52 protein-coding genes (1 of these 52 running past the window's edge) are annotated in these 57,671 nt (G+C 49.9%); 22 read left to right on the top strand and 30 right to left on the bottom strand.

The genetic code is table 11. The features are described from left to right. Window positions 1-857, top strand: the 3' portion of a protein-coding gene (locus tag AS151_RS16005; protein WP_071518065.1) for a phosphoglycerate kinase. 346 nt of this gene lie to the left of the window's left edge; the window shows 857 of its 1,203 coding nt (coding positions 347-1,203); the start codon falls outside the window, past its left edge; its stop codon occupies window positions 855-857. Window positions 858-971: 114 nt separating this feature from the next. After that, window positions 972-1,877, top strand: coding sequence for an SPFH domain-containing protein (locus AS151_RS16000; RefSeq protein ID WP_071518064.1), 906 nt, complete (start codon window positions 972-974; stop codon window positions 1,875-1,877). 430 nt (window positions 1,878-2,307) lie between these two features. Here the strand turns inward: AS151_RS16000 and folP are convergent, their stop codons facing one another. Together folP and tpiA are read right to left on the bottom strand one after the other, a co-directional pair. After that, window positions 2,308-3,165: a dihydropteroate synthase gene (folP, locus tag AS151_RS15995; protein WP_071518063.1), complete on the bottom strand. Its 858-nt coding sequence runs from the start codon at window positions 3,163-3,165 to the stop codon at window positions 2,308-2,310. Between the two features lie 123 nt (window positions 3,166-3,288). Beyond that, a complete protein-coding gene (gene tpiA / locus AS151_RS15990) occupies window positions 3,289-4,014 on the bottom strand; it encodes a triose-phosphate isomerase (protein WP_084639637.1) in 726 nt (241 codons plus the stop codon). 598 nt (window positions 4,015-4,612) lie between these two features. Here tpiA and AS151_RS15985 point away from each other — a divergent pair. The 4 genes from AS151_RS15985 (at window position 4,613) to AS151_RS15965 (ending at window position 10,032) form a co-directional block, all read left to right on the top strand. Further along, entirely contained in the window at window positions 4,613-6,403 is a 1,791-nt protein-coding gene (locus AS151_RS15985) for a hypothetical protein (protein ID WP_071518061.1), read from the top strand. 189 nt (window positions 6,404-6,592) lie between these two features. Next, a complete protein-coding gene (locus AS151_RS15980; RefSeq protein WP_071518060.1) occupies window positions 6,593-6,709 on the top strand; it encodes a photosystem II reaction center protein I in 117 nt (38 codons plus the stop codon). A 124-nt stretch (window positions 6,710-6,833) separates the two neighbouring features. Then, on the top strand, window positions 6,834-9,026 hold the full coding sequence (locus tag AS151_RS15975) for a DUF3769 domain-containing protein (RefSeq protein WP_071518059.1): 2,193 nt from the start codon (window positions 6,834-6,836) through the stop codon (window positions 9,024-9,026). Between the two features lie 709 nt (window positions 9,027-9,735). After that, the gene (locus tag AS151_RS15965) at window positions 9,736-10,032 is read left to right on the top strand and encodes a DUF2470 domain-containing protein (RefSeq protein WP_071518057.1); all 297 of its coding nucleotides are present in this window, start codon (window positions 9,736-9,738) and stop codon (window positions 10,030-10,032) included. 107 nt (window positions 10,033-10,139) lie between these two features. Here AS151_RS15965 and AS151_RS15960 read toward each other — a convergent pair whose 3' ends face one another. From AS151_RS15960 to AS151_RS15940, 4 genes are all read right to left on the bottom strand, one after another. Continuing rightward, window positions 10,140-11,282 carry a polysaccharide pyruvyl transferase family protein gene (locus AS151_RS15960; RefSeq protein ID WP_071518056.1) on the bottom strand — a complete coding sequence of 381 codons (1,143 nt, stop codon included), beginning with the start codon at window positions 11,280-11,282 and terminating at the stop codon, window positions 10,140-10,142. A 475-nt stretch (window positions 11,283-11,757) separates the two neighbouring features. Then, window positions 11,758-12,114, bottom strand: coding sequence for a hypothetical protein (locus tag AS151_RS15950; protein WP_071518054.1), 357 nt, complete (start codon window positions 12,112-12,114; stop codon window positions 11,758-11,760). Window positions 12,115-12,216: 102 nt separating this feature from the next. Next, the gene (locus AS151_RS15945; RefSeq protein WP_071518053.1) at window positions 12,217-13,089 is read right to left on the bottom strand and encodes an ABC transporter permease; all 873 of its coding nucleotides are present in this window, start codon (window positions 13,087-13,089) and stop codon (window positions 12,217-12,219) included. A 47-nt stretch (window positions 13,090-13,136) separates the two neighbouring features. Continuing rightward, window positions 13,137-14,156, bottom strand: a complete 1,020-nt coding sequence (locus AS151_RS15940) for an ABC transporter ATP-binding protein (RefSeq protein WP_071518052.1) — start codon at window positions 14,154-14,156, stop codon at window positions 13,137-13,139. A 206-nt stretch (window positions 14,157-14,362) separates the two neighbouring features. On the opposite strand from AS151_RS15940, the gene AS151_RS15930 reads away from it, so the two are divergent. Next, the gene (locus AS151_RS15930; protein ID WP_084639634.1) at window positions 14,363-15,316 is read left to right on the top strand and encodes a lipid kinase; all 954 of its coding nucleotides are present in this window, start codon (window positions 14,363-14,365) and stop codon (window positions 15,314-15,316) included. 345 nt (window positions 15,317-15,661) lie between these two features. Then, window positions 15,662-16,483 (top strand): SHOCT domain-containing protein, encoded by an 822-nt coding sequence (locus AS151_RS15925; RefSeq protein WP_071518050.1) that lies wholly within the window; start codon window positions 15,662-15,664, stop codon window positions 16,481-16,483. A 68-nt stretch (window positions 16,484-16,551) separates the two neighbouring features. Here AS151_RS15925 and AS151_RS15920 read toward each other — a convergent pair whose 3' ends face one another. From AS151_RS15920 to AS151_RS15900, 5 genes are all read right to left on the bottom strand, one after another. Further along, complete coding sequence (locus AS151_RS15920; protein WP_071518049.1) at window positions 16,552-17,505, bottom strand: asparaginase; 954 nt, start codon at window positions 17,503-17,505, stop codon at window positions 16,552-16,554. A gap of 60 nt (window positions 17,506-17,565) precedes the next feature. Continuing rightward, window positions 17,566-18,069 (bottom strand): CGLD27 family protein, encoded by a 504-nt coding sequence (locus tag AS151_RS15915; protein WP_071518048.1) that lies wholly within the window; start codon window positions 18,067-18,069, stop codon window positions 17,566-17,568. A gap of 3 nt (window positions 18,070-18,072) precedes the next feature. Further along, on the bottom strand, window positions 18,073-18,498 hold the full coding sequence (rsfS, locus tag AS151_RS15910; protein WP_071518047.1) for a ribosome silencing factor: 426 nt from the start codon (window positions 18,496-18,498) through the stop codon (window positions 18,073-18,075). Window positions 18,499-18,538: 40 nt separating this feature from the next. Next, window positions 18,539-19,180, bottom strand: coding sequence for a bis(5'-nucleosyl)-tetraphosphatase (symmetrical) YqeK (yqeK, locus tag AS151_RS15905; RefSeq protein ID WP_343327437.1), 642 nt, complete (start codon window positions 19,178-19,180; stop codon window positions 18,539-18,541). Window positions 19,181-19,290: 110 nt separating this feature from the next. Then, window positions 19,291-20,511, bottom strand: a complete 1,221-nt coding sequence (locus AS151_RS15900; protein WP_071518046.1) for a glycosyltransferase family 4 protein — start codon at window positions 20,509-20,511, stop codon at window positions 19,291-19,293. A gap of 267 nt (window positions 20,512-20,778) precedes the next feature. Between AS151_RS15900 and folD the strand changes: the two genes are divergently transcribed. From folD to AS151_RS15875, 5 genes are all read left to right on the top strand, one after another. Further along, window positions 20,779-21,669 (top strand): bifunctional methylenetetrahydrofolate dehydrogenase/methenyltetrahydrofolate cyclohydrolase FolD, encoded by an 891-nt coding sequence (gene folD, locus AS151_RS15895; RefSeq protein WP_071518045.1) that lies wholly within the window; start codon window positions 20,779-20,781, stop codon window positions 21,667-21,669. Window positions 21,670-21,773: 104 nt separating this feature from the next. Next, window positions 21,774-22,679, top strand: a complete 906-nt coding sequence (gene crtE, locus AS151_RS15890) for a geranylgeranyl diphosphate synthase CrtE (protein ID WP_071518044.1) — start codon at window positions 21,774-21,776, stop codon at window positions 22,677-22,679. Window positions 22,680-22,689: 10 nt separating this feature from the next. After that, window positions 22,690-23,151 (top strand): divergent PAP2 family protein, encoded by a 462-nt coding sequence (locus AS151_RS15885; RefSeq protein WP_071518043.1) that lies wholly within the window; start codon window positions 22,690-22,692, stop codon window positions 23,149-23,151. Between the two features lie 89 nt (window positions 23,152-23,240). Beyond that, a complete protein-coding gene (locus AS151_RS15880) occupies window positions 23,241-24,584 on the top strand; it encodes a hypothetical protein (protein ID WP_139240694.1) in 1,344 nt (447 codons plus the stop codon). A gap of 115 nt (window positions 24,585-24,699) precedes the next feature. Beyond that, complete coding sequence (locus AS151_RS15875) at window positions 24,700-25,074, top strand: DUF6464 family protein (RefSeq protein WP_071518078.1); 375 nt, start codon at window positions 24,700-24,702, stop codon at window positions 25,072-25,074. A gap of 13 nt (window positions 25,075-25,087) precedes the next feature. On the opposite strand, the gene AS151_RS15870 is transcribed toward AS151_RS15875, so the two are convergent. From AS151_RS15870 to hemN, 3 genes are all read right to left on the bottom strand, one after another. Continuing rightward, the gene (locus AS151_RS15870) at window positions 25,088-25,801 is read right to left on the bottom strand and encodes a pentapeptide repeat-containing protein (protein ID WP_071518041.1); all 714 of its coding nucleotides are present in this window, start codon (window positions 25,799-25,801) and stop codon (window positions 25,088-25,090) included. A 74-nt stretch (window positions 25,802-25,875) separates the two neighbouring features. Then, entirely contained in the window at window positions 25,876-26,988 is a 1,113-nt protein-coding gene (locus AS151_RS15865) for a nitronate monooxygenase family protein (RefSeq protein ID WP_071518040.1), read from the bottom strand. Between the two features lie 185 nt (window positions 26,989-27,173). Beyond that, the gene (gene hemN / locus AS151_RS15860; protein WP_071518039.1) at window positions 27,174-28,559 is read right to left on the bottom strand and encodes an oxygen-independent coproporphyrinogen III oxidase; all 1,386 of its coding nucleotides are present in this window, start codon (window positions 28,557-28,559) and stop codon (window positions 27,174-27,176) included. 420 nt (window positions 28,560-28,979) lie between these two features. On the opposite strand from hemN, the gene acsF reads away from it, so the two are divergent. Beyond that, window positions 28,980-30,056: a magnesium-protoporphyrin IX monomethyl ester (oxidative) cyclase gene (gene acsF, locus AS151_RS15855; RefSeq protein WP_071518038.1), complete on the top strand. Its 1,077-nt coding sequence runs from the start codon at window positions 28,980-28,982 to the stop codon at window positions 30,054-30,056. Window positions 30,057-30,597: 541 nt separating this feature from the next. Here acsF and AS151_RS15850 read toward each other — a convergent pair. Both AS151_RS15850 and AS151_RS15845 read right to left on the bottom strand, forming a co-directional pair. After that, on the bottom strand, window positions 30,598-31,752 hold the full coding sequence (locus AS151_RS15850; RefSeq protein ID WP_071518077.1) for a site-2 protease family protein: 1,155 nt from the start codon (window positions 31,750-31,752) through the stop codon (window positions 30,598-30,600). Between the two features lie 438 nt (window positions 31,753-32,190). After that, window positions 32,191-33,228: an NADP(H)-dependent aldo-keto reductase gene (locus AS151_RS15845; RefSeq protein ID WP_071518037.1), complete on the bottom strand. Its 1,038-nt coding sequence runs from the start codon at window positions 33,226-33,228 to the stop codon at window positions 32,191-32,193. 765 nt (window positions 33,229-33,993) lie between these two features. Here AS151_RS15845 and AS151_RS15835 point away from each other — a divergent pair. Next, window positions 33,994-34,944 (top strand): fused MFS/spermidine synthase, encoded by a 951-nt coding sequence (locus AS151_RS15835; RefSeq protein WP_071518035.1) that lies wholly within the window; start codon window positions 33,994-33,996, stop codon window positions 34,942-34,944. Between the two features lie 451 nt (window positions 34,945-35,395). On the opposite strand, the gene AS151_RS15830 is transcribed toward AS151_RS15835, so the two are convergent. From AS151_RS15830 to AS151_RS15810, 5 genes are all read right to left on the bottom strand, one after another. Further along, window positions 35,396-36,511 (bottom strand): FAD-dependent oxidoreductase, encoded by a 1,116-nt coding sequence (locus tag AS151_RS15830; protein ID WP_071518034.1) that lies wholly within the window; start codon window positions 36,509-36,511, stop codon window positions 35,396-35,398. Window positions 36,512-36,617: 106 nt separating this feature from the next. After that, the gene (psbQ, locus tag AS151_RS15825; RefSeq protein ID WP_244533044.1) at window positions 36,618-37,187 is read right to left on the bottom strand and encodes a photosystem II protein PsbQ; all 570 of its coding nucleotides are present in this window, start codon (window positions 37,185-37,187) and stop codon (window positions 36,618-36,620) included. A gap of 86 nt (window positions 37,188-37,273) precedes the next feature. Beyond that, window positions 37,274-38,116 (bottom strand): alpha/beta fold hydrolase, encoded by an 843-nt coding sequence (locus AS151_RS15820; protein ID WP_139240692.1) that lies wholly within the window; start codon window positions 38,114-38,116, stop codon window positions 37,274-37,276. Between the two features lie 108 nt (window positions 38,117-38,224). Next, the gene (gene petA, locus AS151_RS15815) at window positions 38,225-39,205 is read right to left on the bottom strand and encodes an apocytochrome f (RefSeq protein ID WP_071518031.1); all 981 of its coding nucleotides are present in this window, start codon (window positions 39,203-39,205) and stop codon (window positions 38,225-38,227) included. A 223-nt stretch (window positions 39,206-39,428) separates the two neighbouring features. Next, window positions 39,429-39,974: a cytochrome b6-f complex iron-sulfur subunit gene (locus AS151_RS15810; protein ID WP_071518030.1), complete on the bottom strand. Its 546-nt coding sequence runs from the start codon at window positions 39,972-39,974 to the stop codon at window positions 39,429-39,431. A gap of 419 nt (window positions 39,975-40,393) precedes the next feature. Here AS151_RS15810 and AS151_RS15805 point away from each other — a divergent pair, with 419 nt between their 5' ends. Next, window positions 40,394-40,702, top strand: a complete 309-nt coding sequence (locus AS151_RS15805) for a DUF3067 family protein (protein WP_071518076.1) — start codon at window positions 40,394-40,396, stop codon at window positions 40,700-40,702. A gap of 15 nt (window positions 40,703-40,717) precedes the next feature. Here AS151_RS15805 and AS151_RS15800 read toward each other — a convergent pair whose 3' ends face one another. From AS151_RS15800 to mrdA, 3 genes are all read right to left on the bottom strand, one after another. After that, complete coding sequence (locus AS151_RS15800; protein WP_071518075.1) at window positions 40,718-41,053, bottom strand: STAS domain-containing protein; 336 nt, start codon at window positions 41,051-41,053, stop codon at window positions 40,718-40,720. Between the two features lie 127 nt (window positions 41,054-41,180). Next, window positions 41,181-41,384: a hypothetical protein gene (locus AS151_RS22860; protein WP_071518029.1), complete on the bottom strand. Its 204-nt coding sequence runs from the start codon at window positions 41,382-41,384 to the stop codon at window positions 41,181-41,183. Beyond that, the gene (mrdA, locus tag AS151_RS15790) at window positions 41,381-43,186 is read right to left on the bottom strand and encodes a penicillin-binding protein 2 (RefSeq protein ID WP_071518028.1); all 1,806 of its coding nucleotides are present in this window, start codon (window positions 43,184-43,186) and stop codon (window positions 41,381-41,383) included. The genes AS151_RS22860 and mrdA overlap by 4 nt, the downstream gene beginning before the upstream one ends. 111 nt (window positions 43,187-43,297) lie before the next feature. On the opposite strand from mrdA, the gene AS151_RS15785 reads away from it, so the two are divergent. The 3 genes from AS151_RS15785 to AS151_RS15780 all read left to right on the top strand — a co-directional run bounded on the left by AS151_RS15785 (window position 43,298) and on the right by AS151_RS15780 (window position 44,988). After that, a complete protein-coding gene (locus AS151_RS15785; RefSeq protein WP_071518027.1) occupies window positions 43,298-43,504 on the top strand; it encodes a glycogen debranching protein in 207 nt (68 codons plus the stop codon). After that, the gene (locus tag AS151_RS23125) at window positions 43,501-43,623 is read left to right on the top strand and encodes a hypothetical protein (RefSeq protein ID WP_275527997.1); all 123 of its coding nucleotides are present in this window, start codon (window positions 43,501-43,503) and stop codon (window positions 43,621-43,623) included. Before AS151_RS15785 ends, AS151_RS23125 begins: the two co-directional genes overlap by 4 nt. 78 nt (window positions 43,624-43,701) lie before the next feature. After that, window positions 43,702-44,988 (top strand): aspartate aminotransferase family protein, encoded by a 1,287-nt coding sequence (locus AS151_RS15780; RefSeq protein WP_071518026.1) that lies wholly within the window; start codon window positions 43,702-43,704, stop codon window positions 44,986-44,988. Window positions 44,989-45,206: 218 nt separating this feature from the next. On the opposite strand, the gene AS151_RS15775 is transcribed toward AS151_RS15780, so the two are convergent. The 4 genes from AS151_RS15775 to AS151_RS15760 form a co-directional block, all read right to left on the bottom strand. After that, on the bottom strand, window positions 45,207-45,455 hold the full coding sequence (locus AS151_RS15775; RefSeq protein WP_071518025.1) for a hypothetical protein: 249 nt from the start codon (window positions 45,453-45,455) through the stop codon (window positions 45,207-45,209). 405 nt (window positions 45,456-45,860) lie between these two features. After that, the gene (locus AS151_RS15770) at window positions 45,861-46,844 is read right to left on the bottom strand and encodes an RNA polymerase sigma factor, RpoD/SigA family (RefSeq protein WP_071518024.1); all 984 of its coding nucleotides are present in this window, start codon (window positions 46,842-46,844) and stop codon (window positions 45,861-45,863) included. Window positions 46,845-47,445: 601 nt separating this feature from the next. Further along, entirely contained in the window at window positions 47,446-49,188 is a 1,743-nt protein-coding gene (locus AS151_RS15765; RefSeq protein WP_071518023.1) for an ATP-binding protein, read from the bottom strand. A gap of 149 nt (window positions 49,189-49,337) precedes the next feature. Further along, a complete protein-coding gene (locus AS151_RS15760; protein ID WP_071518022.1) occupies window positions 49,338-50,147 on the bottom strand; it encodes a glutathione S-transferase family protein in 810 nt (269 codons plus the stop codon). Window positions 50,148-50,542: 395 nt separating this feature from the next. Between AS151_RS15760 and AS151_RS15750 the strand changes: the two genes are divergently transcribed. Continuing rightward, a complete protein-coding gene (locus AS151_RS15750) occupies window positions 50,543-51,406 on the top strand; it encodes an Npun_R2479 family HD domain-containing metalloprotein (RefSeq protein WP_071518074.1) in 864 nt (287 codons plus the stop codon). A 30-nt stretch (window positions 51,407-51,436) separates the two neighbouring features. On the opposite strand, the gene AS151_RS15745 is transcribed toward AS151_RS15750, so the two are convergent. Continuing rightward, window positions 51,437-52,645: a response regulator gene (locus AS151_RS15745; protein ID WP_071518020.1), complete on the bottom strand. Its 1,209-nt coding sequence runs from the start codon at window positions 52,643-52,645 to the stop codon at window positions 51,437-51,439. A 305-nt stretch (window positions 52,646-52,950) separates the two neighbouring features. Further along, complete coding sequence (locus AS151_RS15740) at window positions 52,951-53,751, bottom strand: EAL domain-containing protein (RefSeq protein WP_071518019.1); 801 nt, start codon at window positions 53,749-53,751, stop codon at window positions 52,951-52,953. A gap of 1,115 nt (window positions 53,752-54,866) precedes the next feature. Here AS151_RS15740 and AS151_RS15735 point away from each other — a divergent pair. Further along, window positions 54,867-55,916 (top strand): 3-deoxy-7-phosphoheptulonate synthase, encoded by a 1,050-nt coding sequence (locus tag AS151_RS15735; RefSeq protein WP_071518018.1) that lies wholly within the window; start codon window positions 54,867-54,869, stop codon window positions 55,914-55,916. A 439-nt stretch (window positions 55,917-56,355) separates the two neighbouring features. Beyond that, on the top strand, window positions 56,356-57,189 hold the full coding sequence (locus AS151_RS15730; RefSeq protein WP_071518073.1) for a photosystem II manganese-stabilizing polypeptide: 834 nt from the start codon (window positions 56,356-56,358) through the stop codon (window positions 57,187-57,189). The last annotated feature ends 482 nt before the right edge of the window (window positions 57,190-57,671 follow it).

The following is a 57,671-nucleotide window of genomic DNA, read 5'->3' as shown; positions in this document are numbered from 1 at the left end:
TGTTGGAAAACGTGCGCTTCTACGCGGAAGAGGAAGAAAACGACCCCGAATTCGCCAAACAACTGGCTTCCGTAGCCGATATGTATGTCAACGATGCTTTTGGCACAGCCCACCGCGCCCATGCTTCCACCGAAGGGGTTACCCACCATTTAAAACCTTGCGTCGGCGGCTTCCTTATTGATAAAGAATTGCAATATTTGCGCGGTGCTATTGAAAATCCCCAACGTCCTCTGGCTGCAATTATCGGCGGTTCCAAGGTTTCCAGCAAAATTGGTGTCATCGAAACGTTGCTAGAAAAAGTCAACAAGCTACTGCTGGGCGGCGGTATGATTTTCACCTTCTTAAAAGCCCGCGGCTACAGTGTTGGCGGTTCCCTGGTGGAAGAAGACAAACTGGAATTGGCGCGATCGCTGGAAGCCAAAGCCAAAGAAAATGGCGTAGAATTGATGCTACCCACCGATGTGGTAATTGCCGATCGATTCGCTGCCGATGCCAACGCCCAAACAGTGAAAGTAGAAAACATCCCCGATGGTTGGATGGGCTTGGATATCGGTGCCGATACGGTCAATGCGTTTCAACAAGCCCTGCAAGATTGCAAAACCGTGATTTGGAACGGACCCATGGGCGTGTTTGAATTTGAGCGTTTCGCTGAAGGTACCAAAGCGATCGCGCGGACCATGGCAGAACTCACCGATAATGGTGCTAGTACAATTATAGGTGGGGGAGACTCCGTAGCGGCTGTGGAAAAAGTGGGGCTAGCCGATAAAATGAGCCATATTTCTACCGGCGGCGGTGCCAGCTTGGAACTACTAGAAGGCAAAGAACTACCAGGTATTGCTGCCCTCAACGATGCTTAAAAAATCATTTCCAAACCACCCGGTTTGACGCGCGAACCAAAAGCAAACCATCTACGATAATAGGGGAAGAAAGGGAGAATTCCTGCTTCCCCCTTTCTTATTAGCGAGGTAGCCATGAGTTCCCTAATTGCTGCCATTGTTTCTCTGCTAGCGATCGCGCTTTTATACCTCCGTTTTTCCGTGCGCATGATTCACAGCAACGATATGGCACTGGTGGAACGTTTGGGCAAATACAACCGCCAGCTAGACCCCGGCATTAACTTCGTCGTTCCCCTCCTAGAAAAAATTGTTTGTCGCTACAGCCGCGCCGAACAAGTCTTAAACGTTCCCTCCCAGGAAGCCATCACCAAAGACAACGTTTATATTACCATCGATGCCGTGGTGTACTGGCAAGTGGTAGATTTAGAAAAAGCCTATTACAATATCGATAAATTAGAAGCCGCTTTAGAAAGTTTAATTAACACCACCCTCAGAGCAGAAATTGGTCGCAAAAACTTAGAAGCCACCGTATCTTCCACCAAAGATATCAATCAAATTTTATTAAAACAGGTAGATGATGTGACTGCCAATTGGGGCGTCAAAGTAACCCGGGTACAGGTGGAACGCTTGGAATTACCCGATGATGTACGTGCCTCTATGGCAGCCCAGCAAGCCGCGGAAATTGACAAACGGGCAACCCTTTCCAAAGCCCAAGCCACCGCCGCCTCCATTGAAGAAATTTTGAAAGTATTGGGAACGCATTTTTCCGAACTTCCCAGCGGTCGAGAAATTTTGAAGTTTTTGGTTGCCAGGCAATACGTAGAAGCAGCTTCCCAAGTTAGCCAAAGTCAAAATTCCAAAATTATTTTTATGGACCCAAAAGCTTTAACACAGAGTTTGGAAGAAATGTTAGAAAGTAGTGAAATTTCTACCTTGGGTACAACGGAACCCTCCCAAAATTTACAAACCCAAACCCAGCAGCAATCAACCGGCGAATCTTCAGGGAATGTCACGCCATCGCCGTCTACCTCAGAGGAATAGGTGGTGGAAATGGGAAAGAGGGAGCTTTGCATACCACGAAACGAATTTTTTGTCAAGATGGGTCCCCTTGCCTTTACAAAAATAAATGTCCATGGGGATAGGGCAAAAAATTTCCGTCCCCCAAAAAATATACGCAATTATAGGGCTGAAGCGACTTGAGAAAAAAATTGCATATACAACACACCCATACTATGACTTTTGATTTTACAATTTTCCATCCCCATGGGTCAAGGGGCGAAATTTCGTAGCTAATTGACAAGATTCTCAATTATTTCGGGAGATATTCTGGAGGGATTTTGGGGGAGAGATTGAAAATACAAAACGTTTTGCTGCTAGCGATTATCTGGAGATTATAGATAGACCATCCGCGACAATCTACCCATAGATAGCATACTAAAAATTAGATATCTGCCTCCCCAATCGCCACTTCCTAACCGCGATAAAGAGCATCCGCCACCCGAGCCACATCCCCCATAGCAGCGACATCGTGAACTCTTAAAACATCGCAAGCACCCGTAGCGATCGCAGCCGTACAAGCCGCAGCAGTTCCCCAAATGCGTTCCTTAGCATGGGGACGATTGAGAATTTTGCCGATGAAGCTTTTACGAGAAACACCCACCAAAAGGGGATAGCCCAATTCCCGAAACGCCGCCAACCGCCGTAAGATTTCCAGATTTTGCTGGTAAGTTTTGGCAAAACCAATCCCCGGATCTAGGATAATTTTACGTGCATCAATGCCCGCAGCGATCGCAGTTTCGGCGCGATCGCGCAAGTAGGCTTTCACCTCAGCCACCACATCTTCGTACTGAGTAAGCTGCTGCATAGTTGCCGGCGTTCCCCGCATGTGCATCAAAACAATCGGCGCTTGCTGCTGCGCCACCACAGAAAACATATCGGGGTCGTGGGTCCCAGCAGTAACATCGTTAACCACATCGGCACCGGCAAGCAAGGCTTCGCGGGCTATTTCCGACTTCATCGTATCGATGGAAATGGGCACTTGGCTTTGCTGGCGAATCGCTGCAATCACCGGCAAAACCCGTTTTCGTTCCGTTTCCAAAGCAACATCGGCAGCCCCTGGTCTGGTAGACTGACCGCCAATATCCAAAATATCCGCACCCGCCTCTGCCATGGCCATACCTTGCTGGGTAGCAGCCTGCAAACTATCGAAATCGCCGCCATCGCTAAAACTGTCGGGGGTAACATTTAAAACCCCCATCATATAGGTACGTTTTCCCCAAACGAGACAACCTTGGCGTAGGGGGAGAGAAAGTTGAGAAGAAAGGGACATATCGACACGCTGAGACAACAAAACTCGGCGATGGTGCCGGAGGTACCGGTCCTTCGGACCATCGCTGGGGACAAGCGATTCTCCGTAGCAGACGCTTCGCGAACGCACAATCGTAGCCACAATTTATTGATAGTTGGCAATGCGAGCAAATGCATCCGGTTTCAAACTGGCACCGCCCACCAAAGCACCATCGATTTCCGGTTGTGCCATAATTTCATCGATATTATCGGGTTTCACCGAACCACCGTATTGAATGGGCACATCGGGCGTGCTGAGTTGGGCGCGAATCAAGCCAATAACCCGATTGGCTTCTTTGGCATCGCAAGTATCGCCGGTGCCAATCGCCCAAATGGGCTCGTAGGCAACCACCAAGTTTTTCTCATCAACATTAGCCAAATCTTTCTCTAATTGGCTGTAAATATGCGCTTCCGTTTGCCCGGCATCCCGCTGTTCTTTGCTTTCGCCTACACACAAAATCGGCGTCATCCCGTGTTTTTGGGCAGCTAGCAGGCGTTTATTTACCGTATCGTCGGTTTCGCCAAAATACTGCCGGCGTTCGCTGTGACCGACAATGGCATAGGTAACACCCATTTCCAACAGCATGGGAGCGGAAATTTCTCCAGTAAACGCCCCCGACTCTTCCCAGTGAATGTTTTGCGACCCCAGGCGAATTCTAGTGCCATGCAGGTTTTTCGACATCACCCCCAAAGCAGTGAAAGGAACGCACAAAACCAATTCCCGGTCTTCCGGCGTTTCTTGTACGGCGTGGCAGAATCCTTGGAGAAATTCCAGGGCTTCTGCCTGGGTTTTATGCATTTTCCAGTTACCGGCAAGAATAATTCTTCTCATAAGCCTCAAAACCATGAAAAACTAAAGACGCGACTGGCGATTTGCCAACAGTGGTTTAGTATAGGAAAGAAAAGGAATAATTCCCAGTAGCAGGAAATTCCGGTTTTCTGTACCAACGCTGCTGTTTTCAGTATTGACTATCTATCCTACACTGCCACGCACGCGATCGCGAAGCCTCTGGTACGGAGAATCGTCAGCACCCCCAGCTGAAGCACGGGGGCTTCATGCCTCCAGCTTCAGCTAGCTAACCAGCCTAAGTCTTAACTGACTGACTACATTTGTATTTCGCCGTTATCCGTTCGCTCCTGGTGCTAAGGTCACAGGAATAGCGGTTGTACAGGGCACGAAACCTATCGAAGATTTTCCGTGAAATGGTGGTACCAAAATGCGGTCCTAGACCAGAAAAAAATTGACCCAAGGCATTTTGGGATGGCGGAAAATTTTGATTTAATAGAAAAAGGCAGCAAAAGTGGTAGCATGCGTGGGATGCTGCTGTTGTCCGTTGGGTGGATCGGGGAACAATAAACCCAACCACCGGCAAAACTCCCCAAACTGCCTACTCGGTGCTATCAACGCCAGCGAAACCTAGGGTTGTTCTATGTCTTCCTATCCTTCTTCGGGTCCTTATCAAAGTCGCGTCTTTAATTTTATCGCCAAGCGATCGCGTCAGTTGGGCGATGGCTTGGGATTGCTGTGGCGTCGAACCAAAGTAGCCTCCCGCTGGGGGCTGCAACTGCTGCTGTATCCCATCTACGTTGCCCTGCAAAGCACCCGCGTGGTTCGCCAACGCTTGCACGCCAAACAGCAACCAACACCGCCGGAAGGCACGTTTTCCCCGGCGAAGGAAACTTCCCCCACCCAGCAAATTCCGACCGATACCCCCATCCAGCAAGTGCTTGGGGCGATTGGCGCGGCCATTGTTTCCCCAGAAGAAGCCAGCGAAGCCAAATCAGAACCCGCTACCGAAGTAGAACCAGCAACCTCTTCTCTACCAAAATCCCGGGGATTGCCTGCATGGATAGAAAAAACGATCCAGCGATTCTCTATACTAGACACTTTGCGATCGCGCCATTGGTGGCATCAATACGCCAGCAACGATCGCCAACCCACAGCCGCCACCAGCGATACCACGCCCCAACAGCAGCTATTTTACCACCTCGAGCGCCGGGAGTTAGAAATTGAGGCCATTCCCTTACCCGCCTCCCAAAGCATTCAATCGGTGGCTACCCAGCGAGATCGCCGCACTTTGGTTCTGGTAACGCCAGAACAGGAAATTATAGATATCCTCTCCCCCCAGCAACGACAAGCCATTTGCCAGCGTATTGCCAAAGAACTCAGCCACTACCACCGTCGAGAAATAGCTCCGGTGACCTCCGCTGCCCTGGAAGCACCGTCATCCCAGAAATACTCCTGGTGGGAACGGCTTTGGGGGTGGATGCAAACCAGCCCCATAGCTGTCAAAGCTAATTTATTCTCCGAATCTAACTTAGTGGCACAGCAGGAACCCTCTAGCCTACCCTCCCTACGGCAACCGGGGAATCTCCCCGTGGAAAACGACCCCCAAAAAGCACTGGAAATGGCATTTTTAGACTGGGTTTGTTGCCATTCCCCGCAAACTTGGCGGCGGTTTGGGGCAGCTTTGGAATGCGCGATCGCGAAAAGAGAAAGCAGCGATTTGACACCCAGTAGCGATTTGGGTACCGTTTTAATTCAACGGGGTGGTACTTGGCTGCAGCACGAACCACGCCAGTGGCGTCACTATCAAATCCAATTTCACTGGGGGCAGCCGTTGGCAGACCCTCCTCGATTCCCGCAAGCCCAGCAGTATATTTACGAGTTAATTCAAACTGCGATCGCTTACTTTTTTGCCCGTCGCCTCCATGCAGAAACCGACGATTCCCAGCCCCATGCTTCTGCTGCCGATGGAGATCGAGATCCCATTTCCTGGGGCGATCGCATGTTCCAGTGGTGGCAAAACGTGAAAGCTGGCACCTTGCCCCCCTATCGCTACCCTCAATTTGAACGCATCCAGGAAAACGAAAACTGGCTGACCATGGAGGAACTGTTCGGCAAAGCCAAGGCGTATTGCATTACCAAACTGGAAGACACACCCACCGCCGCGGTTGTGGAAAGTTCCCCCAACCACCAAACAACCAGCAACCACCAGCCAACGCCCAACTTTGCCAGTTCCCAGTTGTCTTCCCATCCCGGTTGGTGGGAAACCACCGATGGGGAGTGGATCGACACGGAAGCCATTTCTCTGGGTTACGAACGCCATCCCTTGCAAATCATCCTGGAAAAATTGGACCAATTTATGCTGTGGTTGGAAACCTGGTGGGATCAAATTTGGCAGTGGTGCCGCCAGAAACTGCAGCAATGGCAAAACTAGCTACAGGCACAAGCTGGGAACCACCAACGCCCCTGGGCACGTCGTTAAGAAACGCCACCAGCGATATCGCCAACCCGAGCTGTTTCCTCAATATTTCGTGGGAAATGGCTAGCAATGCTAAGATAAAAACTGTTTGAGATGCCTCGTTTGTAGCATCAGTTTTTCATATCTGCATGTTGGAGATTCGCCATGTTAACCCTAAAGATCGTAGTCTATATTGTTGTTGCTTTTTTCGTTAGCCTGTTTGTCTTTGGATTTCTATCCGGCGACCCTGCTCGCAACCCCAAACGACGCGACCTAGAATAATCGCTGGTCATTGTTGGGTTAAAATTGGGTTTTGGGGATGCCTTTGGGTATCCCCAAAGCTTTGCTTGGGGAAACTATGTACGGGGGCTGCCGGAAGCGTTAGATTGTCCCAGAAGATGTCAATATGCCCTATCCAGTACCACCACCGCCAGAACCACCCCAAATTCTCGTAGCCGATCCCCAACCCACCTCCCAGCCATCTTCTTTTCGGTTTGACAGCGATCGCACCGGTCAAACCCAACTTCCCCAAGCGATCGCACCGGATACCATCAACCCACCCCCCAACCCTGCCAATTTGTTGCCACCGGTGCCAGTTACTGCGCCCTTGCAAGCCCAAATCCCCGATGCAGGGATTCCCATTAACGTTCCCCTCCCCAAACCAACGTCAAACCCGCCGCCACCCATTTTCCGCGACAGCCAAGCCGAAGATTTTCGCGTTCCCCAACTCCCCTCGGGAAACACCACCGCAGTAACCGAAGACCTGACCGTCACCGCCAACACCCAGAACTTCAACCAGCAAGAGCAAGTATTTACGGCAGAGGGCAACGCCATCATGCGCTACCGGGGAACCCTTCTCAACGCCGATCGCTTGCAGGTAAATTTACGAACGCGCACCGCCGTAGCCCAGGGGGATGTGGCTTACCAATCGGGCAGGCAAAAACTATTTGGCGATCGCATGCGCTACGATTTGGCAAGGGAAACCGGCACCATCCAACAAGCCCGGGGTACCATTTTTCTGCCTTCTGCCCAACAGGATTTTGCTCCTACCTCACCCGCCAATACCACCAGTTCTTCCAGCAATACCCCCCTCAGCGATCGCGTTTTCTCCACGCAGCCGTTGGAAGTCAGCCCTGGTGCCGGTGGTGCTAATTTAGGGGTGGATGTGGGCGTTGGCACTGGTGCTACCGGCGTGGCTTCCCCCGATACCCAATCAGGCGGATTTACCCAAGTTCGCTTTGAAGCCGAACAGCTACAAGTCACCCCCGAAGGGTGGCAAGCCACCGACATTAGCTTTACCAACGATCCGTTTTCCCCACCGGAGTTGCAGCTGAAAGCCAGCGAAGCCAGAACCCGACCATTGGAAAATGGGGCAACGGAATTGCGCGCTGAAAATCCACGTCTAGTTTTCGACCGCGGGTTTACCCTGCCTTTGCTGCGGGAACGGGTGGTTATCAATGAAGAACAAGAAGATCCTCTGGTGCGGTTTGGGTTCGACCGCACCGAACGCGGTGGCTTATTTATAGAGCGGGATTTTTCGGTCATTTCTCGGGAAAAGATAAACCTCAGCCTCACCCCGCAATTTTTCGTACAGAGAGCCATTCAAGGGGAAGGCGGTTTTCTCGATCCTTCCCAGTTTGGCTTGCTGGCTTCTTTGGATGCCACGATAACGCCAACCACCTTTTTGGCAGGTTCGGCAGAGTTGAGCAGTTTGGCACTAAACGACGAAGAAGAGTTTCGCGGTAGTTTGCGCCTGCGTCAAAGCATTGGCAACCACCTGCTATCGGGGGAATACAGTTTCCGCGATCGCTTGTTTAACGGATCTTTAGGATTTCGCACGGTTCACCAAAGCATTGGTGCAGTGTTGCTTTCTCCCAATATCGAGATCGGCAATACGGGAATCACCCTCAACTACCAAGGCAGCATCAACCGCATCGAAGCAGATACCGACCGTTTGGATTTGTTAGAACCATTTTTCGTTCGCGAAAACGACCGCACGGAACTCACCCGCTACCAAGCCAGTGCTTCCCTCACTCGCGCGTTTTCCCTGTGGAGGGGGGAAGCGTTACCAGCCACCGCAGAAGCAGGATTGCGCTACACGCCAGTTCCCGTGGTACCTTACGTGCGTTTAATTACCAGCGTTCGCGGGGTTGCTAGCGCCTACAGCAACGGCGACGAACAAAATTCTCTCTCCGGCAGCATCACTTTACAGGGTCAATTCGGTCATTTCTCCCGGGATTTTTGGGATTATACGGCATTTAGCATTGGGTATTCCCAAGTTTTGCTGGATGGGGAATCACCGTTTTTCTTCGACCGCTTGGTGGATACGCAAGTGCTGAATTTGGCGATTTCCCAGCAAATTTACGGACCTTTTCGCCTGGGGGTGGAGGCAGCTATCAATTTGGATACCAATGAGGTGTTTAGCAGCGATTTTATTTTGCAGTACAACCGCCGTACCTATGGCATTACGCTGCGGTTCAATCCAGAACAGCAGGTGGGTGGAATTAACTTGCGCATCAGCGATTTCAACTGGACTGGCAACACGACCCCGTTTTCTGGCAATGTAGATACGGTGGATCGGGGGGTGCGGCGCGATTAGAGATTTGGGAGAAAAAATTCCAAAAGCGATCGCCTTTCAGTTCTATTACGAGAAAAGACGTGAGCTTGAAAGCCTTGCTTCTTTCCCTGCAGGGATGAAAAGCGACCCGTGTGGCCCCGCCGCCGTCGGTCAACCTGAAATTTATGCTAGGATTTTTAAAATCATGTACCATGTCTAGCCATGCTCGCCCTTGAGTTCAAAGTAAAAGGAAAGCCCTACCGATACCGCGCCATTGATGAAGCCATATAGTTCGCAAGAAGGGGCGGTTCGCGAACCGCCCCTTCCACACGTACCCACATTTGCGCCTTGTGGGTGTTGGTTGGATCGAGATGAAAATGCGGCGCGCAAGATTTGGGAACTTGCTTTCAGTACGGTGGGGCACACCGGAACTTCTGTTGGTGAGACAGGAAACGCTTCCGGAGATTGGTCCGCTACGGTAGCTGGCGAAAGCCTGTTTCCGCAAGACAAATCCCTGAAGGAAGCATCCGCAAGAATCCGCGTCTGCGACCAGCGCGCAGTGTCAAAATACAATGTATTCCTTAACAAGCACAAAGGCATAATTCATGGATTTCTTACGAAAAGCTTTCAATATTGCCATTAGCATCGCTTTGCTAACCTATATTGGAGCGAGTGTCATTCGATTGACGCTGTTTTTTCTAGAGAAAAATTAAACGTTTTTGATGTGTTGACCAACTGTTAGGAACGATTTATGGCTGACCCACTGACTCCCGAAATCAGCGATCGCATTTGCAAGCACATGAACGAAGACCACGCCGATGCCATCACCCTATACGCGCAATATTTCGGTGGGGTGAAAGCAGCAACGGCAGCGCAAATGCTGAAAATCGACCCGCAAGGCATGGATTTACAAGTCCAAATGGATTCCGAATCAAAACCAATACGCGTAGAATTTGAACGCACCCTGGAAGATTCGGAAGACGCTCACCATACCCTGATTGCCATGGTCAAGCAAGCCAAGGCGGCCATGAAATCTTCTTCAAGTTAAAATCAAAACCGGCTCGTCAAGCAGCATTGAATTAATTTCTGAAAAATAACCCTTGGTTAGGGGTGCTTTTGCTTTGCGGAGCGCCCCTACAAAAATCCCCCTCCCATCTATCCCACCTCCAATTCAGAAGATAGTGCCCGCGAACGATATTTCTGCCTCAGCGCCTCCACAGCCTCGTAAACTTCATCAACATTTTCCACCAAGCAGCAAGCAGGCATATTTTCGGTCCAAGTTTGGTAAAAAGCAGGAATTTTATAATAAGAACCAGGCAACAAAATATGGGGAATATCCAAAATCAAACATAAAATATGTACATGCAGGCGATTCGTAATTACCAAATCGTAGGCTTGTAATTGCCAAATCCCACTATGCATATACTCCCAAGAAATCCGATGGAGGTGCGAGGCGTGAACCTGGTTAAACACCAACCCAGAAGGATGCAACCATTTCCAATTTTGACGGGAAAGCCACTCTTTTGGCGTTTTGAGCCCCCGCTGCCAGCCTTCCCTTGTCAAACGAACCGAACCAGGAATGCGAATGCCATCTCCCGGTTTTCTCGTTATCCAAGTATAAGAAACCCAATCTTGGACATCCAGACCATCCAATTTTAATTTTTCTGGTCGGAAGCGATCGTTGATTTCCGCATCTGTCCTACACAAATAAAGAATACGAGGCGACTGAGAGCGCTTTTGGGGGATTTTAGGAAGACCAACCAGTTGAAAAGCCATATCCGGTGCTTTGTAAAGCTTACAATTATAAAAAGCTTCCCGAGCGATCGCTAAACTGCGATCGTCCCTAGCAAAAATAGTCACATCGGGATGTTGGTTGAATATCTTTGCCGATCGCGCCAGGGCTGCTTCGCTGGAAAAATAAATGGTTTGCGGTAAAATAACAATGGGTCGCCCTTGATATTCGCTAACAATTTTTTCGCGAAAGTTTTGATATCCCGGCCAAAAATCGCCAAAATTGCCCCCACCATGTAAAAAAATAGGTCCTTCCTTAGAAAGTCCGGCAAACTCCTTTGCAGAAAAATCTTTTCCCATTGGAGATACATAATCTATCTGTGCTTGACGAGTTTGAGTAATATAAAAAATGCTGCCCAACCAAATAAGATGGTCCCCAATATTTAAATGGGAAGGATAATCGAGCAAAGCACAGCGCTTGAAGTTGGGGATATTGGCAAGCGCTTGATGTAAGGATCGTTTGAGGTCTTGAGGGGTTTCCAACGGGAGATTATTTTTTAAATTCATTGATACCGTTCATTGCTTTCCTGCGCAATTGGAAAGAACGTAGCGAGATAGCCATAAAGCCAACCTAACACAAACAAACCCATAAAAAGAGGGATGGCCGCCTTCACATCGCATTTTCCAACCAATTTCAGCCATCCCCAATAAAACAGGCAACCACAGTTATCTATGACGCGCCATCCGTCACATAAATCCTCGATACATTTGGAAGCCCTGTCGCTTGAGCGCCGGGAGGAAAAACGAACGGCGACTTTAGTCGCCTTCCCCACCAAGGGGGAGAACGAAAAGAGGTACAGTTTGGTCGGTACGATCGGAGGCAGCACTGTTTTCCCCCCGATCCAATTAACTGCTCGGTTCTAGAGCATGGGAGTGGCGTCGCATCCCAAGGTAAGAACTTGAACACTTGCCAATAACATAGCCCCCAAAGGGCTGAGGCTGGTCAGTTACCTAAAGATAACAGGCACGAAGCCTCCTCTCGCTACTGCGGGGTGCTGACGGTCTCATCAACCGGCAACTGAATTTGGTTTGGCTGTGGTGGTTGCATCATTTGCTGCCGTTGCTGGTGAAACTGTCGAACAGCTTCGCTGAGATTTTCCTGCTGGGAATTATGATATTCCTGGAACGTCATGCCACCGCCCAAATTTACCTGGTGGATAATATCGAGCATATCAAAACCACCATTTCTTTGTTCGGCAGGATTGATATATTGGTTTGGTTCTAGAAAACTGGGGCGATTTTCTTCAGTTACTGTGGGTTCGGCATGGCTGGTGGTGGCAAACAGAGGCAACGAACAACTTGCCAATGCTACCACCCAAGGAACGATTGCGTACTTCATAGACTTCTCCGGAAAATATTGACAGAAGGTGCTATCCCCAGGAGCAAGCAACAGAACATCGCCTACTCCTTGGGATATCTTCTAATGTAGCTCAATCCTATCCTAGGCGAAGCGACGCCGTAGCAGCGGTTGGATAACCAATAAAGCCACAGCGGCAAATCCTACTAGAACCAGCAAGGCAGCGCCAAAGGTAACCTCTCCCCAAGGTGCGTTCATGACCACGCCACTTAAGTTCCAATTGGGATAGAGGTAAACGTAGCGGATAGGTTCGATGGCGTAGCTGAGGGGATTGAGGCTAGCTACAACTTGCAACCAGATGGGCATAAACGATAGCGGTGCCAAAGCTGTGCTGGCAAACAGCAAGGGCAAGTTGGTCACAAAAATAACCGCAATTAACTCCACGTGACCGGGAAGGGCAAAAGATAGCCCCAAACTCAAGCCAGTTACCCCCAAAACGAGTAAAAAGACCGCCAAGGCAATGATGCCCAACCCCGACAAACTGGGCAATCCCGCGCCTAGAAAACTCGCCGCGCCAATAATGAAAGCGGTTTGAATGAAACTAATGCCGACAATATAAATAGCAGAGGCAATTACAATGGAAAAACGGGTTGCCAGGGGAGCGACCAACAAGCGATTGAGAAAGCCAAATTCCCGGTCGAACATCACCGGCAAACCAGCATTTAAAGCGCCGCTAAAGGCGGTAAAAACAATAATGCCAGCGGCGAGAAATTGGGGATAGTTGATACGATCGCCAAATACACCTTCCGGCATGTTTTGGAACAAAGCGCCGAACAATACCAACCACATCAGGGGTTGAATGATACCAGCAATTAAAGTGGCCGGACGTCGTTTTAATTGAATTAACAAACGGCGATTGAGGGCAATGGTTTCTTGGATGAATTCGGCGAAGAGATTTTCTTGGGCAAGTTCGCCGGTGGTGGTTTGGGTTTGAGGGGAAGTAACGCTGCTACTCATAATGCGAATGGTTTGATTTCTACTGGTTTTTTCAAGAATAACGAGAGCTAGGCCATGTTTTCTTTTTTCTGGGATTTGGGGTCTCGGTTTTGGGTGGCGGCTAAATCCGCATCCAACAGGGTTTGCCCCGTAGCGGCTAGGTACACATCATCCAAGCTGGGTCGCGATTGTGCAATGCCAAAGGTGGGCAATCCTGCTGCTTGTAAAGCCGATTGAATGGTGCTGAGGGCATCGCTTTGGGAGTCTACTACCAAGTTTAGGGTATTGCCCTGGGCGGTGTTGACGATCGCTTGGCGAACGATAGGTAGCGATTGCAGCAGGTCTCTGGCTTTTTCCGCTTCTTCGGTGGGGGTAAACTCCCGAATGCGTAACGTAATGCGATCGCCTCCAATTTTATCTTTTAACTCTCCCGGGGTGCCGCAATCGATGGTCTTGCCGCGATCGATAATGGCTACCCGGTCAGCGAGGGCATCAATTTCTTCGAGGTAGTGGCTGGTGATTAAAATGGTGGTTCCCTGACTTTTCAACTGCCGCAGGAAATTCCATACCGCCAGACGGCTTTCAATATCTAATCCTACCGTCGGCTCGTCTAAGACCAACACGGGGGGTTCGTGCAGCAATCCCGCTGCCAAATCCAAACGCCGCCGCTGACCGCCGGAATATTTGCCGGTTTTGGTGTCGATGATGTCTTCGATGTCTAGCAGCGAGGCAAGTTTTTGGATTTTTGCTTTAGCAACATCTGCTTTTAAATGGTACAGGCTGGCTTGCAGTTGCAGCAGTTCCCGACCGGTGAGCACTTTATCTAAAGCAACTTCCTGTGCCACATATCCCAAGCGCCGCCGCGCCTGTCTGGGTTGTTTGGCAACGGAAATGCCGCCAACTTCCAAATCGCCTTTGTCGGGTTTGGCAAGGGCGCACAAACAGCGAATGGTGGTGGTTTTGCCCGCACCGTTGGGACCTAGCAAGCCAAAAATTTCCCCGTTTTTTACTTCTAGGGAAACATCTTTGACCGCTTCGTTGTCGCCATAGCGTTTGTATAGGTTGCGGATGGCAATGGCAGTATCCATAAATATTTCTTCGCTTAAATATTTTTTAACAAATCTACACGGTTCGATTGTATTGTAAACCAATTTCACCCGCATCTAGCAGCTTGGTGGCAGGGAAAATCGCCCAACCAGCGTAGGCACGCTCCCAAATCCTGTCTATCGTTTCTATTTGGGATGGCAAATTGTCTCCAACCCAACATCGTGGATAATTGTTCATAATAACGATAATGCGCAGCAACTACGGAATTGGTTCTTTGCAAAACGCACCTACATACAACCATCCCAAACCAGCCAAACGCGCTCTGCTGTTAATCAATCCCAATTCGCGCCAGGGGCGAAAAAATCGGTCGGCGGCGGTGAAACATTTGGAAGCGGTGGGGATAGAATGCGTACAGGCTCATCCCCAACATCCGAGCGAGTTTGCCGATACGATCTGCCAGTATCGCGATCGCGTGGATGCGGTCATCATTGGCGGTGGCGATGGTACACTAAATGCGGCGGCGGAAGGGTTGGTGGAGACGCAGTTGCCTTTGGGGATTCTCCCGTTAGGAACGGCGAATGACTTGGCACGCACTTTAGGCATTCCTACGACACTTCCTCTGGCCTGTCAAGCGATCGCTACGGGCAAACGCCACCGCATCGACCTCGGTTGCGTCAACGGCAAATACTTTTTCAACGTAGCCAGCATTGGTTTGAGTGTCCGCATTACCCAACGACTCACCAAAGCAGCCAAGAAACGTTGGGGGGTGTTTGCTTATGCGGTAGCTGCCATTCAAGCGATTTGGCAAGCTCGACCTTTTTCCGCACTGATCGAACACAACCAGACTTTTATTCCCGTCAAAACCATTCAAATTGCAATCGGGAACGGACGCTACTACGGGGGTGGCATGACTGTCGCCCACGATGCCACGATTGACGACCAGCGTTTGGATTTGTACAGTTTGGAAATGAAGCGCTGGTGGCAGTTGTTGGTATTGCTGCCTGCTTTTTGGAGCGGTCGCTACGATACCCGTTTGGGGGTACGCACTTTGGAAGGTCAGGAAATTTCCATCCACACCCGTTCTCCCTTCCCCATTAATACAGATGGGGAAATTACTTCGTATACGCCTGCTCACTTCCGTTTGCATCCCCAAGCTATTTCTGTGTACATCCCCGCCAATCCCCCAAGACGGCGATTTTAGTGGGGTGGTTTTCATGGGGCATTTTTGGAAGTATATTTCGATACAAAAAAGCCAGAAGTTCTGGTTGACTGCGGGGAACCCACAAGGAATACTCCGAAGCAATTGGTTTTTCCTAAGCATCTTTGGCGATGTTTTTCTAATTTTTGTATCCAAATTTAAATTTTTGTACGAACTGGCTTTGTCCCTGCTAAGATACCCTAACTGTATGCTTTTTAGAAAACTCTCCCAATCGTCAATTCACGGCAATTCCTGCTAGTATAGGTTTAAGGCTGTCGCAATTTAGTTGGGAACATACCTCTTGGTTTGTCATTTTCTTGTTGGCGGACCAAGAAAAGGAGATGGCAAATGGCAAGAAATTATTTTTCCAGTCCAAACTCGGAGGCAACAGCAAGCGCATATCGCAGCATTCTCTTGTGGTTTAAAGAAAGACAATACCACGTTGATAGTACCGAGGCCGACGGGGTCTACTTAATTCAAGCGGCAAAATCGGGAACTCTGCGTACTTTGTTCGGTGCCAATTTGGCTTTCAAAGTAAAAATCTACGACTCTGAAGCGCCTTCTACCCCAAACGAATTTATTGTAGAAACCAGCACTGGCAAATGGGTGCAAAATTTAGCTGGTGCTGGTATTACGTCGATGGTGTTGGGTGGATTTCCCATTATCACTGGCGTGGCTAGTGCGGGTTGGGCATTGGTGCTGGAAAATCAACTTATCGATCGGATCAAAAATACTTTAGAGTTGACCTGCATCAAACGCGAAGAAGCCCCTTCTGCAAGGAATCCCCAGGGGGATATTCAACCTCAAACAAGCGATCGCACTTCCCAGGAGCGCTTGCAAAAATTGGAAAAAGCTTTAGAAGCAGGCATCCTCACCGAAGAAGAGTTTCAAATGAAGAAGGCAGCTTTGGAATCAGAAGCTGATGAAGAGGTGATGGAAGCTGCCATCCAGAAGAAACTCGAACAGTTGCACGAAGCCTTTTCCAACGGTATTTTAGACGCCAATGAATACGAGGCGAAAGTACAGGAAGTGGAAGCGGCTGCTAAGAAACAGTTGGAGCAAGAACAATATGAGAAGGAAAAAGCCGAAAAAATTGCCAAATTTACCGAAGCGCTAGAAAATGGCATTCTCACGGAGGAAGAATACAAGCAGAAGATTGCCAATCTCTAGGGTTTGGTTTTTTGGTTTTACTGGGAGGATGGAGGCGATCCCAACCACAACCGTTTGCCCCAAGCCTGTTAGAAAAAGGACATTTCTCCAACGACTTCCAATCGCTTGTAATGGCTGAGGTTGAGGTAGGTATCGGCAAGTTCTTCTGCTACGGTTGGGGTAATCCATCCCATTTGTTTTAAAATCTGGATGGCAACGGCGTATTTGGCGCGTTTGGCACCATCGAGGACTTTAATTGCCAATCCCATCCCTTCCCCCTCACGACCGATACATTGAATGCCTTCTGCCCCCGCCTTGCTAATTACTTGCCCTGCGCTCAGACGCATCAACTCGGTGTCAAATTCTCCCTGTGCCGAAATCATTTCGGGATAATGCAGCATGGCTCGACAAATGCGCTCCATATCCAGGTTATCCCCAGAACTGAGGTGAGCGTAGAGCGTCGCCATTTGCACCAGCTGCATGTAGTAGGTGGGAGCGCCGCAGTCGTCTCTAGCGCTAATAAATTCATCGGGTGGCATGCCCAGCATTTCCGCCACTTTACCGATAATCAGTTGCTGGACGGGATGGTTTTTTTGTAAATAATTATTTAACGACCAATTGCGCTGGCGACAAACGCTCAACATGCCGGCATGTTTGCCAGAACAGTTGTGTTCGAGGGGGCTGGTGCGACCCTCTGGAATCGGACATTGCAGGTCTGTGGGTTCCACGTCGCTGCGCCACAAAATCCGAAATACCTGCCGCACTTGGTCCATTTTCCCTTTGTGGGAAGCACACATGACGGCGAGGTCTTTGTCGTTGAGTTGGTATTGTTCGAGGACCCCCGTACCGATGGTGGCTAGAGCTTGAAAGGGTTTGAGAGCAGAGCGCACGAAAGACCCCGCACTGGCATCACCGGCTAAGGAAAGAATCCTACCCCGATTGTCGCAGACTACGGCTTGGACGCGGTGTGTCGATTCGACAATACCTTCTCGCAGCAGTCTGACTTCTAATTCTTCAACTTGATGTCGTTTTCCCCTGGTCATGGGTTAAACTTTAGCATTTCCCTCAACGGTTGCAAAGGGGTGGGGATGGATTTGATGCCCCTACAAGAAATTCCAGGCTATCCCCCCTGCCAGAAAGAGCAATCCCCAGTATCGGAAGGTTTGGTGCATTCGCCGCAATAGGGGTTGAATTTGATAGTCTGCCAACAAGCGATCGCGCACTTGCATTTCCGGGGTTTTGGTCCAAGACTGGCCGTCGTACCACCCCGACTCTTCGTATTCTATCCGCGATTTGACCAAGCGATCGCGCACGTATTTCCAACCCAGATACAGGCGCAGCCACACCAACAGTAGTAGAAACCCCGCTCCCCCCGAAGATGCCAGAAAAAAATGCGCCGGATCCTCTTGTGGGGGATAGCTAGCCGCCGCCACCGGTCCAAAAACCATCCAACTGCCCCCCCAAATCCAGATGGCTTTTCTGATATAGGCGCCTGGGGTTTGGGTAGCCCAACGGTAAAACCAGGACGATTGTAGTTGTTGGTACTCGTTGAGGGGCTGTTGTTCGGTAGGAACCGGACAAAATTCCACAGAACGTTCTGGTGCCATGATTTAGTTTCCTGTAGGAACGACCGAAGAGTAGGGAATGTGTTGGGCGTGACCCCAAAATGCTTCTAGATTGTAATATTCGCGCTGTTGGGGCTGTAAAATATGAACGATCGCTTCTCCGTAGTCCAAAAGAATCCAGATGCCTTCCGACTTCCCTTCCACCCGCAAAGGCTGGCGCTGGTACTGCTGTTCCACCTTTTCTTGGATAGATTGAGAAATAGCGCGTGCTTGCGCCTTGGAATAGCTGGTTACCAGAATGAAGTAATCGGTTAAATAAGATACTTCCTCAACGTAGACCAGCAAAATATTTCCCCCTTTCCGCTCGTCTGCCGCCGTAGCCATGGTGGTGGCTAGCTGCCAGCTGGGGTCGTCGGATTGTTGGTTGTCAGCTGCTAGGGTGAGTCGTTGAGATTGGGAATATTCAGCCATCCAGGAATTCCTATTTGCTTACTCGTCTACAAAGATTAATTTAAGCCGATTTTTCGCGGACCTTTTGCCGTTGTTTTTCTTTTTTGGCCGCTGACATCGACCAGTTGCGAGTTTCTAACGTACGCGGGTGAATGGTACGATGGGTTTTGAGCATGTGTTGGATGGAAGCATCGCAAGTCGCCCAAACGGCTTGCAAGAGGCTTTGATAGCTAAGCGATCGCAGATACTCCAATTGGGGCGTATCGCCGCGACCCGGTTCCAAGCTATCCGCCAAAAACACCACGCAGCTCAAAGCATCCATATTAGGTTTGCCCAGGGTGTGGTTGCGAACGGCTTCCAAAATGGTTTCGTCGCGCACCCCAAAGCGATCGCGCGCTACAATGGCACTCACATCGGCATGGAGCAAATGGGGATTTTCCCGCAAAATCGGGTCGATTTCCAACCCTTCCGCACCGGCCATTTCCAACAAGCGATCGCCAGGAAAATACTTCGCCAGGTCGTGTAACAACCCAGCTGCCGCTGCTTGGCGACTATTGAGGTGGTGTGCCACTGCCAAATCAGTAGCCATTTGCTCGACCCCGAGAATATGGCGAATTCTTGGCTGGGGAACATTCTCCGCCAACCAAGCCAGCACCTCATCCCGCATTCGGTTGTACTCCTTTTCGTTGCTTTTTAAATCCACAGGAAGTAAAAAGTTTTTGCATCCTCTTATGCCCTAGAGTAGCAAATTTTTCCAGTTCCTTGTAGAGTCCCCGGGAGCAACAGCATGCCACCGGATCCCGGGGGAGGCCCTCAACCAGGGATCAATTGAGAAAACAACCCCTCATACTCCCTCAAAGCGCGATCGAAACTGTACTGAGCCACCGCATATTCGCGCCCCTGGCGTCCCAAATACGCAGTTTTCTCGCGATTTGCGTACAACTCGCGAATGCCACCGGCCAAAGCAGCGGGATTTTCCGGTTCCACCACCAAGCCCCCACCGCTGCGGCGAATGGCTTGGGCCGCCGACCCATTGGCAGACACCGACCCCACAATGGCCCGACCGCTGGCTAAAATCACCGGAATTTTGGAAGGCATATTAAAAGAAATATTACGTTTTTGCACCACCAATCCCACATCCGCAGCCGCCAGCATATCCGGCAGCATTTCTCGGGGTTGAAACGGGCGCAGCAACACATTGGTACCGGGTTGGTATTCCTGTTTGAGGGTTTCTAAAGCCTTGGCTTCTCCCACAATAACAAACCGCACATCAGGCAAGTCCTGCAATTGTGCGGCCGCCGCCACCACCGTTTCCAAGCCCTGGGTAAGCGCAATGTTGCCCGAATAAAGCACCACAAATTTGCCCTGCAACTGATTTTCCCGACGAAAAGCACTCTCGGCTTGGGACAAAGGTCGGATAAAATTCACATCCACCCAATTGGGAATCTGTACCAACTTTTGCGGCGGAACCTGTTTGTTTAATAAATTATCGGTGAACCCATCAGCAATCACCGAAATTTTGCTGGCATGGCGATAGGCAAATTTTTCTAAAATACGAAATACCCCAATCAAAAAAGAATTTTTCAACAAACCCACTTGAATCGCCCCATCGGGCAAAATATCTTGTACGTTAAGCACCAAAGGACAGCGGTAAATCCATCGCAGTAACGTTGCTGGCAGGCAAACCGGTAAAGGAGGCACCGTCGCAAATACCAAATCGGGACGCCACCCGTTGAACGCTTGCGGCAAACTGGAAACCACAAAGCTACCGTCTAAAAGAATCCGGTCGAGCAGACCCGGATCCGAACGGACCCAGACATAGCTGCGCTGTACCCGGACACCTTGCCTTGGTTCCACCAGATAGAACTTACCGCGATAGTCGGAATAAATTTGCCGTTGGGGATAGTTGGGCATGCCGGTAATGACCCGTACTTGGTGCCCCCGGCGAACCAATCCTTCTGCTAGTTCGGTCATCAACGGGGCGATGCCAATGGGTTCGGGATGGTAATTGTAAGAATAGATGACAATACGCATAAATTTGGGGAAAAATGGATTTTGTACGAGATGAAGTGGGTAGGTTAGCTAGGAAAATCTAGGCTTTACCGTGGAAAAGTTGGTTCTCTACCTTTCATCTTTCATGTTTCCCAGCCATTTCCCCCGACTTCTTCAACAAAAATATTGATATGGAATCTCGATTTTGATTGGGGCAGCTGGGAGAAACTTTCTGCTCTATCTTCAAGCTGCCAATCGCGGTAGACTGTTTGTGTTTGACTCGATTTTAAGGAGTAGGTCCCCTCACTGATGGATGTATCTTCGGCTCGCATTTTAGACGGCAAAGGATTGGCGAAGAAAATCCAAGCAGAAATCGGCACCCGTGTGGCAGAAATTCGGGCCGGGGGGCAGCGTCCCCCCGGACTGGCCGTGTTGATGGTGGGAGAAGACCCCGCCAGCGCCACCTATGTCCGCAATAAAGAGAAAGCTTGCGATCGCCTGGGTATTGCTTCCTTTGGTCGTCATTTTCCCACAGAAACCACCCAAGAAGAACTGGAATCCGCGATCGCGACCCTCAACCAAGACCCCCAGGTAGATGGCATTTTGGTGCAATTGCCGCTTCCCGACCACCTCAATGCCGTACAAGCCCTCTACCAAATCGACCCGCAAAAGGACGTTGATGGCTTACATCCCACCAACATGGGTCATTTACTGCGGGGAGAACCAGGTTTGCGCAGCTGTACCCCTTCTGGCGTCATGCGGTTGTTGCAAGAATATAAGATCGAGCCCCAAGGCAAACGGGCCGTGGTGGTTGGACGCAGTATTTTGGTGGGCAAACCCATGTCCTTAATGCTGCTAGACGCCAACGCCACGGTGACCATGGCCCATTCTCGCACCCAAGATTTAGCCAGTTTGACCCGCGAGGCTGATATCCTGGTAGCAGCAGTGGGTCGTCCGCTGATGTTTGGGGCTGACGCCGTCAAACCGGGGGCTACAATCATTGATGTGGGCATCAACCGCGTCTACGACGAACAAGCCGGCAAAGCCCGATTGATTGGCGATGTCGATTTTGCAGCTGTTCAAGAAAAAGCCAGCTATATCACGCCGGTTCCTGGTGGCATCGGTCCCATGACAGTTACGATGCTGCTACACAATACATTGGAAAGTTACCTCCACCGCACCGGCGCGGCCTCCTCCTAAGGAGACAGCTGTTGGTGTGGGGGCGATGCCCTGAGCTTGCCAAAGGGCGCTGCTGTGTAGGGGCGAACGGCGTTCGCTCGAAGTCCACCACGAGGGTTGAAGGGATGGTATCCAGGAAAGTTGCCAATTTCGATCTATCAACGTACATGGCACAACGAAAGGCGTGGGTAGAAGAGGCCTTAGACCGGTCGCTGCAAATCGGCCAGCCGGAAACAATTTACGAGTCCATGCGCTATTCCTTGCTGGCAGGAGGCAAACGCTTGCGACCCATTCTGTGCCTGGCTACCTGCGAGTTGGCTGCGGGAACTGTGGAGATGGCGATGCCCACAGCTTGTGCCTTGGAAATGATTCACACCATGTCTTTAGTCCACGACGATTTGCCGGCTATGGATAACGATGACTACCGGCGGGGGCAGCTCACCAACCATAAGGTATATGGGGATGATATTGCCATTTTGGCAGGAGATGGTCTGCTGGCTTATGCTTTTGAATATATTGCCACGCAAACGCAAAGCGTACCGGCCGAGCGGTTGGTGCGGGTAATTGCCCAAGTAGCGCGTGCTGTTGGGGCTGCCGGTCTGGTGGGCGGTCAAGTGGTGGATTTGGAATCTGAGGGCAAACTGGATATTTCCGTGGATACCCTCAATTTTATCCACCGCCACAAAACCGGGGCTTTGTTGGAAGCCTGTGTGCTTTCCGGGGCGACCCTGGCGGGGGCCAGCGAAGCGGATTTGCGCCGGTTGTCGGTGTACGCCCAAAATATCGGCTTGGCTTTTCAGATTGTGGACGATATTCTGGATGTTACGGCCACGCAAGAAGCTTTGGGGAAAACCGCTGGCAAGGATGTGACAGCGAAAAAGGCCACCTATCCTGGTTTGTGGGGATTGGAAGCCTCCAAACAAGAAGCGATCGCGCTGGTCGAAGCCGCCAAGGAGCAACTAGAACCGTTTGACGAACGCGCCCACCCCCTCGCAGCGATTGCAGATTTTATTACCACCCGCAGTTACTAATGGGGCGACGATGTATCATTTCAGCGTTTTAAACGTTTTCCAAAATCGCGTCTTGGTGGTGGCGGTGGTTGCCTGCATCGCTGCTCAGGTATCCAAGTTTTTGGTGGATTGGTTGAAAAACGGCAAGCCCAACTGGCACGTTTTGGTGGAAACCGGCGGCATGCCCAGTTCCCATTCAGCTTTGGTAACGTCTCTGGCAGCAGGCGTGGGACAAACGGCTGGCTGGAGCAGTATGGAATTTGCGATCGCGGCTATCTTCGCTGCCATTGTCATGTACGACGCTACGGGGATTCGGCGTGCCGCCGGCAAACAAGCCAAAATTCTCAATCAAATGATTGAGCTATTCCAACAAGAGGAACACGAATTCAGCGAAGACAAACTCAAAGAACTGCTCGGACACACACCTTTCCAAGTTTTGGTAGGATCGGTATTGGGTCTGGCCGTTTCTTGGATAGCAGCCCCCACGTACTAAAGTTGGCACTTGCAACCAACGAACGATTGACCTTCTTTCTATTGTAACTGTTTCCACGGCAAACGCTTGTCGCTGGCAAGGGCAAGGCTATGAGAAAATACATATCTGCTTGGGTGCTGCTACCAGCATTTCTTTCTCTCTCAGCCACCAGCAGTCCGGGACCGATGTCGGTTTACCTGCAACGGGTGAGCCAAAGCGCGCTCACGACGTCGGCGACCACAGAAGCACGCCCATCACCCCCCCCCACTCGGGAAATATCCCCACCATCTCGATGGGCTGGGGCCAGCTTGCGATTGCAGGTGCTGGATTTTCTCTTTTCCCACTATCCTAGCTTTCAAAGCCAACATCTGGACCAACACCTCGTCAACTACCGGCGCTATCTAGACACCTACGGTCCTCCCGATATTTTAATCGTAGGCAGTTCCCGCGCCCTCCAAGGCATCCATCCCCAACAACTCCAGCAAGCCTTGGCAGCCCAAGGCTATCCCCGAGTCAAAGTATATAACTTCGGCATCAACGGTGCCACTGCCCAGGTGGTCGCCTTGGTCCTACAACAGGTGCTACCCCCCGACCAACTTCCGGATGTGATTCTCTGGGGAGACGGTTTGCGTGCCTTTAACAGCGGCCGTACCGATAAAACCTTTCAAGCCATTCAAAACTCCCGCGCCTACGAGTTCCTGCAGGCTGGCCTTCGTCCTCTCCTCAGCCACCATCCGGCTTTACCGGCGGCTTTGTGCGGTGGCGACGCTTCCAGGAATACCGCAGCCAGGACCAACCATCGTAGCCACCATGTCATGCGATCGCTTTGGCAATCCCAGCAGCAAAAACTGCGCCGAGACTGGCAGCAAACCGTTGCCGAAACCCCCCTAACCGAACTGAAAAACTGGAATTTAACCGGCATCCCAGACTTCCTACGCCAACCCTGCCCGAATTTCCTAGAAACCCCCCCTACCAACATCCCCATTTCCATGCCACCATCAGGCAGCAAAACCCCGGATACTTGGGGATTTGTCGCAGTCAGCCAGCAATTTCGTCCCGAACCATACTATCAAAATTACCCCAAAGTACCGGGCAAATATGACGGCGACTACCAGCCATTTCAATTGCAAGGACCGCAAACCCAAGCGTTGAGATCGGTTCTCAATTTTGCCAGAGGACGCCATATTCCTGTCATTGTGGTTAACCTTCCCCTTTCCCAACCCTATCTCGATGCCACCCGCCGCCAGTACCAAGCCAAATTCCGCCAGTTTATGCAACAGCAAGCCGAGCAGTATAATTTTATCTTTCGGGATTTATCGCAACGTTGGGTCAACGAATACCAATATTTTGAAGACCCCAGCCACCTCAACCGCTACGGTGCGGCAGCTGTAGCCCAACAGTTAGCCAGCGATCGCACCATTGGTTGGTCTTCACTGCTCCAAGACCCTTCCTAAGAACTCCCATCAACGAATCGCAACGTCGAAGCCGGCAGCCATCCGAACAAGTGTTGTAAACTACATCAAAGGACCGCCCATAAAGAAAACAATGTCCCAACAACCATCCAACAAGATGAAAGTAGCGTCTTTGCCTACCGAAGTTATTTTGACAAAATCCTCCCAATCTTTGGGCAAAATTCACCTAGACTGGATGCCCCAACCCGGTCACTATCTCAATCTAGAAGGGGAAACCTACGCCGTTCTAGAACGGCGGCATCGCTACCAGTTAAAATCCGGTCGCTACCGGCTCGATCGAATTGCTCTGTACGTACAATCTGCACCCGGATCGCCTGTCGAAAGAAGCTTTACCAACGGTCGCTGGGTTCTCGGAGATGCCACCTGCCGCTACAATGCCGGCTCGGAAATTATTCGCTGTGCAGTGAATCCAGAAGGACCGTGCCAACAATGTCACTATTATGAACCCAAGGATGCCTCCACATCCTCCTAACCCCAACCACCTGCTAGCGATAGATCGTTCCATCCGGTGCGATCGCACCTTGCAACTGCGCATCTTCGAGCAGCGTTCCAGTTAAATCGGCACCTTCTAAATTGGCACCGATTAAAAGGGCACCGCTAAGGTCAGCATAACTCAGGTCAGCATTTCTGAGGCTGGCCCCCCTCAAATCCGTGGGAAAATCGTCCCGCAGGCGTTCCACTCCCAAGTTAGCACGGTACAAGTGAGCGCCATCGAGCTGTACTTCGCACAGAGAAGCCCCACTAATATGAGCGTAGCTGAGATCGGTGTTTTTTAAATTCGCAAATCCCAAATCCGTCCGCTGGTCGGAGGTGGACCGCAAATCCACTTCAAAAAGCATGGCTCGAAACAAATTCGCTCCAGTAAAATTGGCACCGCAGAGAATAGCCTTACTTAAGTTGGCAGTTTCTAAATGGGTGCGCACCAACTTGGCATTGCTCAAGTCGGCTTCCCGCATGACCGCCGCCCCAAGATTGGCCTCTTGAAAATCCGTCCCCCACAACAGTGCCTCGCTGAGGTTGGCTTTTTGGAAGTTAGCCCCGCTAAAATCGCTTTTGCCCAAACGAGCCTGGCGCAAATCTGCCTCGCTAAAGTCAGCACCGCTCAGGGTCACCTCAATTAAGTCAATTTCCCGCAGAATGCTGCCGCGAAAACTTTTTTGACCGTTTAAATATTGCTTGAGAATTGCCGCCGCATCCATAAAAATCAAAAAATGTCAAGGAAATTCCGCGAGAGCGATCGCACCTGCGACCGCCCATCTTACCAAAAAAACACCTAAGCTGTGGAGCTGGATTGGGAGTGGGCACCCACCAACTCTGCCATCAATTCTGCCACGGGAACGATCCGTTGCGCCCGTCCGGCATTCGCTCCAGCAAAGACCAAACCATTTTCCACATCTCCCCGTGCGGCTCGATCCAAAACGCGGATAATACAATAAGTTTCCTTACGTTCGCGGCAGGCACAGGTCTTCAAACAGTTAGCAATGCAGCGTTTTTCCAAGTCTTCAGACCCCGCGATCGCTGCTTCAGCAAACGCATTGCGCAAGGCCCTTCCCGGCAATCCCACCGGCGAAGGTACAATCGTCACATCTTCCGGACGCGCCTGCAAGTGAAACTCCTTATATCGCGGATGCGCATCGCATTCTTCCGTAGTAATAAAACGGGTGCCCATCTGTACGCCATTGGCCCCTTTCGCCAACATGCGATCGATATCTTCACGGTCCCAAATACCACCAGCAGCAATAACCGGAATCTCCGCCTTCACCTGTTCCCGCAGGTACGTTGCCAACTCCGGAATCACCCGTTCGGTATTCAACGCTTCCGAATCCAAATCCTCGTACTTCGCACCCAAATGACCGCCAGCGGTTTTCGGACACTCGACAATCAAACCATCCGGCAGACGTCCGTAGTTGCGCTTCCACTTGCGGCAAAGAATTTGCGCCGCTCTGACCCCCGACACAATGGGCACCAAAGCCACTTCTGGATGCTCGGCCGTGTACTCCGGTAGCTGCAACGGCAACCCAGCACCGGCAATAATAACATCCGCACCGTTCGCCGCCGCTGTTTCCGCCAAATCCGGATAGTCGCGCGCCGCTACCAAGATATTCACGCCAATGATGCCATGGGGACTGAGCTGGCGTGCTTTTTGAATTTCGTCAATTAACGCTTTTTTGTTAGCCTCGAAAAAATTGCCTCGGCGGCGGTTGCTGTCGTAGTAGGGAGAGTTAAATCCCAACCCCACCGCTGAAATAATCCCGATACCGCCAGCATTGGCCACCGCACTCGCTAGGGAGGCACCGGAAATCCGAATTCCCATGCCTCCCTGGATAATGGGATAGCGCGCTTGGTGATTGCCAATTTGTAAGGAAGGTAATGTACGAAATGTCATAGTTTCTCCTGGGCACTATTACTTTATAACACTTTGGTAATATAAAAAGCTGGTCTTGGGCAAGGAGTTTTCCGAACCACCAACGTTCTCCATACATCGGACAACTGCTATAAAATAGCCAGCAACCAGCATTGCTAGTTGCCGACTGAAAAAAACGGATTGCCGAAATCTCCGCCGCAAATTTCTTAAACCGCTTGCGAGAGGCGTGGTTTCAAATCTTGGTTGAGATAGGCATCAAACAAAGCTGCTACATTGCGTACCAGCAAGCGACCGGCCGGGGTAACCTGAATTTTCTCCGGCGAGTTCACCACCAAACCGTCTTCTACAAATTCCTGCAGTTGCTCGTTGACATCGGCAAAATAACTGTCGAAGTCTAGATTGTGCCGTTGGGAAAAGGCATTTTTATCCAGGGTGAAGTTGGCCATGATTTGCTTGATGGCATCGCGACGGATTTTATCCTCTGGTTTTAATTTCACACCTTTGGCAATGGGAATTTCACCATTGTCGATCGCTTGGTAGTACTCTTTCAGGGTTTTGTGGTTTTGCACGTAGACATCGTCTAGCATGCTGATGGAGGTGGCACCGAAGGCTAGCAAATCGGCCTCTTCTTGGGTGGTGTATCCCTGGAAGTTGCGATGCAGTTTGCCTTGTTCCTGTGCGATCGCGAGTTCGTCTTCCGGCTTGGCAAAGTGGTCCATGCCAATAAAACGATATCCCCCATTGGTTAATTTCTCAATCGTCAATTTGAGAATATCCAATTTTTCCTCCGCTGAAGGTAGCGCCTCGGTGGGAATGTTCTTCTGAACTGGTTTCATCCAGGGAACGTAGGCAAAGCTAAAGACCGCAATGCGATTGGGATCCAAACCCAGAGTTTTCTCTAGGGTATCCCCAAAGGTGGCCAGGGTTTGGTGAGGTAAGCCATAGACCAAATCCACATTGGCACTATCGAAACCAGCTTCCCGAATCCAAGACATCACATCAAACAGCATCTCTTCTGGCTGGATACGGTTGATGGCTTCTTGCACTTGCTGGTTGAAATCTTGAATGCCGAAGCTGATGCGATTGAATCCCAAATCCCGCAGGAAGAAAATATAATTTCTATCTACGTACCGGGGACTAATTTCAATGGAAATTTCCGCATCCTCAGTAAATTGAAAGCTGTCGCGAAACTTGCTCCAAAGCTTTTTAATTTGATGGAGATTGAGATAGTTTGGCGTTCCCCCTCCCCAGTGCATTTGGGTAACTTGCCGTTGGGAATCCACCAAAGAGGCGATTTGGTCGATGTTTTGGAAAACGCGGTCTAGATAGGGAGGGACAATGCGGCGGTTTCTGGTGATAATGGTATTGCAGCCGCAAAAATAACAGGCACTCTCACAGAAGGGAATGTGGCAGTACAGGGAAATGGGTGATTTCTGTTGGTTTCCCGTTGCGATCGCTTGGTGTAGATCCGCTACGTCAAACTCCTGGGAAAACATAGGCGCTGTTGGATAGCTGGTGTAGCGGGGGGCCGGACGATCGTATTTTTTTAATAAATCGGGATGAAATTGAACGGTTTGCGATAGTACTCCCATTAGCAGTCTCTCAATACAGGATATTTCCAAGCGGTTTGCAAATTTAAGGACAGCCGATTTGAGAAGGTTTGTCTTCTTTGGCTGGCGCTATTGACAACTTCAAAAAAGAGCAATCCAGTTTCAAAAAAAGGATTTTGTAGGGAAAACTTACCGGCTAGGCTGCCACCGAGCCAGCCGGTTATTGGGGATCCACTTCAAAGCAGTTCGAGCCACTTGTCTTTACATTGAAGAATTTTAATCACTGTATAGCTATCAAGCGAATTTTGTGCGAAAACTTTTCATAACTTAACAGATTTATAGAGAGAGCGGGGGGAGATTGATTAAAAATAGAGATTTTGGGGGTGCGATCGCTAGTCACAGCCACAATGATGATATACATTTATATAGCGATGCAACTATAAAAAAGGAAACCGGACAACCGTGGTGAATACGCTACCAAAAGAAAATCCCCAAGGATCCACGCCTAACGTGAAAGTTCCTCAGAAAGAAACCGTCTTTACCCCCCGCTTTTACACCACCGACTTCGACGCCATGGCGGCGATGGATTTATCCTCCCAGGAAGACGAGTTGCGTGCGATCCTCGAAGAACTGCGCGCCGATTACAACCGCGACCACTTCCAACGGGATGAAGAATTCAACCAATCCTGGGACCATCTAGACCCCGAAACCCGCCAAACCTTCATTGACTTTCTGGAACGCTCCTGTACTTCCGAATTTTCTGGCTTTCTCCTGTTCAAAGAACTATCCCGACGCCTCAAAAATAGAAATCCCCTACTCGCAGAAGCCTTTCATTTGCTGGCGCGGGATGAAGCGCGGCATTCCGGATTTCTCAACAAATGCATGAGCGATTTTAACCTTTCCCTAGATTTGCGCCACATGACCAAAACGCGCAAATACACCTTTTTCAAACCGGAATGGGTGATTTACGCCGTCTATCTATCGGAAAAAATCGGCTATTGGCGCTACATTACCATTTATCGCCACCTGGAAAAACATCCCGAATGGCGCTTTTATCCGCTATTTAGCTATTTCAAACGTTGGTGTCAGGATGAAAACCGCCACGGAGATTTCTTTAACGCCTTGTTGCGATCGCAGGGCAAACTGTACAACAATTGGAAAGCGAGATTGTGGGCGCGTTTCTTCCTGCTCACTGTCTTTGTCACCCACAGCGTCACCGTACACGAACGAGACACCTTTTACACCAGCGTAGGACTCGATCCCACCGAATTCGACCGCCACGTCATTCGCAAAACCAACGAAACCTCAGCGCGTGCTTTCCCCGTCATTCTCGACGTGGACCATCCCCAATTTTTCCCACGAATGCAAAAATGCTGCACCCTGAACCAAAAAATGGCTGCCATCGACCAAAGCCACCGACCCAAAGCCATTAAATGGTTGCAAAAGCTGCCTCTAGCTGCCTCCATGTTGGGTCACGTGGTGCGCATGTATTTCATCAAACCCATTTATGTAGAACCCCAACGAGGAATTGCCAAGTAAACCAACCTGCCAGCCAGCAAATACCAGGCAAGCGGATGTGTGTGGGAGATTCCCATCCATCCGCTGACTCATCCCATCCAGATTCGATTCTGGATACCAGCCCAAAAGAAAAGCTACACGACGCGGCTTCAGCCCCTCTCGTAGCATCCTTTTGGGAATCCCCTCCTCTTTAGAGAGGGGAGTTATACCAAATCCGATATACATAAACCCACCAAAATGTAGGGAGAATGCCCTCGTGCCTACCCCCTACAAAAAAGACCCACAGCAGGGGATATCCCGACAAAAAATTGTGGTTTTTCCATGTCGGATTTGGTATTATTGGTATAATTTGACTTAGTTGTAATTTTTCGTAGATGAGTGTCAGTGTGCCAAGTCTGGCTCGATTCTGACCCATCAAAAGTTACCAAAAGAGCCTTGAGGAATTTCCTCAAGGCGTTGTGGGATCCCACCGTACTTACAAACGTACGCTATGACTGCTTAACTTTTATAGTTAATGCATAGTTTTGTCCAGTTTGGAAGTATCAGTAGTCAACGTGTTAGATTAAGCCGGTGTTTCTTCTACTTTGTCAGCAGGTTGCGGTTGCGATTGCTGGCGTTTTTCTAGAAACTGCGGGACGTAGGATTTTTCTAGCAATCCCAGAACGCGATTGTGTTCGTCAAGAACCGTAAGCTGGGAAAGCTGTTTTTCCTCCAGCATCATCACTGCTTCCAACAAAGTGCGTTCACCTTGAATGGTATTTTTCGCATCCTCTAGTTTGGTGATTTCTCGTACCGATGTATGGGGCCATTCTTGCGTAGAAACCAGCTTCATATCATCGACCGACAAAACACCGATGAAATGACCCATTTCGTTGGTGACAATAAATTTCTGCCATTTTTTCTGGCCAATGACATAATTATTGGCAAACTCTCGTAGAGAAAGATTTTCCGCAACAATGGGACTATCCGGCGTCACGGCATCGGCAGCTTTCAGGCGAGATAGTTTGTTTTGGACGCTGGCGGATTGTGCAGCAGAACCGGCATTTTGCAGCAAGAAGAAGCCGATCAAAATGGCCCACAGGGCGTTAATGTTGCCGTATAGGAACAGTTGCAAGCTAGCTAGGAGAATGGCAACCCAACCAAAAATTTGACCGACGCGACCGGCAAAAATAACACCTTTGTAAGCATTGCCGGTAATTTTCCAAACCAAGGATTTGAGAATGTTGCCGCCGTCGAGAGGCAGACCGGGAATGAGGTTGAAGACTGCTAGGACGAGATTAATATAGGCTAGCAGCTGAATGACTGCACCTAAAGGTCCACCAAGCGGTAAGACAGTGCTCAATCCTAAAAATAGGCCAAACAGCAAAAAGCTAACGGCCGGACCTGCGATCGCGACCCAAAAAGCCTCGGCTGGGGTTTTGGATTCTTTTTCCAAGCTAGCCAGTCCGCCGAACAGGAACAGGGTAATAGAGTTAACACCAACCCCTTGTTTGATGGCTACCAAACTGTGTCCCAATTCGTGGGCCAAAACGGAAGCAAACAGCAGCAAAGCGGCTACAAATCCAGACAACCAAGGAATATACCCGGGTAGATTGCTAAATTGCTGTGCTAAGCCACTGCCGTAGCTAAAGGTAACCAGTGCTAAAACTAAAAACCAAGAAGAGTTGATATAAAAAGGAATTCCAAATAAACTACCAACGCGAATATTTCCGTTCATAAACTCTTGGCCTCCTTTATCTTTAATAAATGGCAAGAGGCACAAGCCAGTAAATTGCATTCAAGCACTAAAATAAAGCACTTTTTTATGGCTTTCCTCTTCTTTTCGTTTCTATTGTAACGATATATTAAAAAGGCTTGCTACAATCCGGCTGTCGTGCTAACCGCCCCTAGAGATTCGGTTGAACACTGAAGCTGACCATCCAAGGCTTGATATTCCATGCATCATAGCTTTTTTGTCGTTATGAGAGCAACACAGCGATCGCTGCCGCCTAGTTTTCCACGCTGAAAGCTAAGTTTCGGGGAATATGAAGTTTTGTCAAACTTGTGATGGGTTTAACCCCACATTAGGGTAACTTAGAATATAGATGCACCCTGATGGCAGCGCCCAGTACTTTCTGGGCGTTTTTTTGTTTGGCAGCGATCGCTAGATGCCAATTTAAGGAGCGGGATTGGGAAGGCGGTTGTGCACGTCGTTAATATCCTCCAGCATTTCAGGAGTTATCTCCACATCCAGGCTCGATAAATTCTCCCGCAACTGTTCTAACGTGGTCGCACCAATAATGGTACTGGCAACGAACCAGCGCGATCGCACGAAAGCCAGAGCCAGAACCGCCGGCGAAACATTATATTTTTTGGCCAGCTCTACATATTCCGCCACCGCTTTTTGCAGATTGGGATTTTGGTAGCGACCGCCAAACTCGGGAAACTTGCCAATACGAGAGTTAGCAGGGGTTTGCTGCAAATATTTTCCCGTTAAATGACCGAAGGCCAAAGGACTGTAAGCCAGCAGCGGTACGTTTTCGTGGTAGCTAGCTTCGGCCAAAGCACCATCAAAAACCCGATTGACCAAACTGTAGGCATTTTGGATGGAAACAATTTTCGGTAAATTCAAACGGTCGGCGAGGTGGGAAAACTGACAGATTCCCCAAGGGGTTTCGTTGCTCAAACCAATGTAGCGGATTTTGCCAGCCTTCACCAAATCGGCCAACACTTCTAACTGTTCGGCAATGGGGACGCTTTCCCAATCTTGTCTGGGGTCGAATTCCACCCGACCAAATTTAGGCACGTATCGGTCCGGCCAGTGAATTTGGTACAGATCGATGTAATCCGTTTGCAACCGCTGCAAGCTGTCATTGACTGCCTGTTCGATATTGCGGCGATCGAGCCTTCTGTCTTTACCGCGAATCCAAGGCAACCTGGCGGTGGGTCCGGAAACTTTGGTGGCGACAATCAAGCTTGCGCGTTGCTGTCGCGACAACCATTTCCCAATATAGGTTTCCGTTCGTCCTTGAGTTTCAGCTTTGGCGGGAACCGGGTACATTTCCGCCGCATCAATAAAATTAATTCCCGCATCCACAGCCAAATCCAACTGCTGGTGAGCGTCCTCTACGGTGTTTTGTTCGCCAAAGGTCATCGTTCCCAGGCAAATTTCCGATACCTGGAGATTGCTAGACCCAAGTTGGTTGTATTTCATAGGGATTTTCTAAAAACTACTTTCCCCATTTTCCCCATACTTACCTGCATATGACAGGCCAACCCAACCAATCCAAAATATAAAATTTTGTAAAACTACTTGCAGGGTCTGACCCCTCATTGCTATAGTACCTATTAGTAGATGCACCCTGATGGCAGCGCCCAGTCTCTGGGCGTTTTTTCTTTTTTTAGGCTCTTTGGCAGTACGGCAGATAGGTTTGTTGATTGCCATCGCACCATCACACCAACTAGTAGACAACTCTTTTCACCAAACGCTTCACTTGTTCCGCGCCCCATCTTTCCCCTCCAGCCCAGATATGATATGCTAGTGAGGTTGTGCCTACGCATCGTATCCCTCAGCACCCCGCAGTAGCGAGACGGGGGTTCGTGCCTCCGATCTTTAGGCGATCTTTAGGTAGCTGACCAGCCTCAGCCCTTTGGGGGTTACGTTATCGGCAAGTGTTCAAGTTCCTACCTTGGGATGCGACGCCAGTCCCATGCTCTAGAACCGAGCAGTTAAACAGTTAAACCAGAAGGAAACAGTGCTGCGTTGGATCGTACCGACCGATAACATTGCTGAGGCGAACCTTACGCCGTACAGGGTAGGCGATGCCGGCTAGAACCGGAAAGAACGTAAACTGTACCTCTTTTCGTTCTCCCCCTTGGTGGGGAAGGCGACTTTAGTCGCCGTTCGTTTTTCCTCCCTGCGCTCAAGCGACAGGGCTTCCAAACGTATCGAGGATTGATGTGATGAGGAGGGCGTTGGATGGCAGGTAGCGAAGTAGCAGCCGATCTGTGGATTAACGAATACATTACCCCGTGGGACATATACACCCACGGGATTTCTCGGGTTTTGGCTTACAAAAAAACCCAATATCAAGATATGTATGTGGTGGAAACCGGCGTATACGGCAAAGCCTTGGTATTGGATGGGAAATGGCAATCTTGTACCGGAGACGAGTACCTTTACCACGAACCTCTAGTCCATCCAGCCGCCATTTTTCACGGTTCTCCCCGCAACGTTTTGGTTTTAGGAGGGGGAGAAGGAGCCACCGTTCGGGAAGTTCTGCGGTGGAATACCGTAGAAAGAGTTGTCATGGTAGATATTGACGGTGAAGTAGTGGAAGCTTGTCGCCAGCATTTAAGCGAAATGCACCAAGGTGCGTTCGACGACCCCCGTTGTGAGTTGGTCATTGGCGACGCTTTGCACTATTTGGACAATACCGAACAACAGTGGGATATTATTATTTCCGATCTATCCGACCCCATTGAAGAAGGACCATCGTTCCAACTGTTTACCAAGGAATATTTTGAAAAGGTACGGCGAGCGTTGCATCCGCAAGGTTATTTTGTGGTGCAGGCGGGTCCGGTTTCTCCGGGAGAATTAAAGCTACACTGTCGCTTGACCAATACAGTAAAAGCCGTTTTTGAAAACGTCCGCAACTACAGCAGCCACGTTCCTACCTATGCAGCTCCTTGGGGATTTATTGTTGGGTCGGCTCTTGATATTCCCGACCGTCCCCATCCGGAAGCTACTGACCAACTACTCCAACAACAAACCAAAGGTGGGTTTCGCATGTTGGATGGGGTAACGTTGTTGGGAATGTTGCAGATTCCCCTACACATTCGCCAAGCGATCGCAGCGGAAACTACGGTCTACACTCTCAAAGAACCACCGAAGTTTTTTGGCAAAGGTACGGCCGGTAGTGGTGGATAGTTGTTTGCAAGTCGCAGTGTCCGGGCATGGGGGCATCGGAGCATTGGAGAAAACAACCAATTATATCTCCCACGCTCCGCCGCTCCCACACGTAAAAAGATCGGGAGCTTGGTAGCCCTGTTGCTTTAGCACGGGGACCAAAAGCGACTCGGCGGCTTTAGCCGCAGCGATCTAATTGAGGTGACTTAGTAGAGTCGATCCATATACGTGACGATTCGCCCTAGCACGGAGAGACCCCGGCAACCGAAAGCGCGATACGCATGGCGGCACCGAGTTGCAGCAATGGCAGGGTGATGGAAGCTGCGAACGGCGACAAAAAGCAAAGGGAAACCTTCAGGTAACCCAGAGAGGCGTCTTTGACTTCGTCTAAGAGTCCGTCTTGCGGAAGTTCGCCAAATCCTTCCGGGGAATCCCCGTCGCTTTAGCGCGGGGAGTAGTCGAACCTTATTCCTTATTCCCCCACCAACAATCCCCGTACTTCCAACGCTGTTGCTGGGGCAAGTAGGACGCCGTTGCGGTAGTGGCCGGTGGCGAGGATAACGTTATTGTATCCCGCGAGTTTTTCAATGATGGGCGCTGGACGACCTTGCGGACGGGGTCGCAATCCGGACCAGGTGTTGGTAATGGTGGCGTTGGCTAGTTCCGGACAAAGGTCAAAGGCTTGTTGGGTGACCAATTGTAGCTTTTGCGTGTCTTCCTCTGGGGGAGTTCCTGCTTCGTCGGGAAATTCTACGGTGGCTCCTACCCAGTATTCTCCAGAACCTAAAGGGACAATATGCATGTCATCGCCGGTAATGACCGGTTCTGGCTGGCCGTGGCTTAAACTATCGGCGTTAGATAATCGTAGGTGAATGGCTTGTCCGAGAACGGGGTGAATTTCGGTGGTAGCGGCTAGATGGCGGGTTAAAGGGGTAGACCCCAATCCGGCAGCAACCACCAGCCAGTCTGTGGAAATTTCCTCGATGCTGCCACCAGAAGTGCAAATTTTGGTGCAGGTTTTCCGGTTTTGTTGGTCGGTGGTACAGTCAAAGTCTGTTGCTGCGACGCCGATGTGAAAGGTAACGCCATTTTGTTTGGCGGCTTCCATTAAGGTTTGGGTGAGGCGGCTAGGATGAATTTGCCGATCGCGTGGGGAAAAAACGGCACCAGCGATCGCGTTGGTATTGAGTTGTGGGTAGCGGCTTTCTATATCCCTAGCAGAAAGCAGTTCCAAAGGAATATTTTGGGATTGGCGAACGGTGACGAGGTTTTCCCAACTTTCTTGTTCTTCTGGAGTAAAATAAATTTTCAGCAATCCTTGGCGGTTGTAGGGAATCTGCTGTCCGGTTTGGGATTCGAGTTCTGGAATCAGGGTTTCGTAGCGTTGCAAACTGACCCAGCGACGCTGCCAAGCTTTACCTTTGATTTTGTGGCTAATGACGCCCATCAAAATGCCCAATGCCGCTCCTGTAGATGCTTGAGCGGGTTGGGGGTCGATAACGGTAACGGAAAGATGGGGAATTTTGCTAAGTTCGTAAGCGATCGCGGCACCCACAACGCCACAACCGACAATGGCTACCCGAGACATACCAGCAATTGCTACCAAATATCCAACGAGGGGAAAAAGAAAAAATGAAAGGGTTGCCTACTGCCGCATCATGTCTACCAACAGCAGGCAACCAAAATTTTAGACCTTACGAAGCTGCATCGGCAGTTTCAGATTCTGGCTGGGAAGCTTCGGTTGCTTCTGTTTTGGGAATGAGCTGGAGAAATGCGTTGACATCTTCTAGAGCTGCTGTATAGTTTTCTTTGGCCTGGCGGTAGTTGCCAGTTTCGTCAGCTACGTCGATCGCTTCTAAATGTCGAAATAGGTCTTTGGTGATGGGTTTGGCTTTTTCTTGGTCTGAGGGGAGCAACTGACGGGTAATATAGCTCATTTGCGGACGCAGGGCGCCTAAAGGACCGTGTAAGAAAGAATCCACTTCCGACCACTGTCGTTTTTCAATAGCGGGTTGCAGGCGGCTTTCCATGCGATCGCGGAAATCGCTGACTTCTGCGGCCAAAACCTGCAAATCTTCGATTTCTGCTTGGCTGTACGTGGGAGGTTCGGCTGTATCGGCAGGACCGCCACAGCTAACCAGAAATACAGCTAGCAAAGCTAGAAGGCTCGATAGGAAAGAACGAGAACGAGAGTTAATGTTCATCATTGCCCTGAACAGCGAATCGCAGTTATTGGTAAAGAAACTGGCCTGGCAAACCAGCATTGCTACGGCTTTTGGTTAGGCAGGTGGCAAGCGATCGCATGGTCATCCTCAAAATTCGTGTCCAAAGGGCGATCGCTGGCCAAGTTTTAAATCTCTTTTCGTACCAAAAAAGGCAGCAACGCTTGATTAACTTTCCCGGACCAATGTTCTTGGGGATAGTGACCGGCCGCATCCAATTTTACCAAAAAGGCCGAACTCATATTGTTTTTCAGTGCTTCTGCGTGGCTCACCGGCAACCAGGGGTCGTTGGTCCCCCAAGCAATCAAAGTTGGTTTTTCCCAATGGAAAAATCCGGCGGCAATTTCTGCGAGTGCTTTTTTGAGCTGTAGGTTGCGAACAATAGCAAACAAGGAACGTCCGGCATCGGAACCTTTCAGAAAAGGACGCCGGTAAACGTCCAAATCGCCATCGGGGAGAACGTAGCCGCTGCCTTTTTCCAAAACCCGGTCCACCACCAATGGGTCTTGCGTCAGCATTTCTCCCACCAGGGGAACTCCCAATTGTTGGATTTTCCAAGGTAGTTTGCTGGTGGTGGCGACTGGGGTATTCAAAACGGTCAGCGAGTCGATGCGCTCTGGATGTCGCAAGGCATATTGCAGTCCCACGGAAGCCAAAAATCCCTGTACTACCAAGGAAACGGTTTCCAGTTCCAACGCATCCACAAAAGCCGACAAAGCATCCACGTAGGCGTCGGGGGTATAGGCGAATTCGTAGCGGGGGGGTTTATCTGAGTTGCCGCATCCCAACCAATCCGGTGCGATCGCGCGAAATCGTTGCTGTTCTAGCTCTGGCAAAACCTCTGTCCAGGTGTAGCTTTGCGAAAGCAGTCCGTGTAATAACAAAACCGGCGGTCTTTGGTTGTTGGGACTCGGATCGATTTCCCGATAGAACCAAGTATGTCCGCCAGCGTCAATGGTATTTTCTTGCATGGTTATATGCGTTATTTGCCAACATCAATAATTGGTTAAAAAAAAGGAGGTTCAAAATCAAAACCTCCTTAACCTAGGTATAAAAATGGTAGTATTTCTAGCAAAAATTTAGAAGTTCATTTCTGCCATTTGCACTTTTTCTACCTGTTTTTTCTTCAGAATCAGCAGGATTTGGGCCACCACCACGATGGCGAAAAAGGCCAGCATGCCTTTGATACGAGCTGGACTTTGCAGGACGATTTCCGTGTCCATTTGACCAAAACCACCCACGTTGGGATTTTCGGTTAACGCTTCTTCAGACTCCACTTGCTGGCCTTCGGAAACGATCAACTCCGGTCCCGCAGGAATGGTATCGACCACGGTGTCGCCGTCGGCGGTTTCAATGGTTACTTCGTAGCCGCCGTATTCCGGCTCGTTGATAGCGGTAATTGTGCCGGCAGCAGAAGATTTGAATACATTATTATTGCTTTTGGCACCGCCGGGGTAAAGTTGACCGCGGCCGCGATTGGCACCTAAGTGAACGGCATATTTACCAAAATAAATGTCTCTTTCGGTGTTGGGGTCTGGAGCTAGGACCGGGAAAGTGATTTCGCGATAGTCTTCTCCAGGAATGGGACCCACCAAGACAATATTTTGTTGGTCTTCGCTGTAGGGTTGGAAGTAGATGCCTTCCACTTTTTCTTCCAATTCTTCGGAGAGGCGATCGCTAGGAGCAATCTGGAACCCTTCTGGCAGCATCAAAACAGCACCCACATTCAAGGGACCTTTGCTGCCATCACCGAGAATTTGTTGGGTTCCTTCTTCGTAAGGAATTTCCACAACGGCTTCAAACACCGTATCTGGTGTCACCGATTGCGGAACTTCTACTTTGGCCGGTGCTTCGGCCAGGTGGCAGTTGGCACAGACAATGCGTCCGGTGGGTTCTCTCGGTACGTCGTAGTCTTGTTGGGCCCAAAAGGGATAAGCGGAGGCGGGTTGACTGGTAGCTACATCCGCTACGAACAAAGAAGCAACCACTGCGATCGCGAGCAGAAAGCGTTTGGCGATCGCCTTGCCGGATAGATTCCCAGACATGGAAACGTTTTTCATCAGTATTGTCGGTTGAAACAGCGAATTCGACAGGAGAACGGGACAGTGGCGCGCACAAATGAACGCTACCTCGGCACCCTTTTCCCACAGGGATGGTTAGACCGAGGCACAGACCGCAACCATTGGGTCGATCGGAAAAACAATCATCAGAAAGCCACCAAGAGCGTCGATCGCCTTGGGAACGTTTCCCTGAAAGCGCGATCGAACGCTTGGCTTGCCTTCTTTAGGCAGTCCACCAGGGTTCTTTGCCAGTACGAAAGTCCGTATCTTCCCAATCCCGCAAAACCACTTTATCGTCTTGATTGACATCTACATCAACCAAAGCTAAGGATAAAGGTGCGGGACCGCGAATGACTTTTCCTTCTCGGTCGTACTGAGAACCGTGGCAAGGGCAAATAAACTTGTCCTGAGCGGCTTCCCAAGGGACAACGCAACCCAAGTGGGTACAAACCGCGTTCAATCCGTAGTTTTTCAGAGTTTGGTCGTTATCCACCACCAAATAGGTAGGGTCTCCCTTCAATCCCTGAACGAGAATCCGTTCGTCTGGTTGGTGGTTGGCGAGAAAATCACTAGCAACCACATCGTTGCCGAGTTCGTCTTTGGCTGTGGTGCCAGCACCCGGACCGCCAGCTTGAGGAGGTACGAAGTATCGAACTACCGGATACAAAGCACCCAAGGCCGTTCCTGTAACTGCTCCAAATGCCAAAAAATTCATAAATTGGCGACGTCCCATGCCGGGGACATCGGGATTTCCCGAAACTTGTGTCATGATTGCGTATCTCTAGCTGCCGTTTTAACGATTTTGTGCTATCTTTCGCCCTGGATTTATTAACATTTGCTAATCAATCCTTCCTGCACTTCCCCTAAGGAGCGATCGCCTTTCTAGGGGGCAGGCTGACACGGTTGGACGGACCGCCAAAAAAAGCCATAAATGGCCGCGCACTCTTACGGTTTCTTGCCCCTGACCAGATTCCGGCATGGCTCCGGCAACCTTTCTAGAATCGCTGCGCGGGCAACGTTTCTAGCTAAGAAGCCCGAGATGCCCTTGGTGGGATCGTTCAACTTTACGGGGCTTCATGAAATATTATGACATTTTATGGCATTTTCTAGGTGCGGCTCATAATGTAAAGATATGTAAATATAGAAACCAACATCTCGCACATCAATATGCTTATCATCGGGGGCAATATGACTGGAGAACAGTTGCGGCAACTCTTGGTAAACAAATGGGGGTGTGCTTACGATATTTGCCTGCGACGCACCCAGGGGAAAGTATTCTTACAAATTATGTGGAAATATTTAGGACAAGCCTCTTTTCCCAAAACCGAATCGGAATACATGGAACATCTCAACGCCGTTGCCCAATACTTGCAGGCGTGGGGAGCAACCGAACGAACCGTCGAAGCGATCGAAGCCACCCGCGAACGTCCGCGCACTGGCAAAGCGGTGAGCATTCCCATTGAACTGGGAGAACGTGCCCAGGAATGGATGGTATAGCCTGTTTGTCAACCTTCAACCGTTTTGGGAGAGGACGTTTTGATTAAACGCTTCGCGATCGCGGTAAATTTGAAACACCTTATCCATACCGGTCAGCTCAAACAGCATGCGAATTTGAGCGTTCACCGAACACAAACATAGCTTGCCCTGGGCAGAACGCACGGATTTGAGAATGGTCACCAAAGACCCCAAGCCGGCGCTATCCATAAACGTTACATCTTGCAAATCAATCAAAACCAGCTTGACCCCTTTTTCCAAACATGCCTGAACTTGTTTGCGCAGGGCAGCCGTATTGGGGCCATTTAACACATCGGTCGGTTGAATAACTTCAAATTGCACTTCAGCTTTCATAATCAATTGTCTAAGCAATGGAAACAGCATTAGGGGGCATCGGCAGGAAGAATATACTTGCCTCCCAGACGAGGCGTTGACAGGCGATTTCCGGGATTTAACCCCATCTTGGCGTTCTCTCAGCCCATCATTCCCAACTTGCCGACAGATTTCCCACCACGACTCGATGGCGTGAATCTGGCGGCGTGTCGGCTTGAGGCGAGAATTCGTAGCTAAGAGTCAACATAATGAACAAAAATAGGTTTCCCCAATCAATTTCGCCTGCTTTTCTAGATTCTAGTACATTGACTTGATTTTGACGGCGGCTCAAGCCGCACGGATCGCTTTTCATCCCTGCTCTAAAGAGGCAGAGCTTTCAATCTTCCTGCCGTCTTTTCTAGTAAAATAGGTTTCAAATAACTGTCCCGCAATGGGGGCTGCAGCCACACCACCGTATCCCCCATTTTCCACCACCACCGCGATCGCGATTTCAGGATTTTTCGCCGGACCGTACGCCACATAGAGCGCGTGGGATTTTTTCCCCACCACCTCCGCCGTACCGGTTTTGCCAGCAGTCAGCGGTAGGGAATCCCGATTGAGGCTTCGAGCCGTACCTTCTTCCACCACCGCCACCAACCCCTGACGAACCTTAGAAATCGTAGACGGAGCAACGCCAGTGGGAATCGGTTTGGTTTGTGGGGTATTGGTTTGCCGAGCCAGCAAATGAGGTTGTACGCGCGCGCCACCGTTGGCAATGGTAGCCACCATCACCGCCAGTTCCAAAGGCGTTGCCAGCACCAATCCCTGTCCGATGGCTGTGGTCACTGTATCCCCAGCATACCAAGGTTCGCCGTACTCCCTTTGTTTGGATTGTGGCGTTGGTAAAAACCCCTCCGTACCGCCATCCAGTCCCAACAAATCCAAATTAATGCTGCCGCCAATGCCTAACTTACGACCCCATTTGGCAATTTCCGGTGCCCCCACAGCCAATCCCACTTGATAGAAAAAGGTATTGCTACTAAACGCCAGCGCATCTCGAAATCCAATATAACCGTAACCGCTGCTATGTTCGTAAAATCTCAATCCGCCCACTGTAATATAATCCGGCGTGTACAGCACCGAACCGGGGAAAAACTGGTCCGACTCCAACCCCGCCGTAGCCGTCACGATTTTAAACGTACTTCCGGGGGGATACCCCTGCAAAGCCCGATTAACAAAGGTTCCCTCCGCTTGCAGGCGCTGCCACTGACTGGAAGTAACTTTGCCAGTAAAAATATTGGGGTCGAAACTAGGGGAACTTGCCATTGCCAACACGGCACCGGTATTGACATCCAGCACCACCGCCGCTCCTTTGTTTTTCCCCAACAAAGATTCGGCTTGCTTTTGCAATTGCTGGTCTAGGGTCAGCCGTATGGCGTTACCGCTGCTGGGGGGGCGTTTGCCCAGCTCTCGCAACTCTTCTCCAGCAGCATTAATTTCCACCAGCAATTGTCCCCATTTGCCCACCAACTGTTCGTTGCTGCTGCGCTCGACGCCCATTTTGCCCACGATGACCCCTAAAGGGTAGTCGGGGTTGTTTTGCAGGTCTTTTTCGGTGGCTTCGCCGATATAGCCCAAAATATGGGCGGCTAAATTTCCGTTGGGATAAAAGCGACTGGATTCGCCGCGTACTTCCAATCCGGGAAATTCCTGGGAACGTTCCGCTAGCTCTACAAAAGTGTCTAAATCCAGCATGCGGACGATGCGTACGGGCATGGAAGAGCGATACCCTGCCCGGTCCAATTTTTGGACGATTTCGGTTTGGGAAACCTCTAAAATTGCGGCTAGCTTGGCAGCGGTGGCTTTCCACTCTTGGGGTGATTGTTCTCTGGGCCAGAGGTACACCGATCGCGTTAGGTGATTGGAGGCTAAAATGTTGCCGTGGCGGTCGAGAATGTTGCCGCGGGCGGCGGGCAGGGGCACTAAACGAATGCGATTTTCATTGGCTTGTTCGCGATATTGGGGACCTTCTATTAGTTGCAGCTGGGCCAATCGCGCTACGTACACTCCCATGAAGCTGGTAATCGCCAGCATCACGATAATGGCACGCCGCGATCGTGCCATCGCTCTTTTGGCTGTCTCGCTACGAGAGGCAATTGAGATTCCGCTAGCCATTGTTCTCAAACCTTTGTTAGGCTATCGTTATTTATTTATCCACTGCTTACCAAATGGCTGGTGGGCAGCATGTTGGCGAAAAACAGAGAAATGCGGGGTCTTTAAACGGTTATGACAATCTGGGTCAACGAACAAATCGATCCTTCTGGTTTAGTGTACGCTTGTATTGCCTGTTGTGACGAACAAAAAGCTCAAGAATGCTACCAATCGTTTCTTGCCGATTTGAATGAAGAACAAAAGCAAGCGGGGTGGCAAGTGAACTTGCGTACGGTGAGTTCCTGGGATGAGGTGCCGGTTAGCGCTTTGAAACTATCGTGACCAAAACGAGCGGAGTCCTGTCTACGGGAAGCGATCGCGCTGGTGAAGACCGAACAATTCCCCGTAGCGTAGCGAAATTCTCTGCCCTCGATCCTAATATACCTAGCGGTTTTTGTTAACAGGCGATCGCCAACTCCTCCGGAAGCGCTTGCCAAGCATCAAAAATTTTCGCAAAATTGCTGTAGACGTGCTGGAAGTTGACGGAGCAAATCTTGGTATCCCAAAGTTTTCCCCCATCCGAAAACCGAACCGACTGGGCAGCGACGCCTTCGGGTTTTGATGCCTATGTCATGAAAACCTACGGACGCTTTGACCTGACCTTGGAACGGGGTCAAGGGTGCGTTGTTCGCGATCCCCAAGGACGCTCCTATTTGGATTTTGTGGCGGGGATTGCTACCTGTGCCCTTGGTCACGCCCACCCGGCGCTGGTGGCGGCACTGACCCAGCAAATCCAAAAGCTCCATCACGTCTCCAATTTGTATTACATTCCCGAACAGGGGCAATTGGCTGCTTGGTTGGTGCAAAATTCCTGTGCCGATCGCGTCTTTTTCTGCAATTCTGGGGCAGAAGCCAATGAAGCAGCGATCAAACTGGCGCGCAAGTACGCTCGCACGGTTTTGGGCATTGATGAACCGGCGATGATTACGGCACAATCCAGCTTCCACGGTAGGACGTTGGCGACGATTACGGCGACTGGACAACCCAAGTACCAAAAGGATTTTCATCCCCTGGTGCCGGGATTTACCTACGTGCCTTTTAACGATATTGCTGCCATCGAAGCTGCGATCGCCGATTTGGATGCGGAAAAACGCACCTGTGCTGCTATTCTCCTGGAACCCCTGCAAGGGGAAGGGGGTGTTCGTCCGGGCGAGCGGGAATATTTCCACGCGGTACGCCGGATTTGCGATGAAAAGGGGATTTTGTTAATTCTCGATGAAGTTCAGGCGGGCATGGGGCGCACGGGCAAACTTTGGGGGTACGAACATCTTGGCATCGAACCGGATGTGTTTACCTCTGCTAAAGGATTGGGCGGTGGCATTCCCATTGGCGCGATGTTGTGTAAAGAATCTTGTAATGTGTTGCAACCGGGCGATCATGCCAGTACGTTCGGTGGTAATCCGTTTGCTTGTGCGGCGGCTCTGTGCGTGGCGCAGGTTTTGGAAACAGATGGGTTTTTGGAAGGGGTAAGTGCCCGCGGCGAACAGTTGCGTGCTGGTTTGCAAGCGATCGCCAATCGATATCCCCACCTAGTTACTCAAGTTCGCGGCTGGGGTTTGATTGATGGTATGGAACTGGCGGCGGATATCGACCTGAAGGCTCTTGATGTGGTAAAAGCGGCGATTGAAGCGGGGTTGTTGCTGGTGCCGGCAGGACCGAAGGTGGTGCGTTTCGTACCGCCGCTGATTGTCAGCGAGGCAGAAGTAGACCGAGCAATTGGGATGGTGGAGAAGGTTTTGGCCAAACTGGCTGGCAGCGATCGCTAGTTGCTCCGATGGCTAGAAACTGGTTCCGAAAAGGAAATTTTCCAAAACTCTTGACTTGACCGCCAGAAGGTCTACAATATTTATATCTCTAGTTTTCGCCTCCCCAAACGGAGGGTCTTTAAACAGCTGTTGTCCAATCCAATATTGTAGACACAAACTGGCAAAATCAAACCGTAGGTTCAGACCTTAGCTGTTTTCGGGGTTCCTGCCCTCCGTTCTTATTGCTCGGAGTCGTCGGCAGAGGACAATTTTAGCTGCTTTTTCGAGCGTTTGAGTTCCTTCCAAAGCGTTTTAATCTCTTCATAAGCTTGGTCGGGGGTCATTTTCCCTCCGTTTTCCAAATTACAAATGTAGTTCACTTTTTGCGCGAACTCCTGTAAGTTGGCGTCAAAGGCCAAATTTTCCAAACTAAAAGAACCGTTGTAGCGACGGCGGGGATACAGGAAGTCTTGCAGTTCTGGTGCCATAGGAATTACCTCCGCAAAAATGCTTGGATTTGAAGTTTAAGAAATATTGCTTTTTTTGCTGTTTTTGAGACCACCTCCTCAGGTTCGTTGGGGTTTGCTAGACCAAGTTGATGTCCTGGAAAACGGCAGTAGGAGTCGATTTGACCTTGGCTCTATAGGATAGTTTAACTGAGTTTTAACCTTTGACTATAAGTAAAAATACTCAAAAATTCCTTAGGGATACCATTTGGTAGATTCTCAGGAATTGTTAAAAAATCGTAAGTTTGCTAGCAAAACATCAACAGCTTCCAAATAATAGAGAGGGAGGTGCTAAGTATAACCTTCCCCCTCTCGATCTCCAAAATTTGTCTGCCGATGGATGGCATCATGTCCCTGCTTGGGGTTGTGCGTTCTAGCTTCTAGCTTCTAGCTCGCTAGATACTCTTTAACGGTGGCACGACGCCGGCGCAGTTGCGTTAGGGCTTGGTTTTCCAGCTGGCGAACCCGTTCGCGGCTCAAACCAAGCTGTTCCCCAACTTTGGCTAAAGACAGCTTTCTACCATCGTGCAAACCAAAGCGCAGAGCAATGACATCCCGCTGTTGGGGCGTCAAATTGGACATCATGGTTTCCAGGTCTTGACGCAGGAGGGTTTGGGTGGTGTAATCTTCGGGAGAAGCGCTTTCATCCTCTAGCAGTTCCTGCAACTCCGTATCTTGGTTATCACCTACCTGCATGTCCAAAGAAACAGGTTGCCGGGCTAAAGTCAGGTAATCCCGAATTTGGGCTGGATCGAGTTCCAATTCCGCCGCCAGTTCGTTGGCGTTGGGATGGCGACCCAGGCGCTGGGCTAGTTCCCGCTGAACTTTCTTGATTTTGTTCAGTTTTTCGGTAATGTGGATGGGCAAGCGTACGGTCCGCGCCTGTTGGGCGATCGCCCGGGTAATCGCTTGACGAATCCACCAGTAGGCATAGGTAGAGAACTTATACCCCCGCGTTGGGTCGAATTTTTCTACGCCGCGTTCCAATCCCAAAGTACCTTCTTGGATGAGATCCAAAAATTCCATGTTGCGCTTTTGATATTTCTTAGCAATGGCAACGACCAAACGCAGGTTGGCTTCGATCATCCGTTTTTTCGCCCGCGCGCCGCGCTGCATTGCTTGCTTGAGATCGCTTGCATCTAGATTGGCCGCTTCTGCCCACTCTTGTTCGGTTGGCGCCCGCTGCAAATTTTCTTGCAACTTCTCTTCGATCGAGCGCAAACGCACCATTTCCTGTACTTGCTTCCCATAGATAATTTCCTGTTCGTGGGTTAGCAAGGGAACGCGACCAATTTCATGCAAATAGGCTCGTACCGTATCGGCCGTGAACCTAGCATTATTTTTTTCAGTTTGGGGATTATTGTTCGGCATAATCTTTGATGTGGACTCCGTCAACAAAGTGGTAATCAGGGTCTCTCACCGCACGCTCAAGCCACTAGTGCTGCAATCGTTATGGGAAAAGGTGAAAAGACGAATTAAGCTTTCCTAGTTTAGGGTTCCCAATTTGTTTCCCATGCAACTCATCCAGGTACCCCGCACTTGCTTTTTGTAATGTCGAACTGGTTACGAGTTTGGCCACTACAATCTATTATTGCATTGGAGGACGAGTAGATGAAAGGAGGGTTCCTTCCCTAGGTTTCCCCAAAAACTTGGGGGGTTTTTACGATAAGCTCCCTACAAGCAAGCCCTGACTAGCAGAGATGCCGACCTAACAGGCAACACAGTAACACCGCTCGCGATCGCCGAGCGCAGCTTCACAGCAGCAAACCACTGCCTTGCTTGCAGGCAGCACCCTACGTGCTGCTCTATCTTTTCAACTTTTCCTGGGGGACAAGCCGTAAAAATACCGACGCAAGCTAACAACCAACAGCTTTACGGACAGCAGTTTTCAAAGCGAGACAATACTTTTATCTGTTAAGTTCTATAATACTACACAAATACTACAGAGTCAAGCCCAGTCCGGGGAAAATCTCTAGAATCCCAAGTCAGCTCTGGCAGCGTCAGCAGCTTGCAATAGCGTTTCGGTGTCTTCCTGTTCCCACTGGGTATCGCCAATTTCCTCGTAAAACTGGCTGTCGTAGGCGCGCGTTTGCACCACCACCGGCATGGGCACCGCATGCCCCAAAATCAAAGCCTGCTGTTTGGAATCAAGCTTGGCAAGCACCGATCGCAAATTCTGACCACCGGAAACCCCCGTAAAAATGGCATCGATATCTTTTTCATCGTTCAACAAAGCTGTAATCCGGGTACCTACCTGGGACATCACTTCGCTGTCAATACCAGAAGGACGTTGGTCGACCACCAGCAACGTCACAAAATACTTGCGCATCTCCCGGGCAATAATCCCAAAAATGGTTTGGCGTACCGTACTGGGGTCGAGGAAGCGGTGTGCCTCTTCGATGGTAATCATCAGCTGGCGCGGGCGATCGCTGGGGTCTTTCGACTGCAAAAACCGCTCGGTTTTCTCCACATACGCCTTGTGAATCCGCCGGGCAATCACATTCGTCGCCAGCATATAAGAAAGCATATCCGACTGCGACCCAAATTCAATCACCACATGCTTGCCCGATTCCAAATCTTCCAAAATCTGATTGACATAGTTATGGGCAGACGCATTGCGCATGTATTTCAACTGGTCCAAACGCATAAGCTTGCGCTGTAGCGCCATAATCGACGCCTTATTTCCCCGTCGGTTTTCGCAAAACGCCTCAATTTCCTCATTATCCATGCCGAGCAGTTCCACAATCCAAGCCCAGCTAAACTCATTGTAGAGAATTTGCGCGTTTTCCAAACTTGCTTCCGACAAATTTAACTCATTGCGCAGTAGGGAAATATCCTCAATTTCAATTTGGTCGTAGCTGAGGCGCAATTCTTGGGCATCGCGAATGCCGCGGCGGCGGGTGGAAACCGGATCGAGGGTATAAATTTTGACGCGATCGGGAAACAATTGCCGCAACCCTTTCACCGTCGTCAGCTGCTTGCCTTCGCAGGGTGCTTCCCAACCGTACTCCGAGTGCATGTCAAAAATCAAATTCACCGCTGCTTGCTTGCGGATGGTTCCTGCCAGCAACAACCGCGTCAGAAATGATTTCCCGGTTCCAGACTTGCCAAACACGCCATTGCTGCGCTCTACAAAGCGTTCCAAATCCAAACATACCGGTACATCCATATCCAACGGCTTGCCAATGGAAAAATTCTTGCGGTGGGGATCGTCCTCCCATCCAAAAACGTGGCGAAAATCGGACTCGGTGGCATCATAAACTTGGGAAAAGTGAGAAGGAATGGTTTTCACCGGTCGCAGTTCTAAGTTGGCACTGGTTTGCGCGTCGAAGGAAGCAAGGGATGTATCTTTTTGTTGTTTTTCTGGCTGGTTTTCTGTATTTTCCCTACTGGCAGCGTTCTGGGAGGCGTCGATGTCTGTAAAGGTAAGCATCAACATGGGGGTGAGGTCGATGGTGGCATAGGTACCGCCGCCGGAAAGCACGTCTTGCAAAAAGTCATCTTCTGGCTGGGGAGGATTGGCTAGAATACGCTGGCTGGCAGCGCCTAGAGACACATCCGTTAGCAAGCAGAAAAAGTACGACCGCCTGCCACGAACCACCAAAAATTTACCAACCCGCATGTCTTCGACGGAAACGTCTGGATGCAGGCGAACTTCGAGACCTTCGCTGAGGGAACCTTGAATAACAGATCCGAGCGGTTTTTCCGATGCCATACTACCGTGAATAAGAACGCTGAGGGGCAAAGCAAAATTAAGGAAAAAATGGGGAAGTGTCGGGGGAATTGTTGCCGATGCGATCGCGCTTCGGAAAGTTCCCCAGATTTCCCCAATTTTCCATTGGCTGGAGTGGGTGGAACGGTTATTTATTCTATTTCAATGCGCGTGGGGGAGGAACCACCACCTGTGGTGTCTGACGAGGGGGAACCGTTGAGGGGGTTACGAAACTGGCGGTAAATGCGATCGCGCCACATAAAGAAATTGGCATAGTCAGGATTGTCGGCAATGCCGGGAACGCCTTTTCCTTGGAGGGAAGCCGGCAAATCGAGATAGGAACCTTCTGGGAATTTTAACAGGATGCTCAGGGCGGCTACTGTTAAATCTGCCAGGGTGGGGCGATCGGTAACCAAATAGGAATTGCCCTCTCCCAACAACAAGCACAGAGATTCCAAATCCTGCTCGATTTCCCCTTCTGCTTCTTTGAGAACGTCAGGACCAACGCCAACCCCCACACCAAGCAAATTCACCAAATCGCTGGGAACAGCGGAAACCAAGTCGCGAATCGGATCGGGGGTTTCGGCTGGCAACCAGGAAGTACGGTATTCCTGACTTTGACCGATGGCTTTGAGCAAAATTTTGCGGCTGTTGACCCCTAGGGATTGGTCGGCCCATTCTTCCATCATCAGGCACAATCCTTTTTGTTTGGGGTCGGCAGGGAGGATGGGATTTTGGGGATATTGTTCTTCCAGATAGCGAGCGATCGCGGTAGAATCAGCTATAACCCGTTCGCCATCTTTGAGAACGGGAACCTTGCGTTGCCCGGACATGCGAAACACATCCAGCTGGCCGATACCGGGAGTTACTTCGATTTTACGGTATTCCAGGCCTTTGTAGTCCAGGATGAGCCGAACTTTCTCTGAAAATTGGGATAGTTCGAATTGATATAATTCCAGCACGGTTCCTCGCTTTCGCTCTACGAACGTAACAGCATTGCTACTGTAACGTATCTGGTCGCCCCTTCTCGATATCACCCATCACATCCAGCAGCGAACGGCAAGCGATCGCCCGGGGCCATTCGGGATAGATCGCTGTCACAGATGGGAAACCTAAAGTATAGCAATTTCCCACCCAACGCCAACGATAGGCATCCAGGGGGAAAGCCGCCCCTAAAAAAAAATCATCCCAACATCCGATAAACAACGCAAATGCTACAATAAAAGATATTGCATCCAAGCGAAACGTTGTCCCCTCGATAGCATCACCTTCCTGCTACAGTATGGTTTGTGGTTGAATATTTTCATATCGAGCCTTCAAGCTACACTCGCGTTTTCAAATGGAAGCCCCGCCCAAAATGTTTAACTCTACAGAAATTCTCATTAGAAATTTCGTCGAAAAGCTACAAGCAGGCTACCATCGCATGTACGGTGGCTACAAACAGGCATATTCAGAAATCCTAGCTTGGGCTGGCTGCATGGCGTTAGAAAACATTGCCAACAGCGATGCCCTCTACCACAACGTAGAACATACCATTTTGGTTAGCCTCGTAGGACAAGAAATTCTGCGAGGCAAACATATTCGCGAAGGCGGCATTTCCAGCGAAGATTGGTTACACTTTACCATTTCCTTGTTATGCCACGATATTGGCTATGTCAAGGGGGTCTGCCGCCAAGATACGCCAGCAGAACGGCTATACGCTACCGGCATTGACGATTTAAAAGTATACCTGCCCCGTGGCAGTACCGATGCTAGCTTAACCCCTTACCACGTCGATCGAGGGAAATTATTTATTGACGAACGCTTCAGCGGTCACAATTTAATTCAAGTGGATATTATCAAACGCAACATCGAACTGACGCGCTTTCCCATTCCGGCAGATTCCGACCACCAAGATACGATCGATTGTCCGGGATTGGTCCGCGCTGCCGATCTCATTGGTCAGTTGAGCGATCCCCGGTATTTACAGAAAATCAGTGCCCTATACTACGAGTTCGAGGAAACGGGTGTCAACAAGGCGCTGGGATATTACCATCCCGACGACCTACGGGATAATTATCCCCGATTTTATTGGGATAGTGTCTATCCTTACATCAAACCGGGGTTGGAATATCTAGAAGTGACCCAAGAGGGCAAGCAAATTGTTGCCCATCTCTATGCCAATGTATTTCGGGTGGAACACGCTCAAATTGCGCCGGGCATTTGTGAAATTGCCAATTAAAAAAGGGACCGGATGCGTTCGATTGCCCCTTTAGGGTTGAGCTTGCAAGTATTTTTGCGCGATCGCCAATACCTGGGCGGGTTGAATTGGTTTGGTTAAAAAATCGTTAGCGCCTACGAAACGAGCGCGCATGCGGTCCATAGTACGATTCTGGTTGGTGACAATGACCACAGGAATTGATTTTAAAGCACTGACCCGACGCATTTGGGCACAGAGTTCGTAGCCGTTGGCAATAGGCATGACCAAATCTAGGAAAATTAAGTGGGGTAAGGTTTCCAAAAGATAGGGCAAGACGCGAATGGAATCTTGAATTTCCACAAATTCCCAGCCGGCTTGGGTGGCGATATCCTGCATCTGTCTTTGGATGTATGGCGAATCGTCAATACAGGCAACGCGAAAAGCCGACTGAGAAGCGGGAACGTAGGAAGGCATGGATGGTCCCTGATGGGTGGATGGGGAAATCCGCGGCGATCTGTTCGGACTGCTACAATCGGGAAGTTGAGTCAGCGCGATCGCTCCTTGACGCAGGTAAGGCAACATCGAACGCCCCAAACGCCAAGGTTCTTTGCCAGTAGCAACTGCCAAGTCTCGCAGGGAACGCCGACCGTCAATGGCTTCTTGCAAGATTTTGTAGGTGGTGGTGGCGGTCATTTGCTGGAGTTTCTCCGGTTGGGCGATCGTGGGAACTTCGTGAGGGGAAATATCCTCCAATCCCGCTGCCTGCCAATCCATCCATTCTTGGTAAGCTTCTGGAAAAACTTGCCGCGGCCAAAGCAACCCTGACATCAGGGTGGATACGGTTTCCAAGCCTCCCTCTGGTGATTGCTGGTAAGCCAGCGTGTTGAAGGTTTCTTGTTGTAAGAGATCGAAAAATACTTCTTGGCAGCGATGGCGTACGACGGCTTTGATGGTTTCCGGTGGCAACTGTTCTTGTTTGACCAGAGTTCGGGAAAGGTCGTAGTGGGGACAGATGCCAGGGGACTGTTGTTTGACCGCCGCGCGATCGCTTTTGGGAATAGGCTGAATTTGCGGGCAGGTTTGCTGCCAGATGCGACGAAAGCTACGATTGGGATGTTGCCCTCCCGTTGCCCATACCAAACGACCCAGGCAGAAAAATATGGTCCACCTCTGTTCGCCAGCAGAAACGTCTAGTTTGCCAGTAAGTCCTTGCTGGGCGCATTGTTCCAGTTGTTGGCTTAGGCAAGCGGTGTTTCGGTTGGGGGGATTGGTTGTGTTCATATTTTGCAAAAGTGTTCAAAAAGGCTTAAGTTGGTGATTTTTGGTTTTGGTTTCCCCATCCAGAACAAAACAACAATATCTCAGTTACATTCCAAGTGTTACTTTCATGTCCTTAGAATGTCTTTTTAGTATAACGATAGTATACTTGAACCCCTAGTTCGACGGCCCCCGGTTATTCTACAACTAAGAATAGCTTAGAAATAAATTGGTGACTACGGCAATTTAGATTTTTTTATCAATTTTGAGGGATCGCTGGCGACTGTGGGCAGTCGCGCTAGCCAAAGGTCAGAATTGCTACGCCCACCTCAAGCAGAAGTCGCGATCGCCTCTGCAGAGCAAACCAGTTCTGGGTGGCTGGTTAAAAACTGCTTGGTAAATGCCAAAGCCGCTAGCGGAGGACTGAACAAATACCCCTGCCACAAATCGCAATGATGCTGGCGTAAAAATTGCAACTGCCGTTCGTTTTCAATCCCTTCCCCAATCACATCCAGATGGAGTTGATGGGCTAGCTGGATCACAGATTCTACAATGGTGGAATTTTTGGAAACGGGAAACAAATCTCGAATAAAACTTCGGTCAATCTTAATACAGTTGAACGGAAATCTTTTGAGATAAAGCAGCGAAGAATATCCCGTACCAAAGTCATCTAAAGCAATTCGTACCCCCAAACTGCGCAATCCCAACATGCTCTGTAAAGCTTGGGCAAAATCATTGAGAAACAAGGTTTCTGTGAGTTCGATTTCCAAATAGTTGGGGTCTAGCTGGGTTTGTGCCAAAATTTGGGCAATAACATCTACCAAATGGGGGTTTTGAAAATCCTTTGCGGATAAATTCACCGCTAATTTGATGGGATATCCTTCCATATGCCAAGCACGGACTTGCTGGCAGGCAGTTTGCAACACCCACCGGTCAAGCGGCCAAATCCAATCGGTTTCTTCGGCAATGGGAATAAAATCTTTTGGGGGAATTGTTCCCCAGTGGGGATGTTGCCAGCGAACCAAGGCCTCGACCCCGAGAATTTCTCGGGTTTGCGTGCTTACCTGAGGATGATAGCACACCAAAAACTGATTTTCTTTGAAAGCATGTTCCAAGCTCATTGCCAACATAGCTCAATCCTCTACTGTGGGGTTTTCTACTTTTTTGTCAGTCATATCTGTTACAATTGTCTTTATTCGTTAAAAAGGATCGTTTTAGTGCCACAATCTTCCGGTACAAATGCCAAAGAACCATAGTTTGAGACGGCATGGAATCGCAAAAAATAGATTCCTCAAAGCGATCGCTTTGGGAAACGGGCAGTTGGGAACCATCAACACGAGTGGCATTTCCCGTGGTTACCCCATAGTGTGAGGGTTAAATAGAAGTTAAGGCGATTTTTCCTTTTTTTCGCGATTAGAAATCCCAACTAGCTCGCAGCCAACCTGTACATTTTGGTTGTGGATGTGGCGTCGAACAGCGCCTTCGTCTAAGAGTTGAATTTTCCAGAAAATGCTCGCTATCCGTTGTTTTTCAGAATTTTGGGGGGGGGTTCCTCCATTTTTGGCACGACGATGGCTTTTTCCTTTCCCCTATCTTGTTAGTATTTCATGAGGTTCCCCTGTAAGAAAACCGTTTTAAGATTTTTTTTGGAAATTCTCAAGGGAGTGTTCTCTATGTTGAAGATACTGGTTTTAGGGAAAAACAACATGCAGGCGAGATGCCCAATGGAAAATTTTTGCAAAATCTTTAAATTTCCTGGGGTGGCGAACTCAGATGGTTATCCTACAAATGAAATAATGCTGTGCTAGGGAATGCCTGCAATCCATACACAAAAAGCGCTACCTGCACGAATTTTTTGGATGGGATCTCCTGCTGACGGATGTTTAATGCGATCGCATGCATATTGATTTTGTCTCTTATTTGCCGCCTGCAGAAATTGTATACTTGGCTACATTGCGATCGCGATCGCAGACTTCCACCTCCCAAATTATTGCAAAGATTTCCGCTAGCCAACCCAGGTAGGGGTCGCGATCGTCCCCTACCTAGAGCAAACATATAGATGTCTATACCTTTTCTCAAAAGCATACATCAAGGGACGGCGATTAGCAAGGGAACCAGCAATATAAATTAACTGCTGGGCTTTTGGCAGCGGGAGAAGCGAAGTCAGGAATTGACCAGAAAGCCTAGGCAAAACCCTTCACAAAACAGTACTATCAACACAGGACTGGTAGTATTGACAGCAAATATGGACATTAAGAAACTCCTCGACACCCACATAAAATCCTCGCAGGTGTTGCTAACGCCTTTGGATATAGAGGAGAAAATTCCTCTCAGCGAAGAAGCAGCCAAAACCGTACTGCGAGGTCGGTGGCAACTCGAACATATTTTAGAAGGACATGATACGCGCAAATTTGTCGTCGTAGGTCCTTGTTCCATTCACGATCCAGACGCCGCCCTCGACTACGCTCAAAAACTCAAAACCCTATCCGACCGAGTACGCGATCGCATTTTAATCATCATGCGGGTGTATTTTGAGAAACCCCGTACCACCGTAGGCTGGAAAGGATTGATTAACGACCCCGACCTAGACGGTTCCTTTCACATCGAGAAAGGCTTGCTCACCGCCCGGCAACTGCTGTTAAAAATTGCCGAGTTAGGATTGCCCGCCGGTACGGAAGCCCTCGATCCCATTACCCCCCAATATCTTTCCGAATTAGTGAGTTGGTCTGCCATTGGTGCCCGTACCATCGAATCGCAAACCCACCGGGAAATGGCCAGCGGCTTATCAATGCCCGTAGGACTGAAAAACGGTACCGACGGGAACATCCAGGTAGCCATCGATGCCTTGCAAGCTTCTCGCAATCCCCACCATTTTCTAGGCATTAACGGCATGGGTCAGGTCAGCATCTTCAAGACCCAGGGCAACCCCTACGGACATATTATTTTGCGCGGGGGTGGCGGCAAACCCAACTTCAACAGCGAAGTGATTCGGTGGGTAGAGTCCAAACTAGAAGAACTGGATCTGCCCCAAAAAATCGTCGTTGATTGCAGCCACGGCAACTCTAACAAAGACCACCGCCGGCAACCCCAAGTCTTCTCGGAAGTGGTGGATCGTATTGCCGCCGGCGATCGCGCCATTGTCGGGATGATGCTAGAGTCGAATTTATACGCAGGCAAGCAGTCGATTCCCGAAAACCGACAAGACCTGCAATACGGTGTTTCCATTACCGACCCCTGTATCGGCTGGGAAGAAACCGAGGAAACGATCTTGCAGGCTTACCAAAAGTTGGGTTAGTTGTTTTGGAAGTGGGAAGAGGGGGAAGAGGGGAAGAAATGTTTGTAGTGGTTATTTTCGATATTTCCACGCTTAGTAGCTTCCACGCTCCTATCCCCCCATCTTTTTGCCGATCGAAAACCCCCTGGCAAATTCTGAAAATTTGACCAAGATATAAGAAAATATAAAAACAGATATTAAGCAACGTATCTTTTTATACTAGGCTAGGCTGTGTGGAAAGCAGCCAGTTGCGATCGCTAGGTTGGGGGTAGCCATAGATCGTTCGAGCTGGCAAAATCAGTTTAGCCGCCAACTATCGGGAAAACCACTGGTCCGCGGCAACCACCCAAAGCAACAGTTCCCAACCAACAGCGTTCCCCCATTGTTGGTTGTAGCTGCTTGCCAGCGGCGGTATCGCCATGCCGTGGCGTTTTTTAGAAAGGATGAGGTCAAAACAACCATGAGATATCGCGCAGTTATTGTTTCGTTTTTAGTACTCTGCTTAAGCTTCCTAACCGCTTGTGGAGACGGTACAGAAGTTAGCCAAGGGAACTATACTTACGAAGATATTAAAGGAACTGGTCTTGCCAACACTTGTCCGACCCTAGCCGAAAATGCGAGAGGGTCCATCGAGTTAAAAGGCGATACCTCTTATATGATGAGGGACTTGTGCCTGCAACCGGAAGAGTTTTTTGTGAAGGAAGAAGAAACCACCCGGCGCAAAGAAGCGGAATTTTTGCCAGGCAAACCTTTAACCGCAAAAACCACCAGCTTAGCGCAAATTCAGGGCAATTTAAAAATCGACGAAGACGGCAAACTGAAATTTGTAGAAGAAGACGGTATTGACTTCCAAGCCATTACCGTTTTACTACCCGGCGGTGAAGAGGTAGCGATGCTGTTTAGCGTCAAGAACCTAGTCGCCAAAACCACCGAGGCTTTGCCAGCCATTAATACCTCCACCGATTTTGAAGGGGAATTTCTGGTTCCCTCCTACCGCAGTCCGGACTATCAAGATCCCAGAGGCCGTGGTGCTGCCAGTGGTTACGATTACACAGCCGGTCTAGTGGCATTGGAACCAGATGAAGAAGTGGAACGGTTCAACGCCAAACGCACCTCCATTCGCAGCGGCAACATTTCCCTACAAGTATCGAATGTAGACCCCACTACTGGGGAAATGTCCGGCATCTTTGAAAGCATCCAACCTTCCAACACCGAAGAAGAAGGATTTGAACCCAAAGATGTAAAAATCCGCGGTCGGTTTTACGCGCGCGTGGAAGAAGCCTTTGAATCCTAACCCCACACCAACGATGGCGTTAGGCAATACAGCGTAATTCCATCAAAATCGGCATCCCCGGCAAAATCGGCGAGGGAATGCTGCCAAAAGGTGGCTTTTCTTCGCCGGTTTTTTGGCCGGGAACCTACGTAAAAACGCGGAAATACAAAAAAATTAAACTTTGTAAGGGAAAAATTACGTAGAAACCCCATTCTCGTGAAATTTTTAGCAAGCTACAGTAGAGACTGGGGATGTGGGAGAGGAAACTTAAGACCTAGTGGGCTACCCAATGTTCGATCGATCCCTACAGTCCCCGGTACGGAAAAGCCAGGTCCGGGTGCGAGGCAGACCAACTGCGATCGCAACCAGATATGAAACGCAGTACCAACAGCTAAGGTTTCCAAAAAACGGTTGGCGCTGACTAACCCAATCACTGGACAAAAAATGACATTCGTGTCGATTGCGTTCGGTTAGTCCAGCCTTGGTCTCGTAGCAGACTCCGT

It is taken from the genome of Geitlerinema sp. PCC 9228 (assembly GCF_001870905.1).
Taxonomy (GTDB): domain Bacteria; phylum Cyanobacteriota; class Cyanobacteriia; order Cyanobacteriales; family PCC-9228; genus PCC-9228.
This window is presented reverse-complemented; position numbering and strand designations above follow the sequence as displayed.

Bases quoted from the DNA above. Each gene is read 5' to 3' on its own strand.
- AS151_RS16000 (WP_071518064.1), top strand. From the start codon at position 972: ATGAGTTCCCTAATTGCTGCCATTGTTTCTCTGCTAGCGATCGCGCTT.
- folP (WP_071518063.1), bottom strand. From the start codon at position 3,165: ATGTCCCTTTCTTCTCAACTTTCTCTCCCCCTACGCCAAGGTTGTCTC.
- tpiA (WP_084639637.1), bottom strand. From the start codon at position 4,014: ATGAGAAGAATTATTCTTGCCGGTAACTGGAAAATGCATAAAACCCAG.
- AS151_RS15985 (WP_071518061.1), top strand. From the start codon at position 4,613: ATGTCTTCCTATCCTTCTTCGGGTCCTTATCAAAGTCGCGTCTTTAAT.
- AS151_RS15980 (WP_071518060.1), top strand. From the start codon at position 6,593: ATGTTAACCCTAAAGATCGTAGTCTATATTGTTGTTGCTTTTTTCGTT.
- AS151_RS15975 (WP_071518059.1), top strand. From the start codon at position 6,834: ATGCCCTATCCAGTACCACCACCGCCAGAACCACCCCAAATTCTCGTA.
- AS151_RS15965 (WP_071518057.1), top strand. From the start codon at position 9,736: ATGGCTGACCCACTGACTCCCGAAATCAGCGATCGCATTTGCAAGCAC.
- AS151_RS15960 (WP_071518056.1), bottom strand. From the start codon at position 11,282: ATGAATTTAAAAAATAATCTCCCGTTGGAAACCCCTCAAGACCTCAAA.
- AS151_RS15950 (WP_071518054.1), bottom strand. From the start codon at position 12,114: ATGAAGTACGCAATCGTTCCTTGGGTGGTAGCATTGGCAAGTTGTTCG.
- AS151_RS15945 (WP_071518053.1), bottom strand. From the start codon at position 13,089: ATGAGTAGCAGCGTTACTTCCCCTCAAACCCAAACCACCACCGGCGAA.
- AS151_RS15940 (WP_071518052.1), bottom strand. From the start codon at position 14,156: ATGGATACTGCCATTGCCATCCGCAACCTATACAAACGCTATGGCGAC.
- AS151_RS15930 (WP_084639634.1), top strand. From the start codon at position 14,363: ATGCGCAGCAACTACGGAATTGGTTCTTTGCAAAACGCACCTACATAC.
- AS151_RS15925 (WP_071518050.1), top strand. From the start codon at position 15,662: ATGGCAAGAAATTATTTTTCCAGTCCAAACTCGGAGGCAACAGCAAGC.
- AS151_RS15920 (WP_071518049.1), bottom strand. From the start codon at position 17,505: ATGACCAGGGGAAAACGACATCAAGTTGAAGAATTAGAAGTCAGACTG.
- AS151_RS15915 (WP_071518048.1), bottom strand. From the start codon at position 18,069: ATGGCACCAGAACGTTCTGTGGAATTTTGTCCGGTTCCTACCGAACAA.
- rsfS (WP_071518047.1), bottom strand. From the start codon at position 18,498: ATGGCTGAATATTCCCAATCTCAACGACTCACCCTAGCAGCTGACAAC.
- AS151_RS15900 (WP_071518046.1), bottom strand. From the start codon at position 20,511: ATGCGTATTGTCATCTATTCTTACAATTACCATCCCGAACCCATTGGC.
- folD (WP_071518045.1), top strand. From the start codon at position 20,779: ATGGATGTATCTTCGGCTCGCATTTTAGACGGCAAAGGATTGGCGAAG.
- crtE (WP_071518044.1), top strand. From the start codon at position 21,774: ATGGTATCCAGGAAAGTTGCCAATTTCGATCTATCAACGTACATGGCA.
- AS151_RS15885 (WP_071518043.1), top strand. From the start codon at position 22,690: ATGTATCATTTCAGCGTTTTAAACGTTTTCCAAAATCGCGTCTTGGTG.
- AS151_RS15880 (WP_139240694.1), top strand. From the start codon at position 23,241: ATGAGAAAATACATATCTGCTTGGGTGCTGCTACCAGCATTTCTTTCT.
- AS151_RS15875 (WP_071518078.1), top strand. From the start codon at position 24,700: ATGAAAGTAGCGTCTTTGCCTACCGAAGTTATTTTGACAAAATCCTCC.
- AS151_RS15870 (WP_071518041.1), bottom strand. From the start codon at position 25,801: ATGGATGCGGCGGCAATTCTCAAGCAATATTTAAACGGTCAAAAAAGT.
- AS151_RS15865 (WP_071518040.1), bottom strand. From the start codon at position 26,988: ATGACATTTCGTACATTACCTTCCTTACAAATTGGCAATCACCAAGCG.
- hemN (WP_071518039.1), bottom strand. From the start codon at position 28,559: ATGGGAGTACTATCGCAAACCGTTCAATTTCATCCCGATTTATTAAAA.
- AS151_RS15850 (WP_071518077.1), bottom strand. From the start codon at position 31,752: ATGAACGGAAATATTCGCGTTGGTAGTTTATTTGGAATTCCTTTTTAT.
- AS151_RS15845 (WP_071518037.1), bottom strand. From the start codon at position 33,228: ATGAAATACAACCAACTTGGGTCTAGCAATCTCCAGGTATCGGAAATT.
- AS151_RS15835 (WP_071518035.1), top strand. From the start codon at position 33,994: ATGGCAGGTAGCGAAGTAGCAGCCGATCTGTGGATTAACGAATACATT.
- AS151_RS15830 (WP_071518034.1), bottom strand. From the start codon at position 36,511: ATGTCTCGGGTAGCCATTGTCGGTTGTGGCGTTGTGGGTGCCGCGATC.
- psbQ (WP_244533044.1), bottom strand. From the start codon at position 37,187: ATGCTGGTTTGCCAGGCCAGTTTCTTTACCAATAACTGCGATTCGCTG.
- AS151_RS15820 (WP_139240692.1), bottom strand. From the start codon at position 38,116: ATGCAAGAAAATACCATTGACGCTGGCGGACATACTTGGTTCTATCGG.
- petA (WP_071518031.1), bottom strand. From the start codon at position 39,205: ATGAAAAACGTTTCCATGTCTGGGAATCTATCCGGCAAGGCGATCGCC.
- AS151_RS15810 (WP_071518030.1), bottom strand. From the start codon at position 39,974: ATGACACAAGTTTCGGGAAATCCCGATGTCCCCGGCATGGGACGTCGC.
- AS151_RS15805 (WP_071518076.1), top strand. From the start codon at position 40,394: ATGACTGGAGAACAGTTGCGGCAACTCTTGGTAAACAAATGGGGGTGT.
- AS151_RS15800 (WP_071518075.1), bottom strand. From the start codon at position 41,053: ATGAAAGCTGAAGTGCAATTTGAAGTTATTCAACCGACCGATGTGTTA.
- AS151_RS22860 (WP_071518029.1), bottom strand. From the start codon at position 41,384: ATGAAAAGCGATCCGTGCGGCTTGAGCCGCCGTCAAAATCAAGTCAAT.
- mrdA (WP_071518028.1), bottom strand. From the start codon at position 43,186: ATGGCTAGCGGAATCTCAATTGCCTCTCGTAGCGAGACAGCCAAAAGA.
- AS151_RS15785 (WP_071518027.1), top strand. From the start codon at position 43,298: ATGACAATCTGGGTCAACGAACAAATCGATCCTTCTGGTTTAGTGTAC.
- AS151_RS15775 (WP_071518025.1), bottom strand. From the start codon at position 45,455: ATGGCACCAGAACTGCAAGACTTCCTGTATCCCCGCCGTCGCTACAAC.
- AS151_RS15770 (WP_071518024.1), bottom strand. From the start codon at position 46,844: ATGCCGAACAATAATCCCCAAACTGAAAAAAATAATGCTAGGTTCACG.
- AS151_RS15765 (WP_071518023.1), bottom strand. From the start codon at position 49,188: ATGGCATCGGAAAAACCGCTCGGATCTGTTATTCAAGGTTCCCTCAGC.
- AS151_RS15750 (WP_071518074.1), top strand. From the start codon at position 50,543: ATGTTTAACTCTACAGAAATTCTCATTAGAAATTTCGTCGAAAAGCTA.
- AS151_RS15745 (WP_071518020.1), bottom strand. From the start codon at position 52,645: ATGAACACAACCAATCCCCCCAACCGAAACACCGCTTGCCTAAGCCAA.
- AS151_RS15740 (WP_071518019.1), bottom strand. From the start codon at position 53,751: ATGTTGGCAATGAGCTTGGAACATGCTTTCAAAGAAAATCAGTTTTTG.
- AS151_RS15735 (WP_071518018.1), top strand. From the start codon at position 54,867: ATGGACATTAAGAAACTCCTCGACACCCACATAAAATCCTCGCAGGTG.
- AS151_RS15730 (WP_071518073.1), top strand. From the start codon at position 56,356: ATGAGATATCGCGCAGTTATTGTTTCGTTTTTAGTACTCTGCTTAAGC.